The organism is Stenotrophomonas sp. Steno-C18 (genome assembly GCF_056393195.1).
Window position 1 is genome coordinate 735,228 of sequence record NZ_JBWJOX010000001.1, and the last position, 57,671, is coordinate 792,898.

The following is a 57,671-nucleotide window of genomic DNA, read 5'->3' on the forward strand; positions in this document are numbered from 1 at the left end:
GCTCGGCGTCCTGCAGGGCCTGCTTCCAGGCATCGGGGACATCGGATTCATCCGCTGCAAGGAAGGCCGTGCCGACCATCACCGCACTGGCACCGAGCACCAACGCGGCGGCTACGCCACGTCCATCGGCGATGCCTCCGGCGGCGATCACCGGCACCTCCAGCCGGTCGGCCAGACGCGGCAGCAGCGCGAACAACCCGACCAGCTGTTGCTCGGCCTGGTCAGCCTCGAATGCGCCGCGATGGCCACCGGCCTCGGCACCCTGCGCGATCACCGCGTCGGCTCCGGCGGCCTGCGCCTGCAGGGCTTCGGCAAGCGTGGTGGCACCGGCCAGCCAGGCAATGCCGGCGTCCTTCAGGCGCTGCACCTGTGCCGGCGAGAACACCCCCATGATGCTGGATGCCACCGCCGGTCGCGCCTGGACCAGAGCCTCGAACTGCGCATCGAAATCCGCCGGGCCGGCATCACCGGCACTGGCCGGCACCTCCGGCCCCCACTGCGCGAGGAACGCCCGGGTCGCGGTTTCACCAGCCACGTCGCGGGCAGGCGCTGGATCGGGAATCCAGACATTGACCTGCGCCGGCCCCGCGGACTGCGCGCGGAAGGCCGCCATCCATTCCCCGACCTGCCCCGGCGTGGACAGCACCGCGCCCATCGCCCCCATGCTGCCGGCGTTGGCCAGCGCCACCGACAACGGTACCGGGCAGGCGCCGGCCATCGGCGCCAGCAGGATGGGGACGTCAACGCCGAAGCGTTGGCAGAAGCCGGCAACACGCGCGGCGATTGCAGGGTTGTGCATGGCGATCACGACGCCAGCGGGCCACCCGGATCAGCGCACCGAAAGGGCGTAGCTCCGCACCCGCTGGCTGTCCATCTCTTCGCTGAAGGTGAAGTCCACATATTGAGCGTCATCGGCAGCCATTGCCACCTCGACCAAGGCCCGGCCGATCTCGCTGCCCTCGGCATCCAGCGCCCTGGCCACCAACGTGCCAGTGAACGAATGGGACGCGATCACGTAGATGGACGCGTCCCTGGCCCCTACCCCGCGGCTCTTGCCCAGGGTGACCGTCAGCCCGCGCGCGGCCATCGCCGGCGCGACCTCGAGCGTGAGCGACATGCGCCTGTCCACACCCTCGCCAGGGCCAGCCACGAAATCCATGGCACTTCCGCCGACGGCACTTCCCGTGCGCGGGGATGGCGAGCGGTCATCGCCGCACGCCGCCAGGCCCAAGGCCATTGCAAGCAGCCAGATTCCCTTCTTCATGCATGTACTCCTGATCGTTCGGATGACGGCGAAACATCGTGGCTTCCCACGCGCCGCAAGCCTTGTATCGGGAGCATTCCGGCGCCTCCAGCGCCGGCTTCACATTTCAGCGGAAAGGCAAGCCGCCCTTGCCACCGCCCATCGCGCCGAGCATGCCCTTCATGTTGCGCAGCATGCCCTTCATGCCGCCGCCGGCAAGCTTGCCCATCATCTTTTCCATCTGCATGTACTGCTTCATCAGCTTGTTGACGTCGGCCGGCTGGGTACCGGAGCCACGCGCGATGCGGGCACGACGCGAACCATTGAGCAGGCCCGGGTTGCGGCGCTCCTTCTTGGTCATCGAGTTGATGATGGCGATCATGCGCGGCACTTCCTTGCTCTGCGTGACCTGCTGCTTGAGGTGGTCCGGGATCTGGCCCAGGCCCGGCAGCTTGTCCATCAGGCCGCCGATGCCGCCCATGTTCTGCATCTGCTCGAGCTGGTCGCGCATGTCGTTCAGGTCGAACTTCTTGCCCTTGGCGACCTTCTCGGCCAGCTTCTGCGCCTTGTCCTTGTCGACCTGCTGCTCGACCTGCTCCACCAGCGACAGCACGTCGCCCATGTCCAGGATGCGGCTGGCCACGCGCTCGGGGTGGAACACGTCCAGGCCATCGACCTTTTCACCGGTACCGGTGAACTTGATCGGCTTGCCGGTGATGTAGCGCACGCTCAGCGCGGCACCGCCACGGGCGTCGCCGTCGGTCTTGGTCAGCACCACGCCGGTCAGCGGCAGCGCCTCGCCGAAGGCCTTGGCGGTGTTGGCCGCGTCCTGGCCGGTCATCGAGTCGACCACGAACAGGGTCTCGACCGGGTTGATCGCCGCGTGCAGGGCCTTGATCTCGGCCATCATTGCTTCATCGATGGCCAGGCGGCCGGCGGTATCGACCAGCAGCACGTCGACGAACGACTTGCGCGCATCGTCGATGGCGGCGCGCACGATGTCCACCGGCTTCTGGTCCGGGGCCGACGGGAAGAACAACACATCCACCTGCTGGGCCAGCGTCTTGAGCTGCTCGATCGCGGCCGGGCGGTAGACGTCGGCCGAGACCACCATCACCTTCTTCTTGCGCTTTTCCTTCAGGTGCTTGGCCAGCTTGCCGACCGTGGTGGTCTTGCCGGCGCCCTGCAGGCCCGCCATCAGGATGATGGCCGGCGCGGGGACATTGAGGTTCAGGTCGGTGGCCTGGGAGCCCATCACCGCGGTCAGCTCGTCGCGGACGACCTTGATCAGCGCCTGGCCGGGGGTCAGCGACTTGAGCACTTCCTGGCCGACCGCGCGCACCTTGATCTTCTCGACCAGGGCCTGCACCACCGGCAGGGCCACGTCGGCCTCCAGCAGCGCGATGCGGACTTCACGGGTGGCCTCGCGGATGTTCTCCTCGGTCAGGCGGCCGCGCCCACGCAGGCGCTCGATGGTGCCGGAAAGGCGCTGGGTCAGTGACTCGAACATGCGGTGCAACCTGCGGGAATCGTGGATACAGAGCCGCCAAGTATAGCGACCCGCCCGCGAGCCCGCCGGTTCACGTCGCCAGCGGCGGGTCCGTGTGCGAAACTGTGCCGATGACAATCGTTCTCATCGCCGCCGTCCTCTACCTGTTGGCAACGGCCCTGCTCGTGCGCGGACTGGCGATGGATCGCAACGCCCTGCCGCGCACCTGGCTGCTGCCGGCGGTCAGCGCCGTCGTCCTGCATGCAGGCTACCACCTGATGGTGGCGATGCAGACCAGCGGCGGTCCGGACATGCACTTCTTCGCGGCGCTGTCCCTGGTCGGGCTGGGCATGGCGGTGCTGACCACCCTGGTCGGCGCGCGCGGGCGCATGGCCGCATTGGGCGTGGTGGTGTTCCCGCTGGCCGCCATCGGCCTGCTCGCCTACCACAGCTACGGCCACGAACCGAGCAAGGTACTGGGCTGGCGCCTGGCCACCCACGCCTGGCTGGCACTGCTGGCCTACGCCACGCTGAGCGTGGCCGCGCTGCTGGCGATCATGCTGTGGCTGCAGGAGCGTGCCCTGCGCCGTCGCGATTTCCGTCCCTGGCTGCGCGCCCTGCCGCCGCTGGCGGACCTGGAAACCCTGCTGTTCCGCACGATCGCGGTGGGCTTCAGCCTGCTGACCCTGACCCTGGTCACCGGCGTGCTGTTCGTCGATGACCTGCTGGCGCAGAAGCTGGTGCACAAGACCGTGCTCAGCGTGCTGTCGTGGATCGTGTTCGGCACCCTGCTGATCGGCCGCCGCCGTTACGGCTGGCGCGGCAGCAAGGCCGTTCACTGGACCCTGAGCGCGATGGCGCTGCTGCTGCTGGCGTTCTTCGGCAGCCGCTTCGTGATCGAGCTGGTGCTGGGAAAAAACTAAACACGCCCGGTACTGCCGCGCCAGGCGCGGCAGCGGGATTCGGGCATCAGCAGGAATCGTCGGCAAGGCCCATGGCCCCGCTCTACAGAGCGCTACGGATCATTCCGATGCCGCCTCCAGCGCCTCGGACAGCCGCTCCACCGCAATCACTTCCATGCCCTTCACCGAGCCGGTCTTGGGGGCATTGGCCTTGGGCACGATGGCGCGCTTGAAGCCGTGCGTGGCCGCCTCGCGCAGGCGGTCCTCGCCGTTCGGCACCGGACGGATCTCACCGGACAGGCCGACCTCGCCGAAGGCGATGGTCTTCTCCGCCAGCGGCCGGTCCTGCAGCGAGGACAACACCGCCAGCAACACCGGCAGGTCGACCGCGGTTTCCTGCACGCGGATGCCACCGACCACGTTGACGAATACGTCCTGGTCGCCGACCAGCACCCCGCCGTGCCGGTGCAGCACGGCCAGCAGCATCGCCAGGCGGTTCTGCTCCAGCCCCACCGCGACGCGGCGCGGGTTGGACAGCGGCGAGGAATCCACCAGCGCCTGTACTTCCACCAGCAGGGGCCGCGTACCCTCCCGGGTAACCATCACGCAGCTGCCCGGCTGGCGGGTGCTGCCACCGGACAGGAAGATCGCCGACGGGTTGGGCACTTCCTTCAGGCCCTTCTCGCCCATCGCGAACACGCCCAGTTCGTTTACCGCGCCAAAGCGGTTCTTGAACGCGCGCAACACGCGGAAGCGGCTGCCACTCTCGCCCTCGAAGTACAGCACCGCATCGACCATGTGCTCCAGCACGCGCGGGCCGGCGATGCCGCCTTCCTTGGTGACGTGCCCGACCAGGAACACCGCCGTGCCGGTTTCCTTGGCAAAGCGCACCAGCCGCGCCGCGCTTTCGCGCACCTGGCTGACCGAGCCGGGGGCGGCGGTCAGGGTTTCGGTCCACAGCGTCTGCACCGAATCGGCCACGATCAGCTTGGGCCGCGCCGAGGCCGCGTGCTGCAGGATGTTCTCCACGCCGGTCTCGGACAGCCCGTTGAGGCCCTCCAGCGGCAGCTCCAGCCGCACCGCACGGCCCGCCACCTGGGCCAGCGATTCCTCGCCGGTCACGTACAGCACCGGTAGCGTGCTGGCCATCCTGGCCACCGCCTGCAGCAACAGCGTGGACTTGCCGATGCCGGGATCGCCGCCGACCAGGATCACCGCACCTTCCACCAGCCCGCCGCCGAGCACCCGGTCGAACTCGCCGATGCCGGTGGACACGCGCTGGTGCTCGGTCTGCTGCACGTCCTTCAGCGCGGTGATCTTCGGCGCCTCGACCTTGCCGGCCCAGCCACTGCGGCGCGCGGCCGGCGACTTGGCGGCGGCCGCGCTCTCCAGCACGATCTCGCTCAGGACGTTCCATGCCCCGCATTCGGTGCACTGGCCCTGCCATTTGCTGTACTCGGCACCGCATTCGGTGCAGACGTAGGCGCTGTTACGGGGCTTGGCCATGGAGGTTCCTGCGACGGGGGACCGCAGGATAGCCGAGGGGGGTCGCAGTGGCTGCGACCAGCACAGCCCCGGACTCAGTTCAGCAGCGCGCGCGCGGCGATCATCGCCCGGTACTGGCGCGGCGCCATGCCCACTTCGGCCTTGAACTTGCGGGTGAACGCGCTCTGGTCGCTGAAACCACACGCCTGCCCGATGCTGGCCACGCTGTCCTCGCCATGCAGCAGGTGCAATGCGATCTGGATGCGCAGCCGGGTCAGCACCTGCTGCGGGGTCATCTGGAACACCTTGCGGAACGAGCGCTCCAGCTTGGACAGCGAGAACCCGGTGATGTCCAGCAGGGTCTGCATGCGCACGTTCTCGGCGTAGTGCGTGTTGAGGTAATCCAGCGCCAGCCGCAATGGCTCGTACTGCGACTCCAGCCCGCCACGCTGGCCCAGGTCGCGCGAGATGCCGATCAGGCCGACCACCCTGCCGTCCTCGATGATCGGCCGCTTGCAGGTCAGGCACCAGCCGGGCTGCTGGTTGGCGAACAACTGCAGCTCCATCACGTTCTCGATCACCTCCCCCCCCAGCACGCGCTGGTCCTGGGCCACGTAGGCCTCGCTCATGCCCACCGGGTACAGCTCATCGGCGCGCCGCCCGATCACATCGCTGCGCGACTTCACGCCGAGCCGCTGCATCATCGTCATGTTGACGTGCGTGTAGCGCCCGTCGGTGTCCTTGGCGAAGAACAGCACGCTGGGAATGGCGTCGAACAGGGCTTCGATTTCGGCAGGGTCAATACGCATCGGGACGACATATGGCGTCGGGGGAAAGCCGACCGGGCATCCGATGATGCCTGATCCGGCATGGAATCCGCAGGGCCAAAAGGCATTCCCGGCGGCGGGGCCGACAGACCGGCCGCCTCAGGCCACCCGTGCGGTCCCTACAGGCAGGATCCAGCTCCAGGCGCACCGCGCCTTGATGGCATGAAATGCCCCGGATGCCGGAACCGGCACAATCCAGGCACCCGAGCTGGGCTGGCCCTGCGGGAAGCACCCTGGCATCACCGGCCGCGGCACTGCCCAGTCCCCAGGCCTAGGCCCGCGGACGGCGACGCCCCATCCCATGACCATCCACCGCAAGGCTGCAAACACAAGGCCCCGCTTTCGCGGGGCCTTGGTTCACGCATCAAACGCGGTGACGGGCGATCAGCCCCACGGATCCTGCAGGACCATGGTGTGGTCGCGGTCCGGACCGGTCGACACGATCGAGATCGGGCAGCCTGCCAGTTCCTCCAGCGCGCGCAGGTAAGCGCGGGCGGCCGGCGGCAGCTTGTCCCACTCGGTGACACCGTGGGTATTCTCGCTCCAGCCCGGGAATTCCAGGTACACCGGGGTGCACTCTTCCCAGCCCTGCGCATCCAGCGGGGCGTACTCGGTACGCTTGCCACGGTATTCGTAGGCGATGCAGATCTTGAGCTTTTCCATGCCGTCGAGCACGTCCAGCTTGGTGATGCACAGGCCCGAGATGCCGTTGATGGCCACGGCGCGCTTGAGCGCGACGATGTCCATCCAGCCGCAGCGACGCGGACGGCCGGTCGAGGCACCGTACTCGGCGCCACGGTCGCGGATGCCCTGGCCGATCTCGTCGTCCAGTTCGGTCGGGAACGGACCGCCACCCACGCGCGTGGCGTAGGCCTTGGCGATGCCCAGCACGTAGTCGATCGCATCGGCGCCCACACCGGCACCGGCCAGCGCACCGCCGACGGTGGTGTTGGAGCTGGTGACGTACGGGTAGGTGCCGTGGTCGATGTCCAGCAGCGCGCCCTGGGCGCCTTCGAACAGCACACGCTTGCCCTGCTTGCGCAGGTCATGGCAGATGCCGGCCACGTCGGACTTCATCGGCTCGACGTACTCGCCGAAGGCCAGCGCCTCCTGGTAGACGGTGTCGAAATCCACCGGCTCCACGCCCAGGTACTGGGTCAGCACGAAGTTGTGGTAGTCCAGCGCCGAACGCAGCTTCTCGGCCAGCTGTTCCGGGTAGTGCAGGTCGGCAACGCGGATGCCGCGGCGCGCCACCTTGTCTTCATAGGCCGGGCCGATGCCACGGCCGGTGGTGCCGATCGCCTTGCCGCCGGCGGCCTTTTCGCGGGCCTGATCCAGGGCGATGTGGTACGGCATGATCAGCGGCGCGGCCGGGGAGATCTTCAGGCGCGAACGCACTTCCACGCCGGCCGTTTCCAGCTCTTCGATTTCCTTGCGCAGGGCGGCCGGGGAAATCACCACGCCATTGCCGATCAGGCACAGCGCGTCATCGCGCAGGATGCCGGACGGAATCAGGTGCAGGACGGTCTTCTTGCCGTTGATGACCAGGGTGTGGCCGGCATTGTGGCCGCCCTGGAAACGGACCACTGCACCGATCTCCTCGGTCAGCAGATCGACGATCTTGCCCTTGCCTTCATCGCCCCACTGGGCGCCGAGAACAACAACTGATTGACCCATGACGGGTAACTCCTGAATTTGCTGCGGCCATCGGGGCCGCGGACGGGGCCGTGCGGAGCCAATGGTCAGCCACAGTGGTGCCCCATCGGGGAGCGCCGGCAAACGTCAAGGCCATACACGGAAAAAGCCGAACGGGACGCTCTGTGAGGAGCAGGCCCGACCGGCTTTTCTGGATTATCCGGGTTTTGCCTGACGGCTACCACCCCTGGCGGTGCATCCCTTCGGCGGCAGTGGCCGGTCGTTCAGACCCGGCCCCGTGAACGCAGCCACCCTCCGCTACGTTCCTGCCGGGCATGGCCCGGCGCTACAGGTATCTGGCAGCACCGGGCCGAGCCTGGTGCTGCCGCAAGGGTCAGCGGTCGTTCTTCAGGTACTGCAGGAACGGGTCGTTCTTGTCGAGCACGATCACGCCGTTGCCGTCGGTCATCGAGCCGCGGTAGGCCTCCAGGCTGCGGTAGAACGAGTAGAACGCCGGGTCGGCCGAGCCGGCCTTGCCGTAGATGGCGGCGGCCTGGGCATCGCCCTCGCCACGCAGTTGCTGCGCATCGCGCTCGGCCTCGGCCACGATCACGGTGCTCTCGCGGTCGGCCTGGGCGCGGATGGTCAGCGACTGCTCCTCGCCCTCGGCGCGCAGCTTGGCGGCCTCCTGCTTGCGCTGGGCGCGCATGCGCTCGTACACGTCGGTGATCACCTGGCTGTCGGTCGGCAGGTCGATCTGCTTGATGCGCAGGTCGATGATCTGCATGCCGAGCGGCTTGACCGCCTCGTTGATCGCCTTCAGCTGGCCGGCGATCAGCTCGCCGCGGTCACCGGACACCAGCGCCTGCAGGGTGCGCGAGTTGATCTGGTTGCGCAGCGAGTCGGTGATGATCGGCGCCAGGCGGGCATTGGCCACCTTGCCGTCACCGCCGGTGGAGCGGTAGTACGAACGCACGTCTGAGATGTAGCCGATGGCGAAGAAGTCGACGCTGACGTCCTTCTGCTCGGCGGTGAAGTAACGCGCCGGGGCGGTGTCCAGCACCTGGAAGCGGCGGTCGAACACGCGCACGGTTTCCACCAGCGGCACCTTGAAGTGCAGGCCCGGCTTGATGTCCGAACGCACCACCTTGCCCAGGTTCAGCACCATCGCGGTCTGGTCCTCGCGGACCACGTACACCGAGCCCAGCAGGCCCAGCAGCACCACGACCAGCAGGCCGATCACAAATGAATTCTTCATCGGCTGGCCTCCTCACGACTTGCCGAGCGCGAGACCGAGCGGTCCGCGTTGCGAATGCTGTCGGTGGCCGACGGCAGGGCCGGCACGACCATGTCCGGGGTCAGCTGCGGGGCGTTGCCGGTGCCCTTGGCCGCATCGGCGGGCATCGGCACGTAGATCAGCTGGCGGCCATCGCCACCGATGACCTTGCGGTTCTCGGCCAGCACCTGCTGCACGGTTTCCAGCCACAGGCGCTTGCGGGTGACTTCCGGCGCGTTCTTGTACTCGGCCTGCAGCAGGGTGAAGCGGCGCGCGTCACCTTCGGCCTTGGCCACGGCGGCCTGCTTGTAGCCTTCGGCGGTGGTGCGGGCACGCGAGGCCTGGCCACGCGCCTCCGGCACGACCTTGGCCGCATAGGCCTGGGCTTCGTTGATCAGGCGTTCCTTGACCTGCTGGGCACCGTTGACCTCGTCGAAGGCCGGCTTCACTTCTTCCGGCGGACGGGCATCGGGCAGGGTCAGGCCGGTCACGCTCAGGCCGGTGTTGTAGGCCTTGAGCGAGGCCTGCAGGCGCTGCTCGGCCACCGAGGCCAGCGGACCGCGGTTGTTGAGCACGGTGTTCAGGTCGGCACGGCCCACCTGCTCGCGCACCGCGCTCTGCGCGGACTGCTCCAGCATCTGGTCGGCATCGACCGTACCGAACAGGTACTGGCGCGGGTCGTCCACGCGGTACTGCACGTTGACCGCCACGTTGACGATGTTCTCGTCGCGGGTCAGCACCGGCACGTTGCTGCTGAAGGTCTTGATCTGGGTCGCGTTGACCTTGACCACCGACTCGATCGGCCACGGCAGCTTGAAATTCGGGCCCGGCTGCAGGATGCGGGAGAACTGGCCGAAGCGCAGCACCACGCCACGCTGCTGTTCGCCGATCAGCTGGAAGCTGGAGAACAGCACCAGCAAGGCCACCACGATCAGTACCCAGCGCCAGATGCCGCCATCAAACAGGTCGCGCAACGGGCCGGGGATGTTGCCGCCCCATCCGTTGCCATTTCCGCCACGTGGCTTGCGCGGGCCGCGGTCGTCCGCGCCCCCACCATTGCCGCCGGGTGTATTCCAGGCCATGCATGCTCCATCTGTAAGGGCCGGGGTGCGGGAGTTCCCGCCGGACCCGGCCATCAATCGAATCCCGATTCTACTAGATGAGGCTGACCTGCCGTTTCGCAACCGCTATCTTGGACATCCCCCGTTCCAGTGCAGGCCGCCATGTCCGTTTCCACCCCGTTTTCCGCCTTCCGCATCCACAACGACGAGACGGGCTACCGCAGCGGCCTGGAGCCGCTGGCGCTGGGCCAGCTCAGCCCCGGCGAGGTGGTGATCCGTGCCCGCTGGTCCTCGGTGAACTACAAGGACGCCCTGGCCGGCACCGGCAAGGGCAAGATCCTGCGCCGCTTCCCGCTGGTCGGCGGCATCGACGTGGCCGGCGAGGTGGTGGCCTCGACCGACCCGGCCTTCCGCGAGGGCGACAAGGTGCTGACCACCGGCTGCGGCCTGAGCGAGACCCGCGACGGCGGCTACAGCCAGTACGTGCGACTGGAGTCCCGATGGGTGATCCCGCTGCCTGCCGGGCTGGACCTGCGTGAAGCCATGGTGCTGGGCACGGCCGGCTTCACCGCCGCGCTGGCGCTGTTCCGGATGACCGAGAACCGCCAGTCCCCGGCGCTCGGCCCGCTGGCGGTGACCGGCGCCACCGGCGGGGTCGGCTCGCTGGCGGTGGACATCTTCAGCCGGGCCGGCTTCGAGGTGCATGCCGTCAGCGGCAAGGCCGAGGCGGCCGACTACCTGACCGCGATCGGTGCCAGCCAGGTACTGGGCCGCGATGCCTTGGCCACCACCCGGCCGATGGAATCGGCCCGCTTCGGCGGCGGGCTGGACAACGTCGGCGGGGCGATGCTGACCAGCCTGCTGGCCCAGACCAGCCCCTACGGCAACGTGGCCTCGGCCGGCCTGGCGGCCACCGCGGAGCTGGACATGACCGTGATGCCCTTCATCATCCGCGGCGTGTCCCTGCTGGGCGTGGCCTCGGCCGGCACCGCCCGGGACATCCGCGAGCAGGTCTGGGCACTGCTGGGCGGGGACTGGAAGCCGCGCCACCTGGGCACCATCTGTACCCGTGAAGTGGGGCTTGGCGAACTGCCGGGCGTGTTCGATACGATGCTCGCCGGCAAGTCCTTCGGGCGCACAGTCGTAAGAATCGACTGACCGCCGTCCTGACCCGGCCCAGACCCGGCGCTGGCGGCTTCACGCCGGGCCCGGGCCGGCACTACACTCGTCGCTGACTCTTGGGGAAGAACATGGCGCGCATCCTGATCGTTGACGATTCGCCGTCTCAGTTGATGGGCATCCAGCGCATCGTAGAGAAGCTGGGGCATGAGACCTTTACCGCCACCGATGGCGCTTCCGGGGTGGAAGCGGCCAAGTCGGTGCTGCCGGACCTGGTGCTGATGGACGTGGTGATGCCGAACCTCAACGGGTTCCAGGCCACCCGCACGCTCAAGCGCGAGGCCACCACCCAGCACATCCCGGTGATCCTGGTGACCACCAAGGACCAGGACACCGACCGGCTGTGGGGCATGCGCCAGGGCGCCAAGGCCTACATCACCAAGCCGTTCTCGGAAGAGGACCTGTCCGCGGTGATCGCGCAGGTGTTCAGCGCCGAGGCCCCGCCGGCCGGCTGACGCCGGAGGGCCGGAACGAAAAAGGCGAGCCGGGGAGCTCGCCTTTTTCGTACTCGGGGACCGGACGCACCGGCCTCAACTGTCACCGAAGGCCTTGGCCAGTTCCTGGTAGGCCTTGCGCTGGGCCTCGGTCGTCGCCACCGGGGCCACCACCTCCAGTTCCACGATCTGGTCGCCGTCGGGCTTGCCCGGCAGGCCACGGCCGCGCAGGCGCAGCTTGCGGCCACTGTCCGAATCGGCCGGTACCTTCAGTTCCACCGCCCCGCCCAGGGTCGGCACGCTGATGCTGGTGCCCAGCGCCGCCTGCCACGGCGTGACCTGCAGGGTGTACAGGATGTTGCGCCCGTCCACCTCGAACTGCGGGTGCGAGGCGTATTCCACCTCCAGCATCAGGTTGCCGCCCCCGCTGCCCTGCCCGCCCAGCCGGATCACCTGGCCCGGGCGGATGCCCTTGGGCACGCGCACGTCGAGCTGGCGACCATCGACGGTGATGCGCAGGCTGTCGCCGCTGTACGCCGCCTCCAGCGGCACCGACAGCTTGGCGCGGGTGTCGCGCATCGGTTGCGGCCCGGCGCCGCCAAACCCGGGACGACCACGCGGCCCTGCCCCGCCGGCACCGCGCTGGCGCGCGAACAGGCTTTCGAAGAAATCGCTGAAGCCGCCGCCGGCACCGCCACCGCCGAACACCTCCTCGAAATCAAACCCCTGGCCGCCGCCGAAGTTGGGCGGTGCCTGGAATTCCTCGCCCGGGCGGTAGCCCTGCGCGCGCAGCTGGTCATAGGCCTGGCGCTTCTGCGGATCGCGCAGCGCCTCGTAGGCCTCATTGACCGCCTTGAACTTCTCCTCCGCACCGGCTTCCTTGCTGACGTCGGGGTGGTACTTGCGCGCCAGACGCCGGTAGGCGGTCTTGATCTCGGCATCGCCGGCGGTGGGCTCCACGCCCAGCGTTGCGTAGTAATCCTTGAATTCCATCCATACACCTCTGCAAAAAAGTCAGGCCCGCCACCTTTCGGCAACGGGCCGTCATGCAACCGGCAACCGCCGTGGCCGCCATTCTACCGGGCCACGGCGCTCGTGCTGGTGGAGGCGCACTCACACGGCCGGGGAAGCGGCCTGGACCTGGATGCGGCGCGGTGCCGGTTCCTCGCGCTTGGGGATGCGGATCTCCAGCACGCCGTTCTGGCTGCGGGCGGCGATGCCCTCGGCGTTGGCGCTGTCCGGCAGGGCGAAGCGGCGATTGAACGCGCCATGGCGTCGCTCGCTGCGCGAGAAGCGGCCTTCCCCGGCGGCGGCCGGTGCGCTGCGCTCACCACGGATCTCCAGCACGCCCTTGTCCATCTGCACCTCGATGCTGGACGGCTCCACGCCGGGGAGGTCGGCCAACAGCACGAACTGCGTCGGCTCCTCGCGGATGTCCACCGCCGGCGCCCAGCCCTGCGGCGAGGTGGCGGGGGTTTCCAGCAACGGGCCCAGCAGATTGCGGATTTCGGACTGCGTCGGCCACTGGCGGTAACGTACGATGCTCATCATGTCCTCCTGAAATGTGGGGGCCCGGACTGCCGGAATGGCGATGCCGTTCCCATGCCCACGAGGTGTTGCGTGAAAGCCGTGTTTTCAAGCTTTTGACGCTGCACTTCCAATCGATCACTAAACTGACATTCAGCACAGGAGTTACTGATGTCCATCCAAGTCGGCGACCGCATTCCCGAAGTCATCCTCAAGCGCCTGCGCGAGGGCCTGGAAACGGTGGATACCCACACCCTGTTCGACGGCCGCAAGGTGGTGCTGTTCGCCGTCCCCGGCGCGTTCACCCCGACCTGCTCGGCCCGCCACCTGCCCGGTTACGTGGAGCACTTCGATGATTTCCGCAGCCGCGGCATCGAGGTGTTCTGCATGGCGGTCAATGATCCGTTCGTGATGCAGGCCTGGGCCCGAAGCCAATCGGTGCCCGATGGCCTGCAGATGCTGTCCGACGGCAACGGCGAGTTCACCCGTGCGCTGGGGCTGGAGATGGACGCAAGCAGTTCCGGCATGGGCATGCGCTCGCGCCGGTTCGCGTTGTACGTGGAAGATGGCGTGGTACGCGGCAGCTATGTCGAGGAACCCGGCCAGTTCGAGGTGTCCTCCGCCGAATACGTGCTCGCCCATCTGCCGGAGTAGTTTCCCCAACAGAAGGAAAGGCCAGCCATGAGCAAGCAGCCAGCCGCGAAGCCGAGCAAGCCCACCGCCCCGACGCCCGGCTTCACCGACCGCAAGACCCTGCGGGCCAACGCGCGCAAACGCATGGAAGACGGTGCGGTGACGCCCAGCTACAGCGCCGACCGCACCACGGTGATCAAGCTGCTCAACGATGCGCTGGCCACCGAATGGGTCTGCGTGCTGCGCTACTACCGGCATTACTACATGGCCAAGGGGATGCTGGCCGACACGGTGAAGGCCGAGTTCCTGGAACACGCCCAGCAGGAGCAGGCGCATGCGGACCTGCTGTCCAACCGCATCGTGCAGCTGGGCGGTGCACCGGACCTCAACCCGGACACCCTCACCGCGCGCTCCCACGCCGAGTACAAGGAAGGCGGCAACCTGCGCGACATGGTCCGCGAGAACCTCATCGCCGAGCGCATCGCCATCGACAGCTATCGCGAGATGATCAACTTCATCGGCGACAAGGACACCACCACCAAGCGCATCCTGGAGCAGATCCTGGCGCAGGAGGAGGACCATGCCGATGACTTCGCCGACATGCTGGACGGCTGGATCGGCGAATAACCTCGGCAGCAGCGGCCTCGCTTGCCACGTCATGACCACCTGGCGGTCCGGGACTTCGCGGGCAAGGTCGCTCCTGCCGGCTAGTGGACGACGCGGAAGCGCACGCGTGCCCAGCTGCCGTCGTCCGACAGGGCGGTGAGCGTGTGTTCGCCGGCGTCCTCGAAGTCGCGCATGAACACCCGCACGCCCTGGGTCTGGGCAATCCAGCGACCGTCGAGCAGCCATTGGACGGTGGCATCGCTTCCCAGTGCGCGCAGTTGCAGGCGCGGACCATGCGTTGCACCCGGTGGCCGGGCCAGCGTGGACTGGTCATTCAGGCCGTCGATATGCAGTACGCCACGCGATTGGCGGCCATCGTCCGGGCAATCGGCCGCAAGCACCGGCAACTGCTGTGCCTGCCGTTGCGCGGCCGACAACCACGGTGAAGCCAGTGCCGGCCAACGGGCGATCTCGCGCTGCTCACGGGCCGGATGGCCGTCGCAGTCCACCGATACCCGCTGCCCGGTCACTGCATCCACCTCGAAGCGCAGGCGACCGGATTGCCACAGGCGGGCGTCGCGTTCGGCGAAGGTGGGCGGCACCACGCCGTCGAGCACCATCGCCGGGAACTGCCGGTGACACATCGATGGCGGGGTCTGCTCGGCGGCGATGCCCAGCGGCCAGCAGATGTCCATTTCAGTGACGCTGGCCGGTGCCGTCCGGGTGGCGTTGTCGCCCGGTTGGCGCGGCAGGCTATCGATGACCTCGAACATCAGCGGCAGCGCGGTGACCGCACCGTACTGGCCGGGCAGCGGCGTGCCGTCGGGCCGGCCGACCCACACCCCCACGGTGTACTGGCGGGTACCGCCGATGGCCCAGGCATCGCGGTAACCAAAGCTGGTGCCGGTCTTCCATGCCACGCGCGGGCGGCCGCCGGTGTCGAAGGTGCCCACGCCGTACCCCGGGCGCGGGTTGGATTCGAGGATGTCACGCACGATCCACGCCGCGCCTTCGGACATCATCCGCCGCTCGAGCCGGGGATCGTCCGGCGTGTAACGCACGCGCCCGGCGATGCCACCGCGGTTGAACGCCGAGAAGGCACCGACCAGCCCCTCCAGCTGGGCACCGGTGCCGCCCAGGATCACGGCCAGGTTCGGCTTGGCCCCATGCGGGAAGCGCAGCGTGACCCCGCCGTTGGCGAGCCGGGCAGTGAAGCGCGCCGGGCCGACACGGTCGAGCAGGTCCACCGAGGGCACGTTCAACGACAGGCGCAATGCGCTGGCCGCGCCAATGGGGCCATTGAACGCGGCATCGAAGTTGCCCGGGCGATAGCCGCCGAAACTCTGCGGCGCATCCACCAGCAGGCTCTCGGAGTGGATCAGGCCATCGTCCAGCGCCATGCCGTACAGGAACGGCTTGAGCGTGGAGCCGGGGGAGCGCCAGGCCTGCAGCATGTCCACGTGCCCCAGCCGCGCCTTGTCACCGAACGCGACCGAGCCCACGTAGGCACGGGCCTCCAGCGTGGTGTTGTCCATCACCAGCAGCGCGGCGGAGGTGCGCTCGGGCAGCTGCGAGAAGTACGCCGCCACGCGCTCCTCCAGCGTGCGCTGCAGGCCGGCGTCGAGCGTGGTCTGGATATGCGCGGCGCGCGGTTGCGCCGCATGCAGGCGCTGGGCCAGCAGCGCCGCGTACAGCGGCTGCTTCAGCGAGCGCGCAACGACCGGCTCGATGCGCGCATCGGCGACCTCCTCGGCCGACCACGCGCCGAGTTCGGCCATGCGCGCCAGCACCTTGTCGCGGGCCCGTCTCGCGGCCTCGGGATGGCGGTCCGGACGCAGCCGGCTCGGTGACTGCGGCAGCACCGCCAGCAGTGCGGCCTCGGCCTGGGACAGGTGCGCGGCGGACTTGCCCAGGTAGGCCCAGCTGGCCGCCTCGACGCCTTCGATGGTGCCGCCGTAGGGCGCGCGCTCCAGGTACAGGTCGAGGATCTCGGCCTTGCTCAGGTGCACCTCCAGCTGCACCGCACGCAACAGCTGCTTGAGCTTGCCCCATGGCGTGCGCGTATGCGGGTCGAGGATGCGCGCGACCTGCATGGTCAGCGTCGAACCGCCGGAGACGATGCGCCGCTCCAGCACCATCTGCCTGGCCGCACGCAGCAGCGCCCAGGGGTTGATGCCCGGATGCCGCCAGAACCAGCGGTCCTCGTAGGTCAGCAACGCCTGCAGGTAGAGCGGCGAAACCGTCTTCGCGTCGGCCGGATAGCGCCAGACGCCTTCGGCATCGGCGAAGGCACGCAGCGGCGTGCCGTCGGCGGCGACGACCAGCGTACTGGTCTCCCGCGACCGCGGCAGTGGTGGCGGGAAGGCCAGGTCCAGCACCAGCAGCAACGCCAGCAATGTGGCGGTGCCCCAGCGCAGCAGGCGCAGGGTGCGGGGAGAGCGCAGGCACTTGCCAAGCTGCTTCAGGCGCGGGAAGCGCGTGTTCACTGGTGCGTGTTCTTCAATCGTGACCTTGGGGAGCAGGAGCGACCCCCGGCGCGAAGCCGGGCATCCCCGGCCTCGCGGCCGAAGCCGCTCCTACCGTGTTGCGCAGGCGCGGCGGAGTCAGGGCTGTACCACCGTGATCGTGCTCGGGGTGGAGCGCCCCACACCGCGCAGGTCGGGACGATACATGTCCTCGGCCAGCGGCGGCGGCACGGTGTAGGTACCCGGGCTGACCGCACGGACGAGGTAGAACACGTTCGCCGTCCGGCCGCGCGACAGGTTCACCGCCGCCACGTAACGGTCGTCACGGAACTCCTCGTGCTTGATGTCGGCGGCGCTGCCACGGTCGCTGATCTCCACGCCATCCACCACCACGTCGGCCCATTGCTTGGCATCACCGAGGTTGAAGTTCTCGATCTCCAGGCCTGCCGGCAACAGGTCGGTCACCAATGCCTCGGGCATCGCGGTATTGGCGGTCACGCTCAGGCGCACGATCAAGGCCTCGCCTTCCTTCAACGGACGCGGTGTCCACGGCTTGCCGTCGGTGCCGTACCAGGTGCGCTCGATGCCGATATGCCGGTTGTCCGGCGCCGGTGCCTGGCGCGGGATGCCGGCCACGTCCAGGCTGGCGAACATCGGGGCCTCGCCCTGCGGCGAGAAACGCACGCCTTGCGCCAGCTGGGCTGCATCGAACACCCGGCCGAACGCCTTGCGCGCGTCGATCGCCTCGCGGCGCTCACCCACGGCCAGCTCGCCGGACACCAGCTTCTTCTGGTTGACCATCAAGGCCTTGCCCAGGCGTGCCAACGCCACCTGCTCCTGCGTGCTCAGCCACAGCCAGCCGCTGTTGCGACGGGCCTCCAGCTCTCGGCCCATGGACACTGCACGTGCGTCGTACTCGGGCTTGGCCAGGCCACGCTCGTGGGTCAGTGCGATCATCAGCGCATCGTCACGCAGCACGCTGCCGTAATCGCCGAAGTAGGACGGACGGTCATTCGTAGCCTTGGCGAAGCCGGCGGCAATCGCGGCCTGGCCGCGCTTGCCATCGCCCTGCAGCGACAGCGCCACGCCCAGGTGCACCAGCGACAAGCCGGACACCGCCTTGCTGCGCTCGTTGTCCCACAGCGTGCGCAGGGTTCCCAGCGGCGCACGGTTGACCCGCGCCAGCACATAGCCCGAATAGGCCTGGTTGGCGAACTTCAGTGCCTCCCGGTTGTCCTGCCCGTAGAACTGGTTGCCACCGCTGAGCAGGTCTTCGCTGATCCGGTCCAGCGCTTTCTGCAGCACGTTCGCCGGCACCGCGAAGCCGGCGTCCTTGGCATCGAGCAGGAACTCGGCAATGTACGGGGTCAGCGCCGGGTTGATGTAGTCGTCGTTGCCCCACATCGAGAAGTTGCCGTTGGCCACCTGCATCGATGCCAATCGGCCGAACGCACCTTCCATGCGCTCGCGGCGTTCCTTGGCATCCAGCCCATCGGCGCCGAGCATGGCCGAGGTGGCCTGGTCGAGCATCAACGCGGCGTAGCCCTTGCTGGTGGTCTGCTCGGCGCACCCATACGGATAGTTGAGCGCCCCTTGCAGCGCGGAGGCGAATGGGATCGGCGGCAGCGCGCTGACCAGCATGCGGGCGCTGACCGAGTTGCTCATCAGGCCATCGATGAAGCTGCTGTCCAGGGTGACCGCTGCCAACGGATCGAGCGTGCGGGTCTGCGAGCGCAGCACCTGCGGCCAGGCCGCGCGCACCGGCAGGTCATAACGCCGGTCGACCTTGAAACCGTTGCCGTCCACGCGCACCCGCACCTTGGCCACGCTGTAGCCTTCCTGCGCGGTCAACGGGAAGCTCAGGGTGCTCTTGGCATCCGCGCCCAGCTGCACCGAGCGCGAGGACTCGGCGATGCCCAGCGGGCCTTCGCCGTCCACCCGTACCGTGAACTGGCCGGGCTTGCCGGTGAAGTTCTGCACGTCCAGGGTGACCATGCTGCGGTCGCCCGGCGCCATCACCCGCGGCATGCTGGCCTCGGCCAGGATCGGCGCGCGCACCAGCGTCTCCACGTCGCGGTTGCCGTAGCGCTGGTCCGAATAGACCATCGCCGACACCCGCAGGGTGCCGTTGAAGTCCGGCACGTTCAGTTGCACCCGCGCATTGCCCTTGGCGTCCAGCGCGACCGGCCCGGAGAACAGGTCAACGGTCTGCACCCGCGCGGTCGGCCGCTTGGCCTGCGGCAGCGCCGCCAGGGCCATGTCGCCGCCGAACTTCAGCTTGCCGGTGTTGCCGTCGAAACTCTCGATCACGCGCCCGTAGATGTCATACGCATCCACGCCCAGGCGTCGCTGCGCGAAGAAATGCGCCGGGGCATCCGGCACCGGGAAACGGGTGATGTTGAGGATGCCCACGTCCACCGCCGAGACGGTGACATGGGCCGGCTTGCCGGCCAGCTCCGGCGCACTGACGGTGACCGTCATCGGCTGTTCGGGACGCATCTGCCTGGGCGCCACCAGGCCCACCGCGACGCGGCGGTCGCTGCGGTTCATCGGCACGTGGGCCACGCCCACGGCGCGCGCCGGGGTGATCTTGCTCGGCGCGCTGCCGCCGCGGAACACCAGCGCGGTGACGTAGACGTCGTGGCGCTCCCAGTCGGCGGTCACCGGGATTTCGAAGGTGCTGCCCGGCTTGGCGTCGATGTCCTGGACGTAGATCATCTTGTCGCTTTCGACCATCAACAAGCCACGGCCGGCATGCGGCGGCGTCACCGTCACCTTCAGCGTGTCACCGGCGCGGTAACTGGTCTTGTCCAGCGCCAGCTTGACCTTGTCGGGGCGTGCGTCCATGCCGCGGTTCTCGTCCTCCCAGCTCCAGCCGGCACTGAACGGATAGCGCGTGGTCAGGCCGGTGGCGGGATCGAACACGTCCACCCGGTAATCGCCCCACTCCACCGGGAAGTCGAAGCGGGCAGCGGTGGTCCCGGCATCGAGGGTGCGGGTTTCCTTGTTCTCGAAGCGACGGGTGAAGTCGTAGTCCCAACGGTTGTCGGTGTAGGTCCAGTGGTAATCGCGCAGCTCGCGTACCAGCGTGACCTTCAGGCCCTTGCCCGGTTGCGGATTGCCCTCGGCATCCACGCGCATCAGCTCGAAGCGCGCATTGGCGTTGGCGTCGGCACCGTCCTTGTCGTCGAACAACGGGCGCACCGCCACCAGTGCCGGGGCCGGCCACAGCACGCGCTTGAGCGTGCGGGTGACGGTGCGGCCGCCGGTCTCGTAGACGCTGCCCGACACCACCGCCGCCACCGTCGTCCCCTTGCCGACCTCGGCCGGCAGCGGGATGTCCTGGCGCAGCTTGCCATCGCCGGGAAGGGTGGTGTCGATCACGTCGTTGGCCTGCCGCGGCAGCTCAACGGTGGGATCGCCGAAGAACCAGCCCGGCATCGCCTCGACCGGATGCTGTTCCACCGCCACCGCCAGGCGCGCGGTAAAGCGGTTGCCGTCGGCCGGAGCGCCGTACAGGTAGGCCGCGTCGGCCTGCAGCTTGAGCGGCTCGCCCGGCTTGAGCGTCTTCTGCGCGCTGTCCAGGTCCAGCTTCATGCGTTCGGGCAGGAACTCCTCGATGCGCAGGGTCATGCCCTGCACCGCTTCCTTGCTGGCCGGGTCGGTGCGGAACTCCACCTGCCAGCGGCCGGTGGGCGCCTCGACCGGGATCACCTGCTCGAAGGAGAAATAGCCCTGCTCGCCCGCCTGCAGGCGGGTTTCGCGGAAGGTCTTGCCGTCGGGTTGCTTGAGCCGCAGGAACACCGGCAACCCGCCATTGGCCGGGGCCGGCAGCGGCTTGCCGTCGTTGTCGCGCAGCAGCGCGGACACGCGCACCGTTTCGCCGGGGCGGTACAGGTCACGCCCGGACCAGGCGAATACATCGAAGTTGGCATTCTGGCGGCCGGCCACCGCGAACTCGCTCAGGTCCAGCGCCGGCTGGTTGAACGGCAGCATCGTGGTATCGCTGCCGCTGGAAGCCACCAGCACCTGGGTGGCATCGAGCGTGTAGTTGAGCAACGCGTTGCCGTTGCCGTCGGTCTGCCCCCTCAGGATCACCTCGCCCTTGGCGTTGATGACCTTCAGGTCGACCTTCCTGGCCGGCGTGCCATCGGCCAGCGACGCGGTGTGGACGAACAGCGTGTCCTTGTAGGCGCGGGTGTGCAGGCCGATGTCGCTGACGGAGAAGAACGCGGTGTCGTATTCGCCGCCGAAGCTGCCGGTGCGCTTCATCACCGCGAAGTACAGGCCCGGCTGCTGCAGTTCCTTCACTTCCTGGATCGGCAGGTAGGTCAGTACCCGCTCGTTCTGCTTGCCACCCAGCACGAAGCGGTTCATGTAGACCGGCTCGGCCAGCTGCGACAGCGGCGTATTGTCGCTGTACTCGCTGTCCAGCTCCCAGCTGCCACGACGGCCGCCACGCTGGTACTGGGCAAAGAAGCTGGGCAGCTCGGATTCGCGCACGCGCAGGAATTCGACGTCCACCTCCGGCACGTTCACCGACACCACCGGCAGGCCGCGGCTCTCCTTGGCCGGCAGCACGCTGCCCTGCGAGGCGAAACCGACCGCCGGCTCCATCTCGCCGCTGAACACCTTCTGCTTCACCTCCGTGCCCAGCCGGCTACCATCGGCGGCCAGCAGGTCCGGCGAAATGATCAGGGTGTATTCCTTGGCCGGCTCCACGTAGGGATAGCGCAGGGTCTTGCCGTCATCGGACAGCGACCAGCTGCTTTCCTCGGTGCCGACCTTCTCCTCGAAGCGCAGCAGCTTGTCGAAGTCCTGGGTGCCGACCAGCGGCCGCGAGAACTCCACCGCCAACGCCATCCCGTCACCGCGCTGCTGGTCCGGATAGGCCCGCAGCATGACGAAGCCCTTGACCTCTTCGCGCTTGGCCTGGATAGCCTCGCCACTGGTGCCGGGCAGCTGCCCGGTCTCGTTGCGCTTGCATCCTGCAATCAAGGCAATCGCCGCCAGAACCAGCGCTGCCCCCCGCAATCCCCACGACTTCCTGTTGCCCATGGCGTCCTCCTGCAGATGGCCGGAGTATACCCAGCCATCGGCATGGACCTTGTGTACAGGCCCGTGGTTTCCGGACCCTAGCGCAGTGACAGGGCGTGCGGCGTGCTGGTCGCCAGGTCGATCGACAGCACCCGTCCACGGTCATCGTGCAGCACCAGGTTGTCGGTCTGGTCGCGCAGCCGCAGCAACGCGTCCGCCGGCCATTCCACCCGGGCCACGCAATGGCCATCATGCACCCGCACCAGATAGCCCAGGACAAGGTCGGACCGGCCCAGCTGCACCCAGAGCAGCCCGCTCTGCAGGACCTGCAGCTGCAACCCCGGGCCACCGGGCAGCAGCGATTCCCATTCGCGGTCGGTGAAACGGTCAAGCTCCACCGAGACGCTTCTGCCATCCACCTCGTGGCGCAGCTGCAATGCCTGGCCTTCACGGCTCACCCGGGGCTGCAACATGCCGGTCAACGGCGCGGCCAGCAGCGGTAACGCCGCGTCGAAGGCAAAGCTGCGTGCCAGCAGACGACGGCGGCCCGGCAACGCCCAGCTCCACTCCTGCAGGCGATCGCCCTCGCCGACCAGGCAGACCTCGCGGGAAGCGAAGAAACTGCAGGCCAGCAGCGGCTCCGGCACCTCCACCTGCCACAGCACCTGATCCAGGCCGCGCCCGGTATCGAGCACCCGCAGGTGCTGGCCGCGCCGGATCGTCCAGCCCAGGCCATTCATCGACGGCGCATGCTGGTCCATGTCCAGTTGCCCGAGATCGTGCACGGTCTGGGTGACCAGGTCGAAGCGGTAGACGTGCCAGTTGCGCTCGCGCCGGGCCAGCGCAAGGGCGATGCCGCCGGTACCGCCGGCCACAAGCTGCCAGGTGGGCACCGCATAACGCTGCTGCACTTGCCCGTAGGCGTCCAACAGCAGCGCGCCACTTTCGCCCAGCGCCGCCAGGTAGCGGCGTCCGGGAAGCGCAAGCACGTCCTGCAAGGCCCACAGCCCGGCCTGCGGGGCCCGCAGCCGCAACGGCTCGGAGCGCCATTGCAGGTGCTGGGTGGCCGCCAGCGGCGGCAGCTTCCAGCCCGGGACGTCGGCGCTGAGCAGCGGGTCATCGGCCAGTTTCAACAACCGATCCAGGTCCTTGCCGGTGCAGGCGACCCGCCCCAATGCCCGGTCGGCCGCCAGTACGGGCAGCAGCAGTCGGGCGATGTCGCGCGCCCGCCCTATGCCACCACCGCTGCGCAGCACCGCCAGCATGGCTTCACGCGGCGCCGGCTCGGCGTCGATGTCCAGCAACCGGTCCAACGCTGGCAGGCAAGCCTCCAACTGGTCCGGCAGCAACTGCGCGCACCGCACCAGCGCCCGCGCGTGCAGCTCACCATCGCCCTGCAGCGCCACCGACAACCATTGCCGTGCCTGCCCGTGCGCCGCGGCCACCGGCCACACCGCATCCACCGCCCCCAGCCAATCGCCCTGCTCGACCAGCGCCTGCCCCCATGACACGCGCAGTTGTCCGGTGAGACTCCTGTGTTCCGGCTCCAGCTGCGCGATGGCGTCGGCGAAGGCATTGTCGCGCCGGGCCACCTGCACCGCACGTTCGAGATCACCGGCCAGCACGAGCAGGCGGATGCAGTTGGCCGCAGGCATGTCCCAACCCAGCGCCAGCTCCGCCGCCTGCGCATGGCGCCCGTGTTGGACCAGGTAATCCAGTGCCCGCTGCCGCTCGCACAGCAACTCGGCCAGCACGAACAAGGCCTCGTCGAAGCGACCGGCGCGGTCAAACCGCTCGAATGCCGCCTGGTAGGTCCTGCGCAGGTAGTTGTCCAGCTCCGGGTCGAGGTTGATCGACACCCGGCCGCCGGCATGCCGCACACCGATGTCCAGCGAGCTGCGTCGCCCGGGCGTGCCGAATGCCTGTCCGATCGAGTCGTCGTTGCCGCCGTTGGAGAGCGGCAGGGCATGCCGCAACGCCTCATGCAGGTCACCGTCCTCGAACATTGCCAGCATCCGCCGCATGTACGCACCCTGGCGGTGGCCGATCAGCTTGCTGACCCGCGAGGTGGCCGCAAGCCGCTCCAGGCGGCGCCGCCACGCCGAGGGTGCAGGTGGCGGGCGACGTGCCGCCACACCGCCGGCCTGCACGCCTGCACCATCGCTGCCTGCGCCCGACGTGGCTCTCGGCAGCAGCCGTGCCACCTCCCCTGCCAGCCGTGGCAGGGCATCACGCAAGGCGTCCAGGGGACTGCGACGCCCGCCGCTACCGCGCCCCAACTGCTCCAGCAGCGACTCCCGTTCGGAACTCGGCGCGGGGATGACTTCACCCAGCACTTCACGCACACCCTTTCCCTCCAACTGCGGCAACTTCGCGGTCGATGCCGGCAGTGACAGGTCATAGAGCGTGCGTATCGCATAGTCACTGGCATCCAGCCAGGCCGCCACATCCAGGCGCTGCGCGTCTTCCAGTTGCAGCGGCTGCGCCTGTGCGCCATCGATCAACACCACGTCGCAGGCCGGGAGCGCGGCCTGCTCGGTGGCACTCAGCGGCGCGGCGTGCAGTCGGCCCTTGATCCTGCACAGCGGGACGCCAGGCACCCTGGCGCAGTCTCTGGAACGCGGTGCAGGCCAGCACAACAGGTCGCCCTGCGTGAAACGCCAGGCCAGACTGCCTGGCACCCAGCACTGCAGCAACCGGTGTTGACGTTGCTCCACGCTCAGCCAGTCATGCGGGAACCACAGCGCAGCCACCTCCTGGCGTCCGCGCCACGACGGCTGGCGCACGTTGACCCTCAGGGATTCAGCCATGTGCTTCCTCCGACCCATGAACCGTGAGCAATTCCACGCGCCCCCCGTCACCCAGCACCTTCAGATTGCCGGCCAGGTCCACCACCGCCACCCGGGTGCCATCGACCGATACCGATACGCTCCCGATATCACTGGCCGAGGTGTACAGCATCTCCGGCCCATCCTTGCCGGCGGCCAGCAATGCGCGCCGATCGGCACGCAGCACCAGCAGGCGATCGGGCTGTTGCCCTCCCTCCCCGGCCACCAATCCTTGCGGCCGCCAGTCCTGCCAGAGCGAGACATCGCTCTGCTCCGGCGACCGGCCAACACCGAACGCCACCATGCGGCAGGCCCAGCGCCCCCCCTCCTGGAAGTGGGCAGCCACCAACACACCATCATCTCCCGTCCCGCGCCTGGCCAACCACACCGCCTTGGGACGGTGTGGCAACGGCAACTGCCAGGTGATGTTCCTTGCGCCGCCGGCGTTCAGCGCACCGACCTGCAGCACACCGGCCTCGAACCGCGCATACAACACGCTCTCGGCACTGACCTGCTGCAGAGCAACCACCTGGTCCGCGACCGGTCGTGGCCCATCCTTGGCCGTCCACCCCAGCAGATGCCCGCCATGGTCGAGCAACAGCAGTTCGCGTGCTGGTGCTCCGCGCTGGGAAGCGTGCACCAACGCCCCCTGCATCCACTGCGGGAGTCCGGGACGCACCGTCATCACGCTGCCTGGTGGACGTTCCCGCACCTGCGTCGGCAGCCCCGGCAGCTTCCAGAACCGCAGGAACTGCTGGCTGGCGAGCACACCGCAGAATTCCTTTCCAACCATCAGGCCACCGAGCAACTGCATGCCCGTGGACCACTCGTGGTAACGGATCAGCTTGCGCCTGTGCTGGACCCTGTTCCCGGTCGGCACGTTCACCTGGCAGGCGCGAGGGGATCCCAGCAACGGGACCACCACGCGCTGCCCGTCAAGGCTGAAGATCGGCCGCTGCTGACGCGAGAACCGGTGGGCCCCATGCGCAGCCACGCGTTGTCCCGCCGGCGCGCCGCGGAACTCGCCACGCAGCAACCGTGCTGCCGCGGCCGTGGTGGGGACCGACAGCTGCAGTGCACGCTCGCTGCCACGCCGCCCCAGCCGGACCTGCAGCTGACGATCGATGCCACTGCGCGTCAACGCCTGATGCGTGCATGCCAGCGCAGTGGCCGGCTGGCCGCCGCACCACCAGCGTTCCCCCTTGCCATGCGTTTGCTGCAGATGATCCGTCCATGCCTGCCATTGGCTGTCATCGGCCATCAGCGGCGTGCGCGCATGCAGCAGGGCCAGCAGCGCCGATGCATCCTGCGCTTCGCTCAGCGCACCGGGCAGATGCGCCATGCCCCACAGGAAACGGGCGCGCTGGGTGCGTGCGCGACGCGCCAACAGAATCCACAACGCCACCTGCACCAGCCGCGGCGCGCCCCACTGCAGCGGCCCGGCATCAAACAGGCCGACCACCACCGCATCGGTCTGCCGCTCCACCGCGCGCGGCGCCACGAACAGGTGCTCACCGGCAGCGGCGCGGCGCAGGAACTCGTCGGGGGCCGCGTCGGCCAGGCCCCACTCGCTCAGCAGCAGCCGCTCGTAGGGCCCCCGTCGGTCAATTCCGCCCAGGCCGTCGTGCACGGCGGAAACCGCAGGTACCTGCACCTGCCCACGCCCCATCAGTGGGTCCAGCCGCAACAGCAACTCGCCCAGGGTGACGGCGATATCCGTCTCGAACAACTGCAGCCACGTTTGCCACGGCTGCAATGCCAGCGGCAGCGCGTTGACCGTACTCATGCCCCGGCCCAACGGGCCTGCAGCCGCGCGACCCAGCCGCCGTCCAACGGCACGACCCTCGCCAGTGACACCAGCTGCGCCGGCGACGGCAGCAGCAACAAGGGCAACGGGCCGTGGCGGCGCACCAGCGCCGCCTGTACCAGGTCCACGGCGACGTCTGGCCACACGTTGGTCGGCAACCACAGGCCCGCAGCGTCACCGGCCGGCGCGATGTACGTGGCATCGGCCACCCATGGCAAGCGGTCGAATGCTCCCAGCACGACCAGCAGGTCGGCATGGGCGGCAACCCGGAAGGTGCCCGACTCCGCACCCGTGATGGCCTGCAGAAGCACGCGGGCCGCCGCGCCGGCTGCCACCATGCCCTGCGCGACCGGCGCTTCAACCGGTGCGCACCATGACCACTTCATGCACTGGCCGCGACATGGGCAACCAGCCGCGTGCGCTCGGCCAGCAGGAGCTCGGGCATCGCATCGGCGACGAAGTTGGCGTCGATCTCGCGCAGCAGGGCCTCGGCCAACGTGCGCGAGGTTGTCTCGTCATCCGTCGCCAGGCAGGCGCGTGCCGCCTGCAACAGACGGTCCACCCGCGAGGCCGGCTGCAACGCCGCAAGCTCGGCCGCGCTGCTCAGGGTCGGGTTGGCGGCGACCTTCAACGAGTCACGCAGCGCTTCCTGCGCCGACAACTGCGCCTCGTGGCTGGGCAGCACGTAGAACAGCGGCCACAGGTCGGCCTCGGTTGCGGTCTGTCGGCCGGCCAGCACGGTCGCCGCAGCCACCAGTCGCTGGGTGCGCACGATGCGTCGGTCCGAAAGCGATAGCCCGGCCTTGCGCAGCGCCCGCACCGCCTCGGCCAATGGGCCGCGTACCGCGTCCAGGTTCACGTGCAGCACGCGCCCGGCCAGCAGGTCCAGGTCGCCCAGCGCATGCTGCGCCTGCTCGACCCCTTGCTCCGCGCGCCAGCCCCCTTCCAGCAGGGCCTCCAGTTCGCTGTCGGCCACCGGCGCCACGAACAGGCGCAGCAGGAAACGGTCGGCGAACGCGGCCAGCGACTCGTCCTCGGGCAGTGCATTGGCGGCGCCCACACAGACCCGCAACGGACAGGCCACATCGGTGTGCCCACGTCGGAAGCGGCGCTCGTTGAGCACGCCCAGCAAGGTATTGAGGATGGCGGTGGAACCGAGGAAGACTTCGTCCAGGAATGCGACATCGGCCTCGGGCAGCATGCCGGCGACATCGGTTTCCACCCGCCCCTCGCGCAGGCGACGCAGGTCCACCGGCCCGAACAGCTCGGCCGGCTCGGTGAAGCGCCCGAGCAGGTATTCGAAATAGCGCCCGCCCATCAGGTTGGCCACGCGCCGCACCACGGCACTCTTGGCGGTACCCGGCGGGCCGATCACCAGCAGGTGCTCATGCGCGACCGCGGCGAGCAGGATCAGTTCGGCCAGTTGCTCACGCCCCACCAATCCAACGGTGGCGGAGCGCACGAGACTGCGAAGGCGCGCTGCGGCGCTGGAAAGTTCGTCCATGACAGGGGTACCAGCGAAGCAGGTACATCGGGCTCGATTGAAGGTTGCTGCACTCTAGCGCAGCGGCCCCGACCGAAACAGCCCAACCATGGTTGCCGTGCGCCGGGCACGGCCCCCCCGGCACTCAGAACGTATCGCCCGGCACCCGCACCCAGCCATCCATCAGGATGCGCGCGCTACGGCTCATCACCGCCTTGGTCACGGTCCACTGGCCATCGACCTGCGCCACCTCGGCGCCGACCCGCAGCGTGCCGGACGGGTGGCCGAAGCGCACCGCGTTACGCTGGCCGCCGCCGGCGGCCGCGTTGACCAGCGTGCCCGGCACCGATGCCGCGGTGGCGATGGCCACCGAAGCGGTGCCCATCATCGCGTGGTGCAGCTTGCCCATCGACAGGGCGCGGGCGTTGAGGTCGATGTCACCGGCCTTGATCGGCTTGTTGCCGCTGGACACGTAGTCCTGTGGCGGCGCGACGAACACGATCTTCGGCGTGTGCTGGCGCTTGAGTGCTTCCTCCGGCGAGGCGATCAGCCCCATGCGCAGCGCACCGGCGACGCGGATGGCTTCCAGCCGGGCCAGCGCCGCCTTGTCCTCGTTGATGGCCGGCTGCAGCTCGGTGCCGGTGTAGCCGATGTCGGCCGCGTTGACGAACACGGTCGGGATACCGGCGGTGATCATCGTAGCCTTCAGCGTACCGACACCCGGCACCTCTAGGTCATCGACTAGGTTGCCGGTCGGGAACATCGCACCGCCGCCCTCGCCTTCGCCCTCATCGGCCGGATCGATGAACTCCAGCACGATCTCCGCCGCCGGGAAGGTCACCCCGTCCAGTTCGAAGTCACCGGTTTCCTGCACCTGGCCGTTGCTGACCGGCACGTGCGCGATGATGGTCTTGTTGATGTTGGCCTGCCAGATTCGCACCGCGCAGACGCCGTTTTCCGGAACACGGGCCGGATCGACGTAGCCGGCATGCAGCGCGAACGCGCCGGCCCCGGTGGACAGGTTGCCGCAATTACCCGACCAGTCGACGAAGTCGGTGTCGATCGAGACCTGGCCATAGAGGTAGTCCACGTCGTGGTCGGGCCTGCTGCTTGGCGACAGGATCACGCACTTGCTGGTGCTGGAGGTCGCCCCGCCCATGCCATCGATCTGCTTGGCGAACGGATCGGGCGAGCCGATCACCCGCTGGAACAGGCGGTCGCGTGCCGCGCCGGGCACCTGCGCGCTGGCCGGCAGGTCTTCCAGGCGGAAGAACACGCCCTTGGAGGTGCCGCCGCGCAGGTAGGTGGCGGGGATTCTGATCTGCGGAACATGGGACATGACTGGGTTTCCTGAGGCGCATCAACGACAAGGGCAGAAGCGGCTGCCCTCACCCCAACCCCTCTCCCGCCGGCGGGAGAGGGGCTCCAAGCAAAGCCCCGTCCAGGGGCTGGCGCATCAACTGGCGGAAGCTTCCAGGAAGTCCTGCGCGAAGCGTTGCAGCACGCCGCCGGCTTCGTAGATGGCCACTTCCTCGTCCGAATCCAGACGGCAGGTGACCGGCACGTTCAGCGTGCTGCCGTCCTTGCGGTGGATCACCAGCGTCAGATCGGTGCGCGGCCGGCGCGCGCCGATGACATCGAAGGTTTCGGTGCCGTCGATGCCCAGCGTGTTGCGGTCGGTGCCCGGCTTGAACTCCAGCGGCAGCACGCCCATGCCGATCAGGTTGGTGCGGTGGATGCGCTCGAAGCCTTCGGCGGCGATGGCCTCCACGCCGGCCAGGCGCACGCCCTTGGCGGCCCAGTCGCGCGAGCTGCCCTGGCCGTAGTCGGCACCGGCGATGATGATCAGCGGCTGCTTGCGCTCCATGTAGGTTTCAATGGCTTCCCACATGCGCATGACCTTGCCTTCCGGCTCCACGCGCGCCAGCGAACCCTGCTTCACGCTGCCATCGTCGTTGCGCACCATCTCGTTGAACAGCTTCGGGTTGGCGAAGGTGGCGCGCTGCGCGGTGAGGTGGTCGCCGCGGTGGGTGGCATAGGAATTGAAGTCTTCTTCCGGCAGGCCCATCTTGGCCAGGTACTCACCAGCCGCGCTGGAGCGCAGGATCGCGTTGGACGGCGACAAGTGGTCGGTGGTGATGTTGTCCGGCAGCACCGCCAACGGGCGCATGCCCTGCAGAGTGCGCTCACCGGCCAGCGCGCCCTCCCAGTACGGCGGGCGGCGGATGTAGGTGCTCTGCGGGCGCCAGTCATACAGCGGGCTGACCGGCGCGCCGTGCTCGACGCGCACGTTGAACATCGGGTTGTAGACGCTGCGGAATTGTTCCGGCTTGACCGACGCCTTCACCACCGCGTCGATCTCGGCATCGCTCGGCCAGATGTCCTTCAGGCGCACTTCCTTGCCATCGGCATCCACGCCCAGCACGTCCTTCTCGATGTCGAAGCGCACCGTGCCGGCGATCGCATAGGCGATGACCAGCGGCGGCGAGGCCAGGAAGGCCTGCTTGGCGTACGGATGGATGCGGCCATCGAAGTTGCGGTTGCCCGACAGCACCGCGGTCGAATACAGGTCGCGGTCGATGATCTCCTGCTGGATCTTCGGGTCCAGCGCGCCACTCATGCCATTGCAGGTGGTACAGGCGAAGGCGACGATGCCGAAGCCCAGCTTCTCCAGCTCCGGCAGCAAGCCGGCTTCCTCCAGGTACAGCTGCACTGCCTTGGAACCCGGTGCCAGCGACGACTTCACCCACGGCTTGCGCAGCAGGCCGCGCGCATTGGCGTTGCGCGCCAGCAGGCCGGCGGCGATCACGTTGCGCGGGTTGGAGGTGTTGGTGCAGCTGGTGATGGCGGCGATGATCACCGCGCCATCGGGCATCAGGCCCTGGGCTTCCTCGTTCCTGCCGCTTTCCAGCTTGGCTTCGTCGGCGATGCCGCGCTCGGCCAGGTCCGACACCGGCAAGCGCCGATGCGGGTTGCTCGGGCCGGCCATGTTGCGGACCACGCTGGACAGGTCGAACTCCAGCACGCGTTCGTACTGAGCGGTGGCCAGCGCATCGGCCCACAGGCCGGTGGTCCTTGCGTAATTCTCGACCAGCGCCACCTGGGCCTCCTCGCGGCCGGTCAGGCGCAGGTAGTCCAGGGTCTGCTGGTCGATGTAGAACATCGCCGCGGTTGCGCCGTACTCCGGGCACATGTTGGAGATAGTGGCGCGGTCGCCGATGGTCAGCGCCGCCGCACCTTCACCGAAGAACTCCAGCCACGCACCGACCACGCGCTCCTTGCGCAGGAACTCGGTGAGCGCCAGAACCACGTCGGTGGCGGTGATGTTGGGCTGCGGCCTGCCGGTCAGCTTGACGCCGACGATGTCGGGCAGGCGCATCCACGACGCGCGGCCGAGCATCACGTTCTCCGCTTCCAGGCCACCCACGCCGATGGCGATCACGCCCAGCGCATCCACGTGCGGGGTGTGGCTGTCGGTGCCCACGCAGGTATCCGGGAACGCCACGCCGCCCTGCTGGTAGATCACCGGCGACATTTTCTCCAGATTGATCTGGTGCATGATGCCGTTGCCCGGCGGGATCACGTCCACGTTCTCGAAGGCCAGCTTGGTCCAGTCGATGAAGTGGAAACGGTCCTCATTGCGACGGTCCTCGATGGCGCGGTTCTTCTCGAACGCCTGCGGGTCAAAGCCGCCGCATTCCACCGCCAGCGAGTGGTCCACGATCAGCTGCACCGGCACCACCGGGTTCACCTTGGCCGGGTCGCCGCCCTTGTCGGCGATGGCATCGCGCAGGCCGGCTAGGTCGACCAGTGCGGTCTGGCCGAGGATGTCGTGGCACACCACGCGGGCCGGGAACCACGGGAAATCGAGGTCGCGCTTGCGCTCGATCAGCTGCGTGAGCGAATCAGTGAGCGTGGCCGGGTCGCAGCGGCGCACCAGGTTCTCGGCCAGCACGCGCGCGGTGTACGGCAGCGTGGCATAGGCACCGGGCTGGATGGCGTCGACCGCAGCCTGCGCGTCGAAGTAGTCCAGCGTGCTGCCGGGGAGATGCTTGCGGTAATCGGTGTTCATGGCTGGCCTGTGAGGGTCTGGGCTTGCTGGTGTTTGCGGTGAATTGCTCGCGGATGCACGCGACTTCGGCAATCCCACAGCAACACTTGGAATCTGGAGGCTCCCTTCTCCCGCCTGCGGGGGAAGGTGCCCGGAGGGCGGATGGGGGAGCTTTGCTCTTGCTCTTGCTTGATCTCCAGCTTTGCTTCGCTTTTTTCTACGGACTTGAAGCTTGCTCCACGTGCCAGGAGCCTCCCCTCACCCCAACCCCTCTCCCGCAAGCGGGAGAGGGGCTTTGTGTTTCGCCTGCGGGAGACTTTCTGCGAGCCTTACGCGCGCTTGTCCAGCGGCACGAAGGTCTGGTCTTCCGGGCCGGTGTAGTTCGCGCTCGGGCGGATGATCTTGCCGTCGATGCGCTGCTCGATGATGTGCGCGCTCCAGCCGGCGGTGCGGGCGATCACGAACAGCGGGGTGAACATGGCGGTCGGCACGCCCATCATGTGGTAGCTGACGGCGCTAAACCAATCCAGGTTCGGGAACATCTTCTTGATGTCCCACATCACCGACTCCAGGCGCTCGGCGATGTCGTACATCTTCATGTTCTCCTGCTCGGCCGACAGCTCGCGCGAGACCTCCTTGATCACCTTGTTGCGCGGATCGGACACGGTGTAGACCGGGTGGCCGAAGCCGATGACCACTTCCTTGCGCTCCACGCGCGCCTTGATGTCGGCCTCGGCCTCGTCCGGCGTCTCGTAGCGCTTCTGCACCTCGAAGGCGACTTCGTTGGCACCACCATGCTTGGGCCCGCGCAGGGCGCCGATGCCGCCGGTGATGGCGCTGTACATGTCGCTGCCGGTGCCGGCGATGACGCGGCAGGCAAAGGTCGAAGCGTTGAACTCATGCTCGGCGTACAGGATCAGGCTGGTGTGCATCGCTTTCACCCACGACTCACGCGGCTGCTCGCCGTGCAGCAGGTGCAGGAAGTGGCCGCCGATGGAGTCGTCGTCGGTCTCCACGTCGATGACCTTGCCGTTGTGGCTCCAGTGGTACCAGTACAGCAGCATCGAGCCGAGCGAAGCCATCAGCTTGTCGGCGATGTCACGCGCACCCGGATGGTTGTGGTCGTCCTTCTCCGGCGACACGCAACCCAGCACCGACACGCCGGTGCGCATCACGTCCATCGGGTGGGCCGACGGCGGCAGTTCTTCCAGCGCGGCCTTGACCGCCGCCGGGATGCCACGCAGCGCCTTCAGCTTGGTCTTGTAGGCGCGCAGTTCGGCCTTGTTCGGCAGCTTGCCGTGCACCAGCAGGTGGGCGATTTCCTCGAACTCGCTGGTGTTGGCCAGGTCCAGGATGTCATAACCGCGGTAGTGCAGGTCGTTGCCGCTGCGACCGACCGTGCACAGCGCGGTGTTGCCGGCGGCGGTGCCGGACAGGGCGACGGACTTCTTCGGCTTGAACGCCGGGGCGGCGGTGGATTCAGACATGGTGTGAACCTCGATCAGATGCGGGATTTAGCTCCCCTCTTCCGCCTGCGGGAGAGGGGCTGGGGGTGAGGGCCGGATGCTGCGGCCCCGTTACTTCTTCGCAGCAAACGTCCTGTCCAGGCTGCGCTCGAATTCGTGGTAACCAATCCGGTCGTACAGCTCCTCGCGGGTCTGCATCGTTTCCACCACATTACGCTGGTGGCCGTCACGGCGGATGGCTTCGTAGACGTTCTCGGCCGCCTTGTTGGCCGCGCGGAACGCCGACAGCGGGAACAGCTGGATCGCAACGCCCGAAGCAGCCAGCTCATCACGGCTGAACAGCGGCGTGGCCCCGAATTCAGTGATATTGGCCAGCAGCGGCACCTTCACCGCGTCGGCGAAGCGCTTGTAGGTTTCCAGGTCATAGGCAGCCTCGGCGAAGATGCCATCGGCGCCGGCCTCGACGCAGGCGATGGCACGCTCGATGGCCGCGTCCACGCCTTCCATCTGGATCGCGTCGGTACGGGCGATCAGGAAGAAATCCGGGTCGGTCTTGGCATCGGCCGCCGCCTTCACGCGGTCCACCATTTCACCCTGCGACACGATCTCCTTGCCCGGGCGGTGGCCGCAACGCTTGGCCCCCACCTGGTCCTCGATGTGGCAGGCCGCGGCACCGGCCTTGATCAGCGACTTCACCGTGCGCGCGATGTTGAACGCACTCGGGCCGAAGCCGGTGTCGATGTCCACCATCAGCGGCAGGTCGCACACATCGGTGATGCGGCGCACATCGATCAGCACGTCTTCCAGCGTATTGATGCCCAGGTCCGGCAGGCCCAGCGAACCGGCGGCGACGCCGCCACCGGACAAATAGATGGCGCGGTAGCCGGCGCGCTTGGCCAGCAGGGCGTGGTTGGCGTTGATCGCGCCGATCACCTGCAGCGGCGATTCGGCAGCCAGTGCGGCGCGGAAGGCGGCGCCGGCGGAAGAAAGACTCATGGCATGGCTCCTTGCGTGGCGGAGGCGACGATGCCATTCCGCTATGACAAACAATCTGTCACTATCGGACTCATTGATCAATCTTGATTCAATAAATCAACCTATTGAATGCGCATGACCGATAACGCCGAGAACGACCTGCTGTCCGCCAGCGATGTCTGCACCCTGCTCGGGATCAGCCCGGCCACGCTGTACGCCTATGTCAGCCGTGGCCAGCTCAGCTCGCGACCGGGCGCGGACCAGCGCAGCCGGGTGTACCTGCGCGCCGAGGTCGAGCGGCTGGCACAGCGCAAGCGAGCCGGCCGTGGCGCGGCGCGAGGGGCTGCGCAGAGCCTGGACCGTGGCCTGCCGGTACTGGAAACCGGCATCTCGCTGATCCAGCCGGATTCGCCCTATTACCGCGGCCGCTCGGCGGTCGCGGCGGCGCAGGACGGGGCGACCCTGGAAGACACCGCGCGGCTGCTGTGGGACTGCGAGGAACTGGACCCCTTCACGCCCCAGCCGCCACCGCATTGGCCGGAGCGGATTGCCCCGCTGGCGCTGGACGGATCACTTCCACCGCTGGAGCGGGCCATGGCCTGCCTGCCGCTGCTGGCATTGGGACAGCGCCAGTCGCTCAACGCCGCCGCACCGGTGCGACGCGAGGTAGCCGCCGCACTGTTGCGCCAGAACGCCGCGCTGCTGGTCGGCGTGCAACCGGATGCGCGCCCGGTGCATCGCCTGCTGGCCGACAGCTGGTGCGCCGGGGACGAGGGTTTTGCCGAGGTGGTACGCACCGCATTGGTGGTGTGTGCCGACCATGAGCTCAACGTGTCGGCCTTTGCTGCGCGCGTGGTGGCCTCCACCGGCGCGCACCTGCACGCCACCGTCTGCGCCGGCCTGGCCGCGATGTCCGGCCCGCGCCATGGCGGTGCCACCGCACGCGCGCATGCGCTGTTGCTGGATGCACAAGCCAGCGGCGCGGCGGCGGAGTTCATTGCCGGTCGCTGGCGGCGCGGCGACGACCTGCCCGGGTTCAACCATGTGCTGTACCCGCAGGGCGACCCGCGCGGTGCCGAAGTCCTGCGCGTGCTGCGTGGATTGCGCGGTGGCACGCCGGCGATGCAGCACATCGAGAGCGTGCTGGCGGCCACCGAGGAGCACAGTGGCCAGCACCCCAACATCGACGGCCTGCTGGCGGCGATCTGCTACGCCTATGGCCTGCCCGGCGCGCACGCGCTGGTGATGTTCGCCACCGCCCGGCTGGCCGGCTGGCTGGCGCACGCCCTGGAGCAGCAGGCGCTGGGCACGCTGATCCGGCCACGCGCGCGCTACACCGGCGTGGTCCCCGGCAAGCCCGCGTAGGCGCGGCCGGGGCTGCTCCTACCGACGACTCCAGGCCTGGATGATCGCCGCGATGGCCTGCACGCCATCGGTCAACGCTGCAGGGCCCGGCTGCAGGATCAGCGGCGACTTGATCTCGTGCAGCTGGCCATCACGCACGGCGTTGATCGCGGCCCAGCCCGGACGTGCGGCGACCCGCTCGGGGCGGAACTTCTTGCCGCACCACGAGCCGATGATGATGTCCGGGTTGCGCGCGATCACCGGATCACCGTTGGCCAGGATCCGCGCCTTGGCCAGCGGCTCGCGCGACAACTCGGGGAACACATCGTCGCCGCCGGCGATGGTCACCAGTTCGGCGCCCCACTGGATGCCGGTGATGATCGGCTCGTCCCATTCCTCCACGTACACGCGCGGCCGCTGCGGCAACCGCGCGGCCTGCGCGGCGATGTCATCCAGCCCGCGCTGCAGGCCGTCGGCATAGGCGTTGGCACGCGCGGCCACGCCCACCAGCCCGCCGAGCCGGCGGATGTAATCGAGGATGCCGGCCACGCTGCGGTGGTTGGCGATCCACACCTCCACGCCATGCCGGATCAATTCGGCGGCGATATCGGCCTGGATGTCGGAGAAACCGATCGCCAGGTCCGGCTTGAGCTTGAGGATCTCCCCCACCTTGGCGCTGGTGAAGGCACTGACCTTGGGCTTGTCGCGCCGTGCTTGCGGTGGCCGCACGGTGAAGCCGCTGATGCCGACGATGCGGTCCTGCTCGCCGAGTGCGTACAGGGTTTCGGTCGGCTCCTCGGTGAGGCAGACGATGCGACGCGGGCCAATCATGGGCTTGCGAACTCCGTGCTATCGACGAACACCGCCGGGGTGTTCCAGGGATGATGGGCGACAATGCCCTGTATCAGCAGGCGTTGCAGGCGCGCGGGATCGCGCGGGATGCAGAACTCCAGCCGCACGCTGGGCTCGCGCACCAGTTCGCCGGACCGGCCGGATGCGCTGGCCGTGCCGTCCAGCACGCGGAACTGTTCCCGGCCCGGCGCCGATTCCCACATGCCGGCCGCGTAGCCGCCGGCGGCCAGCGGGTCCACGGACAGGATGCCGGCCTTCAACGCCTCCAGGTGCGCGGGCGGCACGAACACGGTGATGCGGTAGACCGGATGCAGCTTCATCATTGCCCCGCCATCGTCAGCCACCGCAACTCAAGGGAACAGCATCCGCTTGCTCCACTGCCCGGCCGCATCGGCCTCGTAGCACCAGCGCTCATGCAGGCGGAAGTCGGCGCCGTACCAGAACTCGATGCGCTGCGGCACCACGCGGATGCCACTCCAGCCGTCCGGGCGCGGCACGTCCCGCCCTTCGAACTGGGCCTCGAACCGGGCCAGGCGTTGCTCGAACGCCTCGCGCGAGGCCAGCGGCTGCGACTGCACCGAGGCCCACGCGCCGATCTGGCTCATGCGCGGGCGCGAGGCGAAGTACGCATCGGCCTCGGCCGGCGCGACCAGCTGCGCGTCGCCTTCGATCCGCACCTGGATGCCGGCCTCGCGCAGGCTGCGCCACAGGAACAGCAACGCCAGCGCGCGGTTCTCGTGCAGCTCGCGGCCCTTGCGGCTGTCCAGGTGCGTGTAGAACACGAAGCCGCGCTCGTCGAAGGCCTTCAGCAGCACCGTGCGTGCCGAGGGACGGCCATTGATGTCGGCGGTGGCCACCGTCATCGCGGTGGCATCGATTTCGGCACCGGCTTTTGCCTCGTCAAACAATGCGGCGAAAGTCGTAAGTGCTTCGGCGTAAAGATCGGTCATGAGCGGCTTCGTACGGCAGGGGTTTGAGCTATTGTGGCGGCATGTCCCCCGTTCCGCACAGTTTTTCCCCACGACGCTTCGCGCAGGCGCTGGTCGAACAGGCGCTCGACGATGCATTGGCCAGTGGCGCGCGCACGCCGGTGCTGGCCATCAGTGGCGTGCAGGGCAGCGGCAAGTCCACCCTGGCCGCGCAGGTGGTCGAGCTGGCCCGCGCGCGTGGGCTGCAGGCCGCGGCATTGTCCATCGACGACACCTACCTCACCCGCGCCCAGCGCCAGCGCCTGGCCGACCGCATCCACCCGTTGCTGGCCACGCGCGGCCCGCCGGGCACGCATGACCTGCCGCTGGCGCTGTCCACCCTGGATGCGGCCAAGGCGGGCCGGGCTTTCGCCCTGCCCCGCTTCGACAAGCTGGCCGACGAACGGGTGCCCGAAGCGCAATGGCAGGTGCAGGACACGCCACTGGAGCTGCTGGTGTTCGAGGGCTGGTTCCTGGGCACGCCGGCCGAGCAGGATGCCGCACTGCAGACACCGTTGAACGCGCTCGAGCGCGAGGCCGATGGCGACGGTATCTGGCGCCGCTGGTGCAATCAGGCGCTGGCGAACGACTATCCCGCGCTATGGCAGCGCTTTGACCGGTTGTGGTTCCTGCAGCCGCCGGGCTTTTCGGTGGTCCCGCACTGGCGCTGGCAGCAGGAGCAGGCACTGCAGCAGGCCTCGCCGGGGCGCACCAGCATGAGCCGGGCGCAGGTGGAACGTTTCGTGCAGTTCTACGAGCGCATCAGCCGGCAGGCGCTGCGCACCCTGCCGGCGCTCGCCGACCGGGTCATCCCGCTGGATGCGCAACGCCGTCCGTTGTAGGGGGGCGGCTTACTGCACCAGGAAGGTCACCCGCAGGTTGACCCGCCATTCGGTGATGTTGCCTTGGCCGTCGGTGACCACCTTGGTTTCGTTGATCCACGCGCCCTGGATGCCCTTGACGGTCTCGGCCACCTTCTTCAACCCGGTGCGCACGGCGTCCTCGACGCTGGTCTTGGACGACGCGCTGACTTCGATGATCTTCGCCACACTCATGTCCGACTCCTTGGTTGCACCACGAACCATTCGTGGAGTCCGCGAGCTTGGCTGCTACCGTGTTAAGGCACTGACACGAGGTGCTAGCATCGCCCTACGATGAATCCCGCCCCCAATCTCATCCTGATCGGCCCCATGGGCGCCGGAAAAACCTGCATCGGCCGCCGCGTGGCCGAACGCTTCGGGCTGGCCTTCATCGATGCCGACCAGGCCATCGTCGATGACGTGGGCACCAGCATCCCGGCCATCTTCGAGAACCTCGGCGAGGCCGGCTTCCGTGCCCACGAGAAGCGGGTACTGAACGACCTGCTGCAGGGCAACGGCCAACTGGTGTCCACCGGCGGGGGCTCGGTGCTGGATGCCGACAACCGCCAGCGCATCCGCCAACGCGGCTTCGTGGTCTACCTGCGGGTCAGCGTGCAGTCGCAGCTGCAGCGCCTGCAGAAGGACAAGACCCGCCCGCTGCTGCAACGTCCCGACCGCGAACAGGTGCTGGCCGACATGGCCGCGTTGCGCGACCCGCTGTACCGCGACCTGGCCGACCTGATCATCGACACCGACCTCTACACCTCCGCCGAAGCCACCGCCCAACTGGTGGTACGGCTTGCCAGCCAATGGCAGATCTCGGAACCCACCGCATGACCGCTTCCCCCCGTACCGTCGCCGTTGGCGGCGAACTCCCGTACCAGATCCACATCGGCCCCGGCCTGCTGTCCGACGCCAGCCTGCTGGGCGCGGCCATCCGCGGACGCCACGTGTTGCTGGCCAGCGACGACACCGTGGCCCCGCTGTACCTGGCACGCGTCCGCGATGCCCTGCAGGCGGCCCGCCCCGAGCTGAAGATCGGCCAGTACTTGATCCCGGCCGGCGAGGCGTCCAAGACCCTGGACAACTTCGCCGGTGCGATCGCCGCGCTGGCGGCGCTGGGCGCCACCCGCGATGCCTGCGTGCTGGCACTGGGCGGTGGCGTGGTCGGCGACCTGGCCGGCTTCGCCGCGGCGTGCTGGATGCGGGGCGTGGACTGCGTGCAGCTGCCCACCACGCTGCTGGCGATGGTGGACTCCTCGGTCGGTGGCAAGACCGCCGTGGACATCCCGCAGGGCAAGAACCTGGTCGGCGCCTTCCACCCGCCGCGCGCGGTCATCGCCGACACCGCGGCCCTGCGCAGCCTGCCGGTGCGCGAGCTGCGCGCCGGGCTGGCCGAGGTAATCAAGTACGGCGCCATCCGTGACCCGCTGTTCTTCCAGTGGCTGCAGGCCGAACGTGCCGCGCTGCTGGCCGGCGACGATGCCGCGCTGGCCCAGGCCATCGCCCGCAGTTGCGAGCACAAGGCCGAGATCGTCGAACGCGACCCGCTGGAGAAGGGCGAGCGTGCGCTGCTCAACCTGGGCCACACCTTCGGCCACGCCATCGAGACGGCGCAGGGTTACGGCGCACCGGGCAATGACAACCTCAACCACGGCGAGGCCGTGGCGGTGGGCATGGTGCTGGCCGCGCGCCTGTCCGCCGCGCTGGGCATGGCCGATGCGGCCGACACCGACACCCTGCGCGAGCTGCTGCTGGCCTATGGCCTTCCGGTGCGGATCCCGGCCGGGCTGGAACCGGAGGGCCTGCTCGCGCACATGCGCCTGGACAAGAAGAACATCGCCGGGCGCCTGCGCCTGGTGTTGTGGCGTGGCATCGGCAAGGCCGAGGTCGTGGCCGACGTGGACGAGGCCGCGGTGCTGGCGGTGTTGCGCCAGGGCTGAGGCGCCCGCGCCTTCCCCGTCCCCTTGGCCTGCGGCCATGGGGACGGAGGACCAGCACACGCCGTGGCGATGCCGGGGCATGCCGCCGGAAAGCGGCCCAAATCCCGCGCAACGGCTACAATCGCCGCCATGCGCGTCCTACTGCAACAGCCGCCCAGCGGCAAAGAAGCCCCCCGTTACGTACAGCTCACCCTGGTGCCGGACCTGCTCGGCGGCTGGGAGCTGCTGCGCGAGAGCGGCCAGACCGGAGGCCGCGTGCAGCTTCGCCGCGAACTGTTCCTGCAGCACGACGAAGCCCGCGACGCCTTCGAGAAGGCACGCGACGCACAGATCAAGCGCGGCTTCCAGGTGATGTTCACCAGCGGCCTGCCACAACCCTGAGCGGACCCTGCAGGGCGCGATGCGCCCGCGCCGCCCACTGCCAAGGAGCTCCACCGTGACCAGCCCCCTCCGCAACGACCGCTTCCTGCGCGCCCTGCGCCGCGAACCGGTGGATTGCACCCCCGTCTGGCTGATGCGCCAGGCCGGCCGCTACCTGCCGGAGTACCGCGCCACCCGCGCCCGCGCCGGCAGCTTCCTGGGCATGGCCAAGAACCCCGAAGTCGCCTGCGAAGTCACCCTGCAGCCGCTGGAGCGCTTCGACCTGGACGCGGCCATCCTGTTCTCGGACATCCTCACCGTGCCCGACGCGATGGGCCTGGGCCTGTACTTCGCCGATGGCGAAGGCCCCAAGTTCAAGGACCCGGTGCGTGACGCCGCCGCCATCGCCAGGCTGGCGGTGCCGGACATGGAGACCGAGCTGGGCTACGTGATGGACGCGGTGCGCCTGATCCGCCGCGAGCTGGACGGCAAGGTGCCGTTGATCGGCTTCTCCGGCAGCCCGTGGACGCTGGCCTGCTACATGATCGAGGGCGGTGGCAGCAAGGACTACGCGCGCATCAAGGCGATGGCGCTGAACGAGCCCAAGGCCCTGCACCAGTTGCTGGGCGTGGTGACCGACGCGGTCATCGCCTATCTGTCGGCGCAGCGCGCGGCCGGCGCGCAGGCGCTGCAGGTGTTCGACACCTGGGGCGGCGTGCTCGGCCCGGCCATGTACCGTGAGTTCTCGCTGCGCTACCTCTCGCGCATCGCCGCCGAACTGCCGCGTGGCGAAGGCGCCGAGCGCACCCCGCTGATCCTGTTCGGCAAGGGCACCGGCCAGTACGTGGCCGAACTGGCCGCCACCGGCACCGACGGCGTCGGCGTGGACTGGACCATCAGCCTGGAGGACGCGGTGCGTGCGGCCGGCGGCAAGGTCGCGCTGCAGGGCAACCTGGACCCGGCCACCCTGTACGGCTCGCCCGAGGCGATCACCCGGGAAGTGGGCAAGGTGCTGGACAGCTACGCCGCCGGCAACGGCGGCTCGCGCGAAGGCCATGTGTTCAACCTCGGCCATGGCATGTCGCCGGACATGAATCCCGATCACGTCGCCGTGCTGGTGGATGCGGTACATCGCTTGAGCCGACGCTGACCCAGGGCGGCCGGCAACGCCGGCCCCCTTACCGTTTCAAGGAAGAACGCCATGTCACTGCCCCGCATCTCCCTGCTGTGCGCTCCGCTGCTGTGCGCACTGGCCGCCTGTTCGGCCGATGTCACGCCGGCACCGGCACCGGCTGCCACGCCGGCCGCCGCCGGCGCAGCGGTGCCGGCCACCGACGCGGCCAGCAGCACATTGAAGATCCAGCCCGAGGATTTCCCGAGCCTGGCCTCGAACGAAGCGCTGGCCCAACTGGCGATCTTCAGCACCGGGATGGGCGACTTCCCGCAACGCTGCGACCAGCTCCGGCTGGTCAAGCAGGACGAGCTGTCCCCACGCTGGTCGGCGGTGATCGCTAAGCTCTCGCTCACCTCGTGCACGCGCGAGGCCTACGACGACGGCAGCGGCTACCTGTCCTATGCGGCCAGCGCGACCTTCAAGCCGGGTGCGGTGACGCTGCTGGACCTGCCGGTGCTGCGCTACGACGAGGATGCCGGCGAGATGCACATCCTGCGCACCTACGTCATCGATGCCCCGCTGCAACAGCTGCTGCAGACCTTGCGCCCGCGGATCGAGAAAGACTGCGAGCCCACCCACAGGATCAATCCCAGCGCGGTGCCGACCTGCACCATGGAAGCGGATGACGGCACCTGGAGGCTGACCCTGGGCGAGCTCAACACCACCGCCACCCTGGCCGCCGACCCGGACAACCCGGCCCATTCGCTGTACAGCTACGGCGGCGGTGATTGAGGGCCAGGCGCGATCTGCGCGTGACCTGCACGCGCCAGGAGCGACAATGACGGCCTGCCCCCGCGAGCCGTCCTGATGTCCAACGCCGTTTCCAGCCCGCTGCCCGCCGGCAACGCCCACAAGCCGCTGCTGTGGCTGGTGTCGCTGGCCATCTTCATGCAGATGCTGGACTCGACCATCGTCAACACCGCATTGCCGGCGATGGCCCGCAGCCTGGGCGAAAGCCCGCTGCAGATGCAGTCGGTGGTGTTCAGCTACGCGCTGGCGGTGGCCACGTTCATCCCGGCCTCGGGTTGGATCGCCGACCGCTTCGGCACCCGCCGCACCTTCATGACGGCGATCATCCTGTTCACCCTGGGCTCGCTGGCCTGCGCGTTGTCACCCAGCCTGCAATGGCTGGTGGCCGCGCGCGTGCTGCAGGGCATCGGCGGGGCGATGCTGCTGCCGGTCGGGCGGCTGGCGGTGATGCGCACCGTACCGCGCGCACAATTCCTGTCGGCGATGAGCTTCATCGCCATCCCTGCGCTGATCGGCCCGCTGCTGGGCCCGACGCTGGGCGGCTGGATGGTGGAAGTGGCGTCGTGGCACTGGATCTTCCTGATCAACCTGCCGATCGGCCTGATCGGGCTGGTCGCCGCGCTGCGGATCATGCCCGACCATTACGGACAGCAGAAGCACCGCTTCGACCTGGCCGGCTACCTGATGCTGGCCTTCGGCATGGTCGCCTTGTCGTTGGCACTGGACGGCGTCTCCGGGCTGGGCTCGGCGCATGCACTGGTGATCCTGCTGGCGGTGATCGGCATCGCCACACTGGCCGGCTACTGGCTGCATGCGGCCAACAGCCGTGATGCCTTGTTCCCGCTGACGCTGTTCCATGTGACCAGCTTCCGCATCGGCATCCTCGGCAACCTGTTCTCACGGATCGGCAGCGGGGCGATGCCGCTGTTGATCCCGTTGCTGCTGCAGGTCGGCCTGGGCATGAGCCCGATGCGGGCGGGCATGATGATGATCCCGGTGGCGCTGGCCGGCATGGCTGCCAAGCGCGCGGCGGTGTCGCTGGTGCAGCGCTTCGGTTATCGCCGCATCCTGATGATCAACACTGTCTGCGTGGGCGTGGCGATGGCCGGCTTCGCGCTGATCGACGGGGGCCAGCCGGTGTGGGTGCAGCTGGTGCTGCTGACCGCCTTCGGCGCGGTGAACTCGATGCAGTTCACTGTGATGAACACCGTGACCCTGCGCGACCTGGACATGGAGCAGGCCAGCAGCGGCAACAGCCTGCTGTCGATGGTGATGATGCTGGCCACCGGCTTCGGCGCGGCCACCGCCGGCAGCCTGCTGGCCACCTTCGGCACGCACCTGGTGGGCCACGGGGCGACCGCCGCGCTGCACGCCACCTTCATCTGCGTCGGCGCGATCACGCTCAGCTCCACGCTGGTGTTCTGGCAGTTGCCGGAAAACCGCCCGCATCCCAAGGCGGTCGAGGAAGTCGCCGAGTAACCGCGCACGCGAGCGCGCCGCATGCAGTGGCGCGTCCCCAGGAGCAGCATGCATGGCCCCGCGCACGATCCCGGTCCCGGCTTGCCGGAGCTCAGCCGCGCGGGGCCAGCCCCTGCGCACGGCGCTGGTGTGCGTCCAGCACCCCGGCGATGGCTTCCAGCAGCATCTGCGCGGTCACCGGCTTGCGCAGGAAGTCATCGAAACCGGACTTGCGTGCCTGCGGCTCGGCTTCGGCGTCCGAACGCGCGGTCACCGCGATCAACGGCATCTCGTAACCCATCGTGCGCAGTTGCAAGGCCAACCCGAAGCCGTCGATGCCGGGCAGGTCCAGGTCCAGCAGGGCCACGTCGAAGCGCGCATTGGACACCTCGGCCAGCGCGGCCAGCCCATGCGCGGCATGCACCACGCCGTGCCCATGCACTTCGAGCAGGCCACGGATCACCGCGGCGATGGTGGGATCGTCCTCCACCAGCAGGACATGCAACGGCGGCAGTGACTTCCACGACGACACGCCGACGCCGTCGGCCGCCGTCTCCGGCACCACCTCCCACGCCAGTGGCAGGCGCACGCTGAAGCAGCTGCCGGTCCCGGGCGTGCTTTCCACCTCGATGGTGCCGCCCATGGCCACCGCCAGTTCGTGGCAGATCGCAAGGCCCAGGCCGCTGCCACCATAACGGGCAGCGGTACGCGCGCCGTCGGCCTGCTCGAAGCGGCGGAACAGGCGCTTGCGCTGCTCCGGATTGATGCCCGGCCCGGTATCGCAGACATCGAAGCAGATGCCGCTGCCACCCTCGCCCATCTCCACCCGCAGGCGCACCTGCCCATCGCTGGTGAACTTGATCGCATTGCCCAGCAGGTTCAGCAGGATCTGGCGCAGGCGCAGCACGTCACCGGTCACCCGCGTGCGCGCACTGGCCTCGCTGTGCAGCGAGAACGCCAGCCCACGCCGCTGCGCCAGCGGCTCCATCAGCCCGCGCACGTCGTCCAGCAGTTGCTGCAGGTCCAGCGGCTGGACCTGCAGTTCCAGCCGCCCGGCCTCGATGCGCGCCAGGTCCAGCGCGTCGTTGACCAGCCGCAACAGGTGCTCGCCGGCACGGCGGATCGACTGCGTGTAGCCGCGTTGCCGGTCGTCCAGCTCCGAGGCCAGCAGCAGTTCGCTCATGCCCAGCACGCCGGTCATCGGCGTGCGCACCTCGTGGCCAAGCGTGGCCAGGAAGCGGGTCTTGGCCAGCGAGGCCTGTTCGGCCAGTTCCTGCTTGTGCTTGGCCAGTTGCCATTCGTGGCGCCGCGCCAGCCGGCGCCGGTACAACCAGGCGCCCAGCAACAGCAGCGCGACGCCCAGCACGATCAGGCCGGCCAGGCCACCGGTGCTGCGCCACCACGGCGGCTGCACGTGGAAGGACAGCGTCTGCACCGTCGACCAGACGTTGTCCGAGGTCGCCGCCTGCACCTGCAGCCGATAGCTGCCCGGCGGCAAGCGCGGGAACACCCGGTCGCCCGATGCGCCCACTTCCACCCAATCCGGGTCATAACCTTCCAGCCGGAAACGGTACAGGTTGATCGCCGAATCGGCGAAGGACAGCAGCCGCGCCGACACCCGCAGGTCGCGGTCGCCGGGCAGGATCTGCAGCGGGGTCTGGTGGGTCAGATCCTGTTCCTGCTCGGCGCGACGCACGCTCACCCGCTCGATGACCAGCGGCGATTGGCGCGCCGACAGGCGCACGCGTTGCGGGTCGAACAACACCACGCCATCCGGCGTGCCGCCGGCGATCTGTCCACCGCGCGCCTGCACCAGCGTGCGGCGCCGGAACTCCTGGCTCGGCAGGCCATCGTGCACGCCATACATGCGCACCGAGCGGCTGGCCGGGTCGATGCGGATCAGGCCACGTGCGCTGGTCGCCCACGCCACGCCCTGCGGATCGACCACCAACCCGTGCGCGCCGAGCATCGGGTAGCCCTGCGCCGGGCCGACCGAATCGAGCAGGGTCATGCGCCGGCCATCCCACAGGTAACGGTCCATCCGCCCCAGGCCGGCGAGCCAGGCCACGCCGCTGTCGGTCAGGTTGAAGCTGGAAATGCGGTCGGTGGGGGCGCCGGGCACCTGCACGAACTGCTGCTGCGCCGTCTGCCAGGTCAACAGGCCGGCACCGGTGGCCAGCCACAGGTCGTCGCCGGGGCCACAGTACATGTCCTCCACGATCGCCGGCGGCAACCCGTGCGTGCCCGGCTGCATCTGCAGCAGCACGTGGCCGTCCCCGTCGCGCTGCTGGATGCCGCCGTCCTCGGAATACACCCAGATCCGCCCGCCCGCGCACTGCCGCACGATGTCCGCATCACCGGTCATCGCCGCATCCGACGCATCGCCGGCCTGCCAGCGGCGCACCTCGTGGCTGGCCGGGGTATAGCGGATCAGTTCGTCCAGGCTGCCGATCCAGACCCGGCCCTTGTTGTCTTCGGTCAACGACTGCGGCCAGTTCATGCCGCTGATCTTTTCCAGGTGCTGCTCAACCTCGCCGGTGGCCGGATCCAGGCGGTCCAGCGCGCCGCGCGTGCCCACCACCCAGATGCCGCCGGAAGCCGACGGTGCCAATGCCAGCGGGTTGGGGTTGCGCAGCGAGGCCGGGTCGTCCAGGTGCCGCGACAGCACCGAGAACTGGCGCCAACTCGGCGGCAGGTGCCAGAGCCCGGCATTGGTGCTGGCGAACCACAGGCCGCCTTCGCGGTCCTCGTAGGCGCTGGACCAGTTCGGCCGCACCATGCCGCGCTCCTGCATGCTGTACAGGCCCACGTTGTGCACGCGGCCGGCGCGGAAACGCCCCAGCCCGGCCAGCGTGTCGAGCCAGTAATCGCCGTCGCTGGAGTACTGCAGCATGTTGAGCACGTCGCCGGCCTGCATGCCGGGCCAGACCGAACGCTGGAACCGCCCGTCGGCGGTGCGCACCACCAGCCCGAGGTTGGTGGCGATCCAGAGCCGGCCCTCGCGGTCCACCTTCAGGCCATTGATGCGCTCGGACGGCAGTACCGACTCCCCCACCTGCTCGAAGTCATGCCCGGTCCAGCGCGCCAGCCCGCCCTTGGTGCCGACCCACAGGGTGCCGTCCGGCGTCACCGCCATGTAGGTCACCGCCGCCGGCAGGCTGTTGGGGTCACCGTCGATCGGCATGAAGCGGGTGATGTGCCCGTCCGGATCGAGCCGGTGCAGGCCGCCGGTCGCGGTACCGAACCAGGTGCTGCCGTCGGCGGTGGTGACGATCGACCAGATCGTGTTGCTGCCGATCTCCGGGTGGGTGCGCCGGTTGTAGAAGGTGAAGCTGCGGCGGTCCGCCGACAGCATCACCAGCCCGGCATTCTGCGTGCCGATCCACAGGCGGTTGGCGGGATCGACGTGCAGGCTCCAGACCTGGTTGTCCTGCAGGCCCTCCTCGGCCCGCCACACGCGGTAGCTGCGCCCGTCGTAGCGCGCCAGGCCATCGCGGCTGGCCAGCCACAGGTAACCGGTGCGATCCTCGGCGAAGGCATTGATGGTGCTCGACGGCAGCCCGTCGGCCACGGTGAGCTGGCGCGGCTGCGGCGTGGCCGGCACCTCGGCATTGGCCGGCGCCAGCAGGCACACGGACAGCGCCAGCAGCACGGCGCGTACGCACCCTTTCATTCCCGTCATTCCTCGTGCATCGGCAACCCGGCCAGGGCCGGTCCCCCACCACGTTGGGCGCGTGAGCGTAACAACACCTGCGTGATGGTGGTCGCCAGCAGCTGGCCGGTGACCGGCTTGCGCAGGAACCCTTCCATCCCCGCCGCCGCCGCCAACTGCTCGGCCTGGCCATCCGAACGCGCGGTGACCGCGATCAACGGGAACAGGTGCCCGGACGCACGCAACTGCCGGGCCAGCGCCATGCCATCGAGCGCGGGCAGGTCCAGGTCGAACAGGCCGATGTCGAACGCCTGCTCGGCCACTTCGCCCAGCGCGGCGAGGCCGTGCGGCGCATGCACCACGGTATGCCCGCGCGCGCGCAGCAGGCCGGCGATGACCTGGGCGACGGTCGGGTCGTCCTCCACCAGCAGGATCCGCAGCGGCTCGCTGCCGGCCGCAGCCTCCGCGTCGCCCTCCTGCGGGGCCTGCACGCCCTGCACCCAGTGCAGCGGCAGCTCCACCTGGAAGCTGGCCCCTTCGCCCAGGCGGCTGCTGACACGGATGTTGCCCCCCATCGCCGCCGCCAGCTCCTGGCAGATCGCCAGCCCCAGGCCACTGCCGCCGTAGCGCGAGGCGGTGCGCCAGCCATCGGCCTGCTCGAAGCGCTGGAACAGGCGCGCCTGCTGCTCGTCGTTGATGCCCGGCCCGGTGTCGCTGACGGTCAGGCGCAGGCCGGTGTTGTCCGGCAGCAATGCCACCTCCAGCCGCACCTTGCCCTGTTCGGTGAACTTGATGGCGTTGCTCAGCAGGTTCATCACGATCTGGCGCAGGCGCATGGCATCGCCGGTCACCTCGACCGTGCCGTCGAAGCCCGGCGCGTACTCGAACGCCAGGCCGCGCCGCTCGGCCATCGGCGCCATCAGCGCCACCACTTCCTCCAGCACCTTGCTGAAATTGAACGGCTGGTTGTCCAGCTCGAGCTTGCCCGACTCGACGCGGGCCAGGTCCAACGCGTCGTTGAGCAGCCGCAGCAGGTGCGAACCGGCCTGCTGGATGGCACCGGCATAGCGCCGCTGGCGGGGATCCAGGTCGGTGTCCAGCAGCAGCTCGCTCATGCCCAGCACGCCGGTCATCGGCGTGCGCACCTCATGGCCCAGCGTGGCCAGGAAGCGGGTCTTGGCCAGGGAGGCCTGTTCGGCCAGCTCCTGCTTGTGCAGGGCCAGTTGCCATGCACTACGCCGGCGCACGCGGCGGCGGTAGGCCAGCAGCGCCGCGCTGACCAGCAGGGCCAGCACCGCCACCCAGGCGGCGATCGCCGTACCGCTGAGCCACCAGGGCGAGGCCACTTCCACCGTCAAGGCCTGCACCGGCGTCCAGCCGCTGTCGCCGGCTGCGCCCTGCACCTCCAGGCGATAGTGCCCGGGCGGCAGCCGCGACAGCACCCGCTCGCCTTCGGCGCTGACCTCCACCCAGTTCTGGTCGTAGCCCTCCACGCGGAAGCGGAAGCGGTGGCTGGCCAGGTCGGCGAAGGACATCAGCCGTGCCTGCACGCGCAGGTCACGGTCGCCGGCCCCCAGGTGGATCACCTCCCCGCTGAGCGCCTGTTCGCTGACCGCGTCATCGCGGCGCACATGCACCGAACCGATCACCAGCTTGGAGGCCGGCAGCGGCTGCGCCACCTGGTCCGGGTTGAATACCACCAGTCCACTGGCCTGCACCGCCAGCGCTGCGTCGCAACCGCCCATCGCCGGGGGGCGTGGCGAGAACTCCGCGTCCGGCAGGCCATCGGCACCGCCGAGCAGGCGCACGCGCTGCGCCCCCGGCTGCCACAGCAGCAGGCCGCGCGGGGTGGTGGCCCACAGCTGTCCGGAGCACCCCAGTACCAGCCCGCCCATCATCACCGCCGGCACGCCCTCCGCATTGCCCAGCCGCTGCTGCAGCACGAGGCGGTCGCCTTCGCGGCGGTAGTGCTCCAGCGCGCCGTCGCGCGCCAGCCAGACCGTTCCGTCCGGGACGAAGGCGATGTCATACACGCCCCCCCGCGACACGCCCTGCAACGTGATGAAGCGGGTGCTGTCGAAGTACAGCACGCCGGCCGCGCCGGTCAGCCACACCGTGCCGTTGCGGTCGATCAGCAACTGCTCGACCAGCTTGTCGGGCAGGCCCGGCGACGCGCCGGCCGGATAGGTGGCCAACAGCTCACCGTTCGCGGCGCGGTGCTGCAGGCCGTATCCGATGATCGACAACCACACGCTGCCGTCGGCGGCGCGGCGCATCAGGTCGGCACGGAACTGCGGATCGCTGCCGACGCCCAGGTCCACGACCCGACGCCCCTGGCCTTCGGGCCGGAACAGCACCAGGCTGCCGGCCCGCCCCGCCCAGACCTGTCCATCGGCGCCACGCAGCACCGACCAGATCCCGCCGACGCCCAACCGCGCCTCGTCGGCCAGCTGCTGCAGCTGCCCGCTGCCATCGAGCCGGTAGACCCCGTGTGCGCCACCGACCAGGAAGCCATCGCCATCGGCCGCACCGCTGCGCATGTACAGGCTTTCCAGCGGTTTGCCGTCCAGCCGCGAGACAGTGGAAAAGCGCTTCCAGTCCGGTCGCAGGTAGGCCAGGCCCTGGGTCAGCAGGGCCGTCCAGACACCGCCTTCGTGATCCTGCAGCAGGTCCAGCACGCCACTGTGCTCGGTCAGGAAGTCGCTGCCGCGCCCGCCGGCCAGCAGCGTCAGCTGCTTGCCATCACCGCGGTACAGGCCGTTGGAGGCTCCCATCCAGTACCCGCCGTCGCGGTCGTGCAGCAGCACCGCCGCCCGCGACTGCTGGGCCTGCGGCCACGGAGCGGGGAACACCAGTCCATTGTCCAGCACGCGGAACAGCCCGCTCTCGGTGCCGGCCCAGAACCCGCCGTCACGGTCGGCGCTCATGCGGATGATGGTCTTGCCGGCCAGCAGCGGCGCGACGATGCGGGTGAACTGCTCGCTGCCCGGCGCGCGGCGGGCCAGGCCATCGGCAGTGCCGATCCATAACGCGCCGTCCTTGCCGAGCAGCAGCGAATAGATGGTGTCGTCGGGCAGGCTGTGCGGGTCACCGGGAACATGCCGGTACTGGGTCACGCGGCCATCGGCATGCAGCCGGCAGATGCCGGTGCCGGAGCTGCCCACCCACATCTCGCCCTCCACCGAGGCCAGTGCCCAGACCTGTTCGGTGCAGCGTTCCTCGACGGCCTGGAAACGCTGGAACGCCTTGCGCTGGGCATCGAGCATGATCAGCCCGGCGCCGTTGGCACCCAGCCAGACCCGATCCTGCGGGTCGATCAGCAGGGTCTCCAGCACGTTGCCGGGCAGCGAATCCGGATCGTCGGGGTCCTGGCGCCAGACCCGCAGCTGGTGGCCATCGTAGCGGGCCAGGCCATCATCGGTGGCCGCCCAGACGTATCCCTGGCGGTCCTGCGCCAGGGCCAGCACCATCCGCGATGGCAGGCCTTCGGCGACCCCCAGCCGGCGCATGTTCGGCGTCTCGGCCAGTACCGCGGCCATCGCCGGCGCGACGGCCAGCCACAGCAGCAGTGCCAGCCCGGTAATTCCCAGGAACCGCTTCATCACACGTCCGTTGCTCCTCGCCTGTCCATTTGCGCCCCTGCAACGGCCACTCCCCGCCGTCCCAGCCCCGCGCAAGGCTGCGACTTTAGCGTCCATGCGGAGGCGGAGCAAAAAAGTTCCCCTCCCGTCACCGCCGGAACCACAGACAGCTGTAACAAACCGTTGCAGCGTGTACGCACAAACCTCCGCCCAACTGTGCCTAGAATCATGCCCATTCCGAAACCGGGGAGCCGGGACCTTGTTGCGACCCATCCTGATGCTGGCACTGGGGCTGCTGCCGCTGGCGGCCGCTGCGGCACCCGAGCCGTACCGGCTGGACCCGGTGCATACGCGGGTGCTGTTCGCGATCGAGCACGCCGGGTTCTCACAGGCGCTGGGCACGGTCTCGGGCAGCGAGGGCATGCTGCACTTCGACCCGCAGGACTGGAGCAGCGCCCGGCTGGACGTCACCGTGCCACTCACCCGGGTCGACCTGGGGGATGCGAAATGGAACCAGGCCACGCTGGCGCGCAACCTGCTCGACGGCGAGCGCTTCCCGCGGGCGCGCTTCGTCTCCGACCGCGTGGAGGCCGTTGACGCCACCCATGCGCGCGTCCATGGCCAGCTCACCCTGCACGGCGTCACCCGCGCGGTGGTGCTGGAGGTCACCCTCAATGCGGTGAAGCGTCACCCGCTGCCGCCATTCCGCCGCACCGCCGGGTTCTCCGCCACCACCGCGCTGAGCCGCGCCGACTTCGGCATCAACGCATGGAAGTCGGTCATCGGCGACCGCGTGGAGCTGCGCATCGAGGCCGAAGCGGTGCGTGACGACAACGCCTCCGCGCCCGCGCCGGACACCGACACCCCTGCCGACGCGCAGGACACTTCCCTCCAGGACACGGCCGATGCCGCGCTGGAACACGCCACACAGACGGAACCACGCCATGACCACTAAGAACACCGCCCAGCAATGGGGAAGCGTCAGCAAATCCCTGCACTGGCTGATCGCCCTGCTGATCCTGGCGCTGGGCATCGTCGGCCTGGTCATGGGCGAGTTTCCCAAGACCCCGAAGTACTTCTGGATCTACACGATGCACAAGTCGATCGGCATCACCGTGCTGGTGCTGGTCGTCGCACGCCTGGGCTGGCGCCTGTACGCCGGCGCGCCCGAACCGGTGCCGGGCACGCCGGGCTGGCAGGAGCGCGTGGCCAGCCTCACCCACTGGCTGCTGTACGTGATGATGTTCGCCATCCCGCTGTCGGGCTGGCTGTACGACTCGGCCAGCGGCCTGCGCCCGTTCAAGCTGTTCGGGCTGGTCGAGATGCCCAAGCTGGTCGCGCCGAGCGAATCGGCCGCGCAGGTCTCGCACCTGATCCATGAATGGGGCTTCTGGGCCTTGATCCTGTTGGTGCTGGGCCATGCCGGCGCCGCCGTTTTCCATCACGTTCACCAGCGTGACGCCACCCTCACCCGCATGCTGCCGCAAGGCTGGCTCAGCACCCCGCAAAAGGAATCCGCATGAACATCAAACTCACCTCCCCGGCCGCCGTCGCCGCCGCCCTGGCCGGCATGCTGGCCGTCGCCCCGGCCATGGCCGCCGACTACGTGCAGGCACCGGGGACCGGCTCGATCCTGGTATTCGCCACCAAGTACGACGGCGAAGTCTTCACCGGCACCTTCCCGGGCTTCCAGACCCAGGTCAGCTTCGATCCGGCCAACCCGGCCGCCGGCAAGCTCGATGTCAGCATCCCGCTGGCCGGCGCCCGCAGCGGCAACACCGACCGCGACTCCACCCTGCAGGGGGCGGACTTCTTCAACGTGGCCCAGTTCGCCCAGGCCCGTTACACCGCCAACGGCTTCCGTGCCCTGGGCAACAACCAGTTCGCCGCCGATGGCACGCTGGAACTGCGGGGCGTCAGCAAGCCGGTCACGCTGACCTTCACCTGGGCGCCGGGCGCGCAGCCGGTGCTGACCGGCAAGGCCACCGTCAAGCGCCTGGACTTCGGCGTGGGCGGCGGCGACTGGACCGATACCAAGACCATCCCCAACGAAACGGCGATCAGCACCATCGTCAAGCTCAACGCCAGGTAAGCCACGACCCTGCGCGGCGCCGGTGCAGCGGAGTGTGGCTCCGCGCCACCGGCCATCGCGCCGCTGTTGTCCGTGCCGAGCCACGCCCGGCACGGGCCCATCGCCCCGGCTCCGCGCTACTGCTTCAGCCAACGCTGCACGCTGGCCGCGTCGAACGGCCATTCCAGTTCGCGCCCGGCGCCATCGCGCAGCACCGGCACACGCGTCCCGTAGCGCGCCTCCAGCGGCGCGTCGTCATCGATGAACACGCTTTCGAACGCCGGTGCGCGTGCCTGCGCCAGCACCGCCAGCGCCTGGTCGCACAGATGACAATCATCGCGCTGGAACAACACCAATCCGCTCATGCCGCTGCCCTGTGGTTGGAATGCTGCGCTGCAGGCATGGCCCGCCGCCGCCAGCACGTAGAATAGCGGCCCTCTCCACGCAGTACGCAGAAGCACGCATGTCCGTCAGCACGTTCGACCTGTTCAAGATCGGCATCGGCCCGAGTTCGTCACACACCGTGGGCCCGATGCGCGCGGCCGAGCGCTTCGTGCACCGCTGGCTGCTCGACCAGGGCCGCCTGCAGGACACCGTGCGCATCCGCGCCGAGGTGTTCGGCTCGCTGGCGTTGACCGGCAAGGGGCACGGCACCGACAAGGCGGTGCTGCTCGGCCTGGAAGGCCACCGTCCCAACCTGATCGACCCGGACATCATCCCGGCCGCGTTGGAGCGCATCCGCACCACCAAGCGCATCCACCTGATGGGCCAGCACGAAATCGCCTTCGACGAGAAGCGCGACCTGCCCATGAACAAGCGCCAGAAACTGCCATACCACACCAACGGCATGCGCTTCACCGCCTACGACGCCGACGACCAGATCATCGCCACCCGCGATTACTACTCCGTCGGCGGTGGCTTCGTGGTCAACGAGGACGATGCCGCCGACGACCGCATCGTCCCCGACCAGACGCCCATCCCCTACCCGTTCAAGAGCGGCGACGAGCTGCTGGCGCAGGCCGCGCGCAGCGGCCTGAGCATCGCGCAGATGATGTTCGAGAACGAGAAGTGCTGGCGCAGCGAGGACGAGATCCGCGCCGGCCTGCGCGAGATCTGGGACGCCATGCAGTCCTGCGTGACGCGCGGCATCCGCTCCGAGGGCACCCTGCCCGGCGGCCTGCACGTCAGCCGCCGCGCGCCCACGCTGTACCGCGAGCTGTCCGCGCGCCCGGAAGCAGCCATGCGCGACCCGCTGACCACGCTGGACTGGGTCAACCTGTACGCGCTGGCGGTCAACGAGGAAAACGCGGCCGGTGGCCGCGTGGTCACCGCGCCCACCAACGGCGCGGCCGGCATCATCCCCTCGGTGCTGCATTACTACGACCGCTTCTGCCCCGGCAGCACCGAGCAGGGCGTGTTCGACTTCCTGCTCACCGCCGCGGCGATCGGCATCCTCTACAAGGAGAACGCCTCCATCTCCGGCGCCGAGGTCGGTTGCCAGGGCGAAGTGGGCGTGGCCTGCTCGATGGCGGCCGGCGGGCTGATGGCCGCTCTGGGCGGCAACCCGGGCCAGATCGAGAATGCCGCCGAGATCGGCATGGAGCACAACCTCGGCCTGACCTGCGACCCGATCGGCGGGCTGGTGCAGATCCCCTGCATCGAGCGCAACGCGATGGGCGCGGTCAAGGCGATCAATGCCAGCCGCATGGCCATGCGTGGCGACGGCAAGCACAAGGTGTCGCTGGACAAGGTCATCAAGACCATGCGCGACACCGGCCGCGACATGCAGGACAAGTACAAGGAAACCAGCCGCGGCGGCCTGGCCGTCAACGTCATCGAGTGCTGACCGGCCACCGGGCCGGCACGCGCGGTACCCCGCGGCGTCATCGCCGCCTCCGGCGACCGGCCTGCCGCGGTCGCCGGCCGGGTCGCTTACAAAAGCCCCGGTGACTGCAGTAGGCTGGCGCGACGGTCAACGATCACGCCCCCACTTGAACGACAGAACCACGCCCACGCCCGACCTTCCGGAGCCACCGCTGAAGGTCGCGATCACGGAGGACGACGCGCTGCTGCGTGATCGCATCCTGCTTCCCGGCCTGCGCGACCATGGGTTCAACGTCCAGGGATATGGCGATGCCACGGAACTGTATCGGGGCCTGCTGGCCGAGGCCTTCGATGTGGTCATCCTGGACATCGCCCTGCCGGGCGAGGACGGCCTGAGCATCGCCTCGCACCTGCGCCGCATCCAGCCCGGGCTGGGCATCGTCATGCTGACCGGCACCGAGAGCCGCGAGAACCACCTGCGCGCCCTGCGCGACGGGGCGGACATCTATCTGGCCAAGCCCGTGGACGTCGAGATCATCGCCGTCACCCTGCACAGCCTGTCGCGCCGCCTGCCACGCACGGCAACCGGCACGGTGCCAACGGAACCGCCCGGCATGTGGCGGCTGCTCTCCGATGGCTGGTGCCTGGAAACGCCCGCCGGCAGGATCATCGCCCTGACCACCCCGGAGCGTTCACTGCTGGCCCTGCTGGCCCGCCATCGCGGCCAGACCGTGGAGCGGGAGCGGCTCATCGACGCATTGACCGATGACGCTTCGGACTTCGACCCGCATCGCCTGGAAGCCCTGGTGCACCGCGTCCGCCGCAAGGCCGCCGCCGCCGCGCCCGATGCCCCGCCATTGCCATTGCTCTCGGTCCGCGGAAAGGGCTACGTGCTCGCCGGCTGAGCGGTCTCCCCATCCATGGCCAGCGGCAGCAGGATCCGCACCGTCGTGCCCTGCGCCGGCGGGCCAACGAGGTCGATCTTTCCGCCTGCCTCCAGCAGCATGTCGCGCACCACGGACAAGCCCAGGCCAGTCCCTATCCCGCTCGGCTTGGTGGTGAAGAAGGGTTCGAAGGCCTGCGTGCGCACGTCTTCCGGCATGCCCTTGCCGTCATCGGTCAGGTCCAGGCATACCCAGGCCCCGTCCAGCCGGCCTGCTTGGATGCGGAACGTGCCGGTATCGGTGATGGCATCCCTCGCGTTGGCGGCGATGTTGATGATCACCAGCCCGAAGCGATCGATGTCCATCCGCACCGGCAACGCGCCATCGGCGCACTCCAGCTGCAGGCGGACCCGCGCCCCGAACAGCTGCTTCAGCATCGGCATCAGTTCGCGCAGTGACGCCGCCGCGTCGAATACCTCCGGCCGTGCGACTTCCTGCCGACTGAAGCTCAACAGCTTCCGGCTGATGGTCAACGCCCGCCTGGCGGCCAGGTCCACGTCGCCCAGCGCCTCATAGAGTGCCGGCGCTCCCCTGTCGGCCAGCCGTTCCCGCTGCGCGGCATAACTCAGGATGATGCCCAGCACGTTGTTGAAGTCGTGGGCCACGCCACTGGCCAGGCGGCCCACCGCCTCCATCTTCTGCGCGTGGACGAGCTGGTCGCGCGTGCGTTCGCGCTCGCGGACTTCTTCCTGGAGCCGTTCGTAGGCCAGCGCCAGCGCCTGCCCGCGGGCGTTGGATTCCTCCAGGCTGTTGCGCAGCGCGGCCACGGTGCGGTCCAGCGCGATGGCGATGAGCAGCCAGATACCGGCCAGCGACACGGCCTTGCCCAGCCCCGCGACCGGCATCGCCCCGCCGCCGAGCGCCGCACGCATGAAGTCCGCGACCAGGGTCGCCGCGACGATCCCCAGCAACGTGGCCAGCGTGATCCACAGCGTCCGCCGCCCCAGGATCAGGCCTGCCAGCGCCAGCAGGATCATCGGCATGGGGTCGAACCTCAGCCCGACCATGCCGGTGGTGATGTAGATGATCGCCATCGACAGCATCACCACGCCGAGGAACACGTGTACCCCTTGGCGGAAACGGCCACGCCGGATCAGCCACACGCCTGTCCATGCGGCGGAGGTCATCAACACGTCCGTGGTCAGGTCGGCGGCCAGCGCCGTCCAGCCGGGCAGGTCCCCCGACCAGCGACCGCTCAGCACGGCGTACAGGAACAGCGACTTGTTGAGTGGGATGAACACCCCGAGGAACAGCAGGAGCACCTGCACGAAGGGGGCATTGCGACGATCAACCGGATCGTGGACAGGGATGTTCGACAACCAGCGCCGGACCCGACCGAGGAAAAAATCGTACTTGATGGGAGTCTCCTGGCATCCATCGGCCTAGCGCGGCGCCGGTCATCGCCGCGCGCGCCCCAGGCGCCGAAACAGAACAGACACAAAGGCCATTCCTCACCGTTTATCACCCCCGCGGTGACAAAC

At 68.8% G+C, this 57,671-nt stretch carries 46 protein-coding genes (1 of these 46 only partly in view); 18 read left to right on the forward strand and 28 right to left on the reverse strand.

Features of this window, described 5'->3' with window-relative positions; genetic code table 11:
• The 3 genes from AC06FE_RS03460 to ffh form a co-directional block, all read right to left on the reverse strand.
• Positions 1 to 799, reverse strand: partial view of an NAD(P)H-dependent flavin oxidoreductase gene (locus AC06FE_RS03460; protein WP_478072227.1) — the 5' portion only. The gene continues 275 nt to the left of window position 1, outside the view; 799 of the gene's 1,074 nt are visible here — the first part of the coding sequence; the start codon lies at positions 797 to 799; its stop codon lies off the left edge, out of view.
• 30 nt (positions 800 to 829) lie between these two features.
• Positions 830 to 1,264, reverse strand: coding sequence for a hypothetical protein (locus AC06FE_RS03465; protein ID WP_478072228.1), 435 nt, complete (start codon positions 1,262 to 1,264; stop codon positions 830 to 832).
• A 106-nt stretch (positions 1,265 to 1,370) separates the two neighbouring features.
• Positions 1,371 to 2,753, reverse strand: coding sequence for a signal recognition particle protein (gene ffh / locus AC06FE_RS03470; protein ID WP_192287362.1), 1,383 nt, complete (start codon positions 2,751 to 2,753; stop codon positions 1,371 to 1,373).
• A 110-nt stretch (positions 2,754 to 2,863) separates the two neighbouring features.
• On the opposite strand from ffh, the gene AC06FE_RS03475 reads away from it, so the two are divergent.
• Positions 2,864 to 3,655 (forward strand): cytochrome C assembly family protein, encoded by a 792-nt coding sequence (locus AC06FE_RS03475; RefSeq protein WP_478072229.1) that lies wholly within the window; start codon positions 2,864 to 2,866, stop codon positions 3,653 to 3,655.
• 99 nt (positions 3,656 to 3,754) lie between these two features.
• Here AC06FE_RS03475 and radA read toward each other — a convergent pair whose 3' ends face one another.
• From radA to hflK, 5 genes are all read right to left on the reverse strand, one after another.
• Positions 3,755 to 5,140 carry a DNA repair protein RadA gene (gene radA / locus AC06FE_RS03480; RefSeq protein ID WP_132865226.1) on the reverse strand — a complete coding sequence of 462 codons (1,386 nt, stop codon included), beginning with the start codon at positions 5,138 to 5,140 and terminating at the stop codon, positions 3,755 to 3,757.
• Between the two features lie 74 nt (positions 5,141 to 5,214).
• Entirely contained in the window at positions 5,215 to 5,928 is a 714-nt protein-coding gene (locus tag AC06FE_RS03485; protein ID WP_478072230.1) for an AraC family transcriptional regulator, read from the reverse strand.
• Between the two features lie 402 nt (positions 5,929 to 6,330).
• The gene (locus AC06FE_RS03490) at positions 6,331 to 7,623 is read right to left on the reverse strand and encodes an adenylosuccinate synthase (RefSeq protein WP_132865228.1); all 1,293 of its coding nucleotides are present in this window, start codon (positions 7,621 to 7,623) and stop codon (positions 6,331 to 6,333) included.
• 352 nt (positions 7,624 to 7,975) lie between these two features.
• Positions 7,976 to 8,839 carry a protease modulator HflC gene (gene hflC / locus AC06FE_RS03495; protein ID WP_132865229.1) on the reverse strand — a complete coding sequence of 288 codons (864 nt, stop codon included), beginning with the start codon at positions 8,837 to 8,839 and terminating at the stop codon, positions 7,976 to 7,978.
• Complete coding sequence (gene hflK / locus AC06FE_RS03500; RefSeq protein WP_192287363.1) at positions 8,836 to 9,939, reverse strand: FtsH protease activity modulator HflK; 1,104 nt, start codon at positions 9,937 to 9,939, stop codon at positions 8,836 to 8,838. The genes hflC and hflK overlap by 4 nt, the downstream gene beginning before the upstream one ends.
• A gap of 141 nt (positions 9,940 to 10,080) precedes the next feature.
• Between hflK and AC06FE_RS03505 the strand changes: the two genes are divergently transcribed.
• The gene (locus AC06FE_RS03505) at positions 10,081 to 11,076 is read left to right on the forward strand and encodes a YhdH/YhfP family quinone oxidoreductase (protein ID WP_313251664.1); all 996 of its coding nucleotides are present in this window, start codon (positions 10,081 to 10,083) and stop codon (positions 11,074 to 11,076) included.
• Between the two features lie 92 nt (positions 11,077 to 11,168).
• Positions 11,169 to 11,552 carry a twitching motility response regulator PilH gene (gene pilH, locus AC06FE_RS03510; protein ID WP_132865232.1) on the forward strand — a complete coding sequence of 128 codons (384 nt, stop codon included), beginning with the start codon at positions 11,169 to 11,171 and terminating at the stop codon, positions 11,550 to 11,552.
• A 75-nt stretch (positions 11,553 to 11,627) separates the two neighbouring features.
• Here the strand turns inward: pilH and AC06FE_RS03515 are convergent, their stop codons facing one another.
• Complete coding sequence (locus AC06FE_RS03515) at positions 11,628 to 12,524, reverse strand: DnaJ C-terminal domain-containing protein (RefSeq protein WP_478072231.1); 897 nt, start codon at positions 12,522 to 12,524, stop codon at positions 11,628 to 11,630.
• 120 nt (positions 12,525 to 12,644) lie between these two features.
• Positions 12,645 to 13,079 (reverse strand): Hsp20/alpha crystallin family protein, encoded by a 435-nt coding sequence (locus tag AC06FE_RS03520; RefSeq protein WP_192287366.1) that lies wholly within the window; start codon positions 13,077 to 13,079, stop codon positions 12,645 to 12,647.
• Between the two features lie 150 nt (positions 13,080 to 13,229).
• On the opposite strand from AC06FE_RS03520, the gene AC06FE_RS03525 reads away from it, so the two are divergent.
• Positions 13,230 to 13,712, forward strand: a complete 483-nt coding sequence (locus AC06FE_RS03525) for a peroxiredoxin (RefSeq protein ID WP_132865235.1) — start codon at positions 13,230 to 13,232, stop codon at positions 13,710 to 13,712.
• A gap of 27 nt (positions 13,713 to 13,739) precedes the next feature.
• Positions 13,740 to 14,318, forward strand: a complete 579-nt coding sequence (locus AC06FE_RS03530; RefSeq protein WP_132865236.1) for a ferritin-like domain-containing protein — start codon at positions 13,740 to 13,742, stop codon at positions 14,316 to 14,318.
• An 80-nt stretch (positions 14,319 to 14,398) separates the two neighbouring features.
• On the opposite strand, the gene pbpC is transcribed toward AC06FE_RS03530, so the two are convergent.
• The 10 genes from pbpC to prpB all read right to left on the reverse strand — a co-directional run bounded on the left by pbpC (position 14,399) and on the right by prpB (position 34,430).
• On the reverse strand, positions 14,399 to 16,783 hold the full coding sequence (gene pbpC / locus AC06FE_RS03535) for a penicillin-binding protein 1C (RefSeq protein WP_478072232.1): 2,385 nt from the start codon (positions 16,781 to 16,783) through the stop codon (positions 14,399 to 14,401).
• 117 nt (positions 16,784 to 16,900) lie between these two features.
• Positions 16,901 to 21,820 carry an alpha-2-macroglobulin family protein gene (locus AC06FE_RS03540; RefSeq protein WP_478072233.1) on the reverse strand — a complete coding sequence of 1,640 codons (4,920 nt, stop codon included), beginning with the start codon at positions 21,818 to 21,820 and terminating at the stop codon, positions 16,901 to 16,903.
• Positions 21,821 to 21,897: 77 nt separating this feature from the next.
• Positions 21,898 to 24,609, reverse strand: a complete 2,712-nt coding sequence (locus AC06FE_RS03545) for a bpX6 domain-containing protein (protein ID WP_446540205.1) — start codon at positions 24,607 to 24,609, stop codon at positions 21,898 to 21,900.
• Positions 24,602 to 26,413 (reverse strand): hypothetical protein, encoded by a 1,812-nt coding sequence (locus tag AC06FE_RS03550; RefSeq protein ID WP_478072234.1) that lies wholly within the window; start codon positions 26,411 to 26,413, stop codon positions 24,602 to 24,604. Before AC06FE_RS03550 ends, AC06FE_RS03545 begins: the two co-directional genes overlap by 8 nt.
• Complete coding sequence (locus AC06FE_RS03555) at positions 26,410 to 26,820, reverse strand: bpX5 domain-containing protein (protein ID WP_478072235.1); 411 nt, start codon at positions 26,818 to 26,820, stop codon at positions 26,410 to 26,412. Before AC06FE_RS03555 ends, AC06FE_RS03550 begins: the two co-directional genes overlap by 4 nt.
• Positions 26,817 to 27,938 (reverse strand): AAA family ATPase, encoded by a 1,122-nt coding sequence (locus tag AC06FE_RS03560; RefSeq protein ID WP_446540202.1) that lies wholly within the window; start codon positions 27,936 to 27,938, stop codon positions 26,817 to 26,819. Before AC06FE_RS03560 ends, AC06FE_RS03555 begins: the two co-directional genes overlap by 4 nt.
• Positions 27,939 to 28,062: 124 nt before the next feature.
• Positions 28,063 to 29,256 (reverse strand): 2-methylaconitate cis-trans isomerase PrpF, encoded by a 1,194-nt coding sequence (gene prpF, locus AC06FE_RS03565; protein WP_478072236.1) that lies wholly within the window; start codon positions 29,254 to 29,256, stop codon positions 28,063 to 28,065.
• Between the two features lie 117 nt (positions 29,257 to 29,373).
• Positions 29,374 to 31,989 carry a Fe/S-dependent 2-methylisocitrate dehydratase AcnD gene (gene acnD / locus AC06FE_RS03570; protein WP_478072237.1) on the reverse strand — a complete coding sequence of 872 codons (2,616 nt, stop codon included), beginning with the start codon at positions 31,987 to 31,989 and terminating at the stop codon, positions 29,374 to 29,376.
• Between the two features lie 308 nt (positions 31,990 to 32,297).
• Positions 32,298 to 33,455: a bifunctional 2-methylcitrate synthase/citrate synthase gene (gene prpC / locus AC06FE_RS03575; RefSeq protein WP_478072238.1), complete on the reverse strand. Its 1,158-nt coding sequence runs from the start codon at positions 33,453 to 33,455 to the stop codon at positions 32,298 to 32,300.
• Positions 33,456 to 33,545: 90 nt separating this feature from the next.
• Positions 33,546 to 34,430 carry a methylisocitrate lyase gene (gene prpB, locus AC06FE_RS03580; protein ID WP_192287371.1) on the reverse strand — a complete coding sequence of 295 codons (885 nt, stop codon included), beginning with the start codon at positions 34,428 to 34,430 and terminating at the stop codon, positions 33,546 to 33,548.
• Positions 34,431 to 34,544: 114 nt separating this feature from the next.
• Between prpB and AC06FE_RS03585 the strand changes: the two genes are divergently transcribed.
• Positions 34,545 to 35,774 (forward strand): citrate synthase family protein, encoded by a 1,230-nt coding sequence (locus AC06FE_RS03585; RefSeq protein WP_132865243.1) that lies wholly within the window; start codon positions 34,545 to 34,547, stop codon positions 35,772 to 35,774.
• Between the two features lie 18 nt (positions 35,775 to 35,792).
• Here the strand turns inward: AC06FE_RS03585 and AC06FE_RS03590 are convergent, their stop codons facing one another.
• From AC06FE_RS03590 to pdxH, 3 genes are read right to left on the reverse strand one after another with little or no spacing between them, the layout of a single operon-like run.
• On the reverse strand, positions 35,793 to 36,581 hold the full coding sequence (locus AC06FE_RS03590) for a cobalamin-binding protein (protein WP_478072364.1): 789 nt from the start codon (positions 36,579 to 36,581) through the stop codon (positions 35,793 to 35,795).
• Entirely contained in the window at positions 36,581 to 36,928 is a 348-nt protein-coding gene (locus AC06FE_RS03595; RefSeq protein ID WP_478072239.1) for a YqfO family protein, read from the reverse strand. The genes AC06FE_RS03590 and AC06FE_RS03595 overlap by 1 nt, the downstream gene beginning before the upstream one ends.
• Before the next feature lie 27 nt (positions 36,929 to 36,955).
• Positions 36,956 to 37,555 carry a pyridoxamine 5'-phosphate oxidase gene (pdxH, locus tag AC06FE_RS03600; RefSeq protein WP_132865244.1) on the reverse strand — a complete coding sequence of 200 codons (600 nt, stop codon included), beginning with the start codon at positions 37,553 to 37,555 and terminating at the stop codon, positions 36,956 to 36,958.
• A gap of 41 nt (positions 37,556 to 37,596) precedes the next feature.
• Here pdxH and AC06FE_RS03605 point away from each other — a divergent pair, with 41 nt between their 5' ends.
• Positions 37,597 to 38,415 (forward strand): kinase, encoded by an 819-nt coding sequence (locus AC06FE_RS03605; protein ID WP_478072240.1) that lies wholly within the window; start codon positions 37,597 to 37,599, stop codon positions 38,413 to 38,415.
• 9 nt (positions 38,416 to 38,424) lie between these two features.
• Here the strand turns inward: AC06FE_RS03605 and AC06FE_RS03610 are convergent, their stop codons facing one another.
• Positions 38,425 to 38,628, reverse strand: coding sequence for a dodecin family protein (locus tag AC06FE_RS03610; RefSeq protein ID WP_132865246.1), 204 nt, complete (start codon positions 38,626 to 38,628; stop codon positions 38,425 to 38,427).
• Between the two features lie 99 nt (positions 38,629 to 38,727).
• Here AC06FE_RS03610 and AC06FE_RS03615 point away from each other — a divergent pair, with 99 nt between their 5' ends.
• The 6 genes from AC06FE_RS03615 (at position 38,728) to mdtD (ending at position 44,139) form a co-directional block, all read left to right on the forward strand.
• Entirely contained in the window at positions 38,728 to 39,270 is a 543-nt protein-coding gene (locus AC06FE_RS03615; protein WP_132865247.1) for a shikimate kinase, read from the forward strand.
• Entirely contained in the window at positions 39,267 to 40,376 is a 1,110-nt protein-coding gene (gene aroB / locus AC06FE_RS03620) for a 3-dehydroquinate synthase (RefSeq protein WP_478072241.1), read from the forward strand. The genes AC06FE_RS03615 and aroB overlap by 4 nt, the downstream gene beginning before the upstream one ends.
• 129 nt (positions 40,377 to 40,505) lie before the next feature.
• Complete coding sequence (locus AC06FE_RS03625) at positions 40,506 to 40,757, forward strand: WGR domain-containing protein (RefSeq protein ID WP_132865249.1); 252 nt, start codon at positions 40,506 to 40,508, stop codon at positions 40,755 to 40,757.
• A 19-nt stretch (positions 40,758 to 40,776) separates the two neighbouring features.
• Positions 40,777 to 41,886 carry a uroporphyrinogen decarboxylase gene (gene hemE / locus AC06FE_RS03630; RefSeq protein ID WP_478072242.1) on the forward strand — a complete coding sequence of 370 codons (1,110 nt, stop codon included), beginning with the start codon at positions 40,777 to 40,779 and terminating at the stop codon, positions 41,884 to 41,886.
• Positions 41,887 to 41,937: 51 nt separating this feature from the next.
• Entirely contained in the window at positions 41,938 to 42,642 is a 705-nt protein-coding gene (locus tag AC06FE_RS03635) for a hypothetical protein (protein WP_478072243.1), read from the forward strand.
• A 75-nt stretch (positions 42,643 to 42,717) separates the two neighbouring features.
• The gene (gene mdtD, locus AC06FE_RS03640; RefSeq protein ID WP_478072244.1) at positions 42,718 to 44,139 is read left to right on the forward strand and encodes a multidrug transporter subunit MdtD; all 1,422 of its coding nucleotides are present in this window, start codon (positions 42,718 to 42,720) and stop codon (positions 44,137 to 44,139) included.
• Positions 44,140 to 44,230: 91 nt separating this feature from the next.
• Here mdtD and AC06FE_RS03645 read toward each other — a convergent pair whose 3' ends face one another.
• Both AC06FE_RS03645 and AC06FE_RS03650 read right to left on the reverse strand, forming a co-directional pair.
• Complete coding sequence (locus AC06FE_RS03645) at positions 44,231 to 47,791, reverse strand: sensor histidine kinase (protein WP_478072245.1); 3,561 nt, start codon at positions 47,789 to 47,791, stop codon at positions 44,231 to 44,233.
• A 5-nt stretch (positions 47,792 to 47,796) separates the two neighbouring features.
• Entirely contained in the window at positions 47,797 to 51,372 is a 3,576-nt protein-coding gene (locus AC06FE_RS03650; RefSeq protein ID WP_478072246.1) for a hybrid sensor histidine kinase/response regulator, read from the reverse strand.
• Between the two features lie 256 nt (positions 51,373 to 51,628).
• Here AC06FE_RS03650 and AC06FE_RS03655 point away from each other — a divergent pair, with 256 nt between their 5' ends.
• The 3 genes from AC06FE_RS03655 to AC06FE_RS03665 are packed head-to-tail and all read left to right on the forward strand — an operon-like array spanning position 51,629 to position 53,443.
• Entirely contained in the window at positions 51,629 to 52,306 is a 678-nt protein-coding gene (locus tag AC06FE_RS03655) for a YceI family protein (protein WP_313251851.1), read from the forward strand.
• Positions 52,296 to 52,874, forward strand: a complete 579-nt coding sequence (locus AC06FE_RS03660; RefSeq protein WP_132865255.1) for a cytochrome b — start codon at positions 52,296 to 52,298, stop codon at positions 52,872 to 52,874. The genes AC06FE_RS03655 and AC06FE_RS03660 overlap by 11 nt, the downstream gene beginning before the upstream one ends.
• Complete coding sequence (locus AC06FE_RS03665; protein WP_313251698.1) at positions 52,871 to 53,443, forward strand: YceI family protein; 573 nt, start codon at positions 52,871 to 52,873, stop codon at positions 53,441 to 53,443. The genes AC06FE_RS03660 and AC06FE_RS03665 overlap by 4 nt, the downstream gene beginning before the upstream one ends.
• 116 nt (positions 53,444 to 53,559) lie before the next feature.
• Here AC06FE_RS03665 and AC06FE_RS03670 read toward each other — a convergent pair whose 3' ends face one another.
• The gene (locus AC06FE_RS03670; RefSeq protein WP_132865257.1) at positions 53,560 to 53,787 is read right to left on the reverse strand and encodes a glutaredoxin family protein; all 228 of its coding nucleotides are present in this window, start codon (positions 53,785 to 53,787) and stop codon (positions 53,560 to 53,562) included.
• A 98-nt stretch (positions 53,788 to 53,885) separates the two neighbouring features.
• Between AC06FE_RS03670 and AC06FE_RS03675 the strand changes: the two genes are divergently transcribed.
• Entirely contained in the window at positions 53,886 to 55,268 is a 1,383-nt protein-coding gene (locus AC06FE_RS03675) for an L-serine ammonia-lyase (protein ID WP_192287383.1), read from the forward strand.
• 145 nt (positions 55,269 to 55,413) lie between these two features.
• Entirely contained in the window at positions 55,414 to 56,151 is a 738-nt protein-coding gene (locus tag AC06FE_RS03680) for a response regulator transcription factor (RefSeq protein ID WP_478072247.1), read from the forward strand.
• On the opposite strand, the gene AC06FE_RS03685 is transcribed toward AC06FE_RS03680, so the two are convergent.
• Positions 56,133 to 57,509, reverse strand: a complete 1,377-nt coding sequence (locus AC06FE_RS03685; protein WP_478072248.1) for a sensor histidine kinase — start codon at positions 57,507 to 57,509, stop codon at positions 56,133 to 56,135. The genes AC06FE_RS03680 and AC06FE_RS03685 overlap by 19 nt on opposite strands.
• Positions 57,510 to 57,671: the final 162 nt, after the last annotated feature.

Coding starts and splice junctions, on each gene's coding strand:
- AC06FE_RS03465 (WP_478072228.1), bottom strand. CDS start 1,264: ATGAAGAAGGGAATCTGGCTGCTTGCAATGGCCTTGGGCCTGGCGGCG.
- ffh (WP_192287362.1), bottom strand. CDS start 2,753: ATGTTCGAGTCACTGACCCAGCGCCTTTCCGGCACCATCGAGCGCCTG.
- AC06FE_RS03475 (WP_478072229.1), top strand. CDS start 2,864: ATGACAATCGTTCTCATCGCCGCCGTCCTCTACCTGTTGGCAACGGCC.
- radA (WP_132865226.1), bottom strand. CDS start 5,140: ATGGCCAAGCCCCGTAACAGCGCCTACGTCTGCACCGAATGCGGTGCC.
- AC06FE_RS03485 (WP_478072230.1), bottom strand. CDS start 5,928: ATGCGTATTGACCCTGCCGAAATCGAAGCCCTGTTCGACGCCATTCCC.
- AC06FE_RS03490 (WP_132865228.1), bottom strand. CDS start 7,623: ATGGGTCAATCAGTTGTTGTTCTCGGCGCCCAGTGGGGCGATGAAGGC.
- hflC (WP_132865229.1), bottom strand. CDS start 8,839: ATGAAGAATTCATTTGTGATCGGCCTGCTGGTCGTGGTGCTGCTGGGC.
- hflK (WP_192287363.1), bottom strand. CDS start 9,939: ATGGCCTGGAATACACCCGGCGGCAATGGTGGGGGCGCGGACGACCGC.
- AC06FE_RS03505 (WP_313251664.1), top strand. CDS start 10,081: ATGTCCGTTTCCACCCCGTTTTCCGCCTTCCGCATCCACAACGACGAG.
- pilH (WP_132865232.1), top strand. CDS start 11,169: ATGGCGCGCATCCTGATCGTTGACGATTCGCCGTCTCAGTTGATGGGC.
- AC06FE_RS03515 (WP_478072231.1), bottom strand. CDS start 12,524: ATGGAATTCAAGGATTACTACGCAACGCTGGGCGTGGAGCCCACCGCC.
- AC06FE_RS03520 (WP_192287366.1), bottom strand. CDS start 13,079: ATGAGCATCGTACGTTACCGCCAGTGGCCGACGCAGTCCGAAATCCGC.
- AC06FE_RS03525 (WP_132865235.1), top strand. CDS start 13,230: ATGTCCATCCAAGTCGGCGACCGCATTCCCGAAGTCATCCTCAAGCGC.
- AC06FE_RS03530 (WP_132865236.1), top strand. CDS start 13,740: ATGAGCAAGCAGCCAGCCGCGAAGCCGAGCAAGCCCACCGCCCCGACG.
- AC06FE_RS03540 (WP_478072233.1), bottom strand. CDS start 21,820: ATGGGCAACAGGAAGTCGTGGGGATTGCGGGGGGCAGCGCTGGTTCTG.
- AC06FE_RS03545 (WP_446540205.1), bottom strand. CDS start 24,609: ATGGCTGAATCCCTGAGGGTCAACGTGCGCCAGCCGTCGTGGCGCGGA.
- AC06FE_RS03550 (WP_478072234.1), bottom strand. CDS start 26,413: ATGAGTACGGTCAACGCGCTGCCGCTGGCATTGCAGCCGTGGCAAACG.
- AC06FE_RS03555 (WP_478072235.1), bottom strand. CDS start 26,820: ATGAAGTGGTCATGGTGCGCACCGGTTGAAGCGCCGGTCGCGCAGGGC.
- AC06FE_RS03560 (WP_446540202.1), bottom strand. CDS start 27,938: ATGGACGAACTTTCCAGCGCCGCAGCGCGCCTTCGCAGTCTCGTGCGC.
- prpF (WP_478072236.1), bottom strand. CDS start 29,256: ATGTCCCATGTTCCGCAGATCAGAATCCCCGCCACCTACCTGCGCGGC.
- acnD (WP_478072237.1), bottom strand. CDS start 31,989: ATGAACACCGATTACCGCAAGCATCTCCCCGGCAGCACGCTGGACTAC.
- prpC (WP_478072238.1), bottom strand. CDS start 33,455: ATGTCTGAATCCACCGCCGCCCCGGCGTTCAAGCCGAAGAAGTCCGTC.
- prpB (WP_192287371.1), bottom strand. CDS start 34,430: ATGAGTCTTTCTTCCGCCGGCGCCGCCTTCCGCGCCGCACTGGCTGCC.
- AC06FE_RS03585 (WP_132865243.1), top strand. CDS start 34,545: ATGACCGATAACGCCGAGAACGACCTGCTGTCCGCCAGCGATGTCTGC.
- AC06FE_RS03595 (WP_478072239.1), bottom strand. CDS start 36,928: ATGATGAAGCTGCATCCGGTCTACCGCATCACCGTGTTCGTGCCGCCC.
- pdxH (WP_132865244.1), bottom strand. CDS start 37,555: ATGACCGATCTTTACGCCGAAGCACTTACGACTTTCGCCGCATTGTTT.
- AC06FE_RS03605 (WP_478072240.1), top strand. CDS start 37,597: ATGTCCCCCGTTCCGCACAGTTTTTCCCCACGACGCTTCGCGCAGGCG.
- AC06FE_RS03610 (WP_132865246.1), bottom strand. CDS start 38,628: ATGAGTGTGGCGAAGATCATCGAAGTCAGCGCGTCGTCCAAGACCAGC.
- AC06FE_RS03615 (WP_132865247.1), top strand. CDS start 38,728: ATGAATCCCGCCCCCAATCTCATCCTGATCGGCCCCATGGGCGCCGGA.
- aroB (WP_478072241.1), top strand. CDS start 39,267: ATGACCGCTTCCCCCCGTACCGTCGCCGTTGGCGGCGAACTCCCGTAC.
- AC06FE_RS03625 (WP_132865249.1), top strand. CDS start 40,506: ATGCGCGTCCTACTGCAACAGCCGCCCAGCGGCAAAGAAGCCCCCCGT.
- hemE (WP_478072242.1), top strand. CDS start 40,777: ATGCGCCCGCGCCGCCCACTGCCAAGGAGCTCCACCGTGACCAGCCCC.
- AC06FE_RS03635 (WP_478072243.1), top strand. CDS start 41,938: ATGTCACTGCCCCGCATCTCCCTGCTGTGCGCTCCGCTGCTGTGCGCA.
- mdtD (WP_478072244.1), top strand. CDS start 42,718: ATGTCCAACGCCGTTTCCAGCCCGCTGCCCGCCGGCAACGCCCACAAG.
- AC06FE_RS03645 (WP_478072245.1), bottom strand. CDS start 47,791: ATGAAAGGGTGCGTACGCGCCGTGCTGCTGGCGCTGTCCGTGTGCCTG.
- AC06FE_RS03650 (WP_478072246.1), bottom strand. CDS start 51,372: ATGAAGCGGTTCCTGGGAATTACCGGGCTGGCACTGCTGCTGTGGCTG.
- AC06FE_RS03655 (WP_313251851.1), top strand. CDS start 51,629: ATGCTGGCACTGGGGCTGCTGCCGCTGGCGGCCGCTGCGGCACCCGAG.
- AC06FE_RS03660 (WP_132865255.1), top strand. CDS start 52,296: ATGACCACTAAGAACACCGCCCAGCAATGGGGAAGCGTCAGCAAATCC.
- AC06FE_RS03665 (WP_313251698.1), top strand. CDS start 52,871: ATGAACATCAAACTCACCTCCCCGGCCGCCGTCGCCGCCGCCCTGGCC.
- AC06FE_RS03670 (WP_132865257.1), bottom strand. CDS start 53,787: ATGAGCGGATTGGTGTTGTTCCAGCGCGATGATTGTCATCTGTGCGAC.
- AC06FE_RS03675 (WP_192287383.1), top strand. CDS start 53,886: ATGTCCGTCAGCACGTTCGACCTGTTCAAGATCGGCATCGGCCCGAGT.